Annotated in this window: 52 protein-coding genes, 2 tRNA genes and 2 pseudogenes (2 of these 56 running past the window's edge); 24 read left to right on the top strand and 32 right to left on the bottom strand. The window is 35.7% G+C overall.

Annotated features, from left to right (window positions below; translation table 11 throughout):
- From HSM_RS04935 to dnaQ, 4 genes are all read right to left on the bottom strand, one after another.
- A protein-coding gene (locus HSM_RS04935; protein ID WP_012341758.1) for a YadA family autotransporter adhesin crosses the window boundary here: on the bottom strand, window positions 1–73 show its 5' portion. Its footprint begins 1,154 nt before the window's first position; only the first 73 of its 1,227 coding nucleotides appear in the window; the start codon lies at window positions 71–73; the stop codon falls past the left edge of the window.
- Between the two features lie 285 nt (window positions 74–358).
- A tRNA-Asp gene (locus HSM_RS04940) sits at window positions 359–435 on the bottom strand.
- Between the two features lie 28 nt (window positions 436–463).
- Window positions 464–540, bottom strand: a tRNA-Asp gene (locus HSM_RS04945).
- 97 nt (window positions 541–637) lie between these two features.
- Window positions 638–1,396 (bottom strand): DNA polymerase III subunit epsilon, encoded by a 759-nt coding sequence (dnaQ, locus tag HSM_RS04950; protein WP_011608760.1) that lies wholly within the window; start codon window positions 1,394–1,396, stop codon window positions 638–640.
- Window positions 1,397–1,466: 70 nt separating this feature from the next.
- On the opposite strand from dnaQ, the gene rnhA reads away from it, so the two are divergent.
- Window positions 1,467–1,931 carry a ribonuclease HI gene (gene rnhA / locus HSM_RS04955; RefSeq protein WP_012341759.1) on the top strand — a complete coding sequence of 155 codons (465 nt, stop codon included), beginning with the start codon at window positions 1,467–1,469 and terminating at the stop codon, window positions 1,929–1,931.
- 74 nt (window positions 1,932–2,005) lie between these two features.
- Here rnhA and manA read toward each other — a convergent pair whose 3' ends face one another.
- From manA to HSM_RS04985, 6 genes are all read right to left on the bottom strand, one after another.
- On the bottom strand, window positions 2,006–3,211 hold the full coding sequence (gene manA / locus HSM_RS04960) for a mannose-6-phosphate isomerase, class I (protein WP_012341760.1): 1,206 nt from the start codon (window positions 3,209–3,211) through the stop codon (window positions 2,006–2,008).
- Window positions 3,208–3,687 (bottom strand): DUF986 family protein, encoded by a 480-nt coding sequence (locus tag HSM_RS04965; RefSeq protein ID WP_012341761.1) that lies wholly within the window; start codon window positions 3,685–3,687, stop codon window positions 3,208–3,210. The genes manA and HSM_RS04965 overlap by 4 nt, the downstream gene beginning before the upstream one ends.
- A gap of 57 nt (window positions 3,688–3,744) precedes the next feature.
- Window positions 3,745–4,581, bottom strand: a complete 837-nt coding sequence (locus HSM_RS04970) for a PTS mannose transporter subunit IID (protein ID WP_012341762.1) — start codon at window positions 4,579–4,581, stop codon at window positions 3,745–3,747.
- Between the two features lie 14 nt (window positions 4,582–4,595).
- On the bottom strand, window positions 4,596–5,396 hold the full coding sequence (locus tag HSM_RS04975) for a PTS mannose/fructose/sorbose transporter subunit IIC (RefSeq protein ID WP_011608765.1): 801 nt from the start codon (window positions 5,394–5,396) through the stop codon (window positions 4,596–4,598).
- Between the two features lie 11 nt (window positions 5,397–5,407).
- Window positions 5,408–6,379, bottom strand: coding sequence for a PTS mannose transporter subunit IIAB (gene manX, locus HSM_RS04980; RefSeq protein WP_012341764.1), 972 nt, complete (start codon window positions 6,377–6,379; stop codon window positions 5,408–5,410).
- A 209-nt stretch (window positions 6,380–6,588) separates the two neighbouring features.
- Window positions 6,589–6,951: a DUF496 family protein gene (locus HSM_RS04985; protein WP_012341765.1), complete on the bottom strand. Its 363-nt coding sequence runs from the start codon at window positions 6,949–6,951 to the stop codon at window positions 6,589–6,591.
- Between the two features lie 189 nt (window positions 6,952–7,140).
- Here HSM_RS04985 and serC point away from each other — a divergent pair, with 189 nt between their 5' ends.
- The 5 genes from serC to acrB all read left to right on the top strand — a co-directional run bounded on the left by serC (window position 7,141) and on the right by acrB (window position 15,337).
- Entirely contained in the window at window positions 7,141–8,220 is a 1,080-nt protein-coding gene (serC, locus tag HSM_RS04990) for a 3-phosphoserine/phosphohydroxythreonine transaminase (protein WP_012341766.1), read from the top strand.
- Between the two features lie 58 nt (window positions 8,221–8,278).
- The gene (hisC, locus tag HSM_RS04995; RefSeq protein ID WP_012341767.1) at window positions 8,279–9,388 is read left to right on the top strand and encodes a histidinol-phosphate transaminase; all 1,110 of its coding nucleotides are present in this window, start codon (window positions 8,279–8,281) and stop codon (window positions 9,386–9,388) included.
- Window positions 9,389–9,450: 62 nt separating this feature from the next.
- A complete protein-coding gene (aroA, locus tag HSM_RS05000) occupies window positions 9,451–10,749 on the top strand; it encodes a 3-phosphoshikimate 1-carboxyvinyltransferase (RefSeq protein WP_012341768.1) in 1,299 nt (432 codons plus the stop codon).
- Window positions 10,750–10,984: 235 nt separating this feature from the next.
- A complete protein-coding gene (locus HSM_RS05005; RefSeq protein ID WP_012341769.1) occupies window positions 10,985–12,199 on the top strand; it encodes an efflux RND transporter periplasmic adaptor subunit in 1,215 nt (404 codons plus the stop codon).
- Between the two features lie 21 nt (window positions 12,200–12,220).
- Window positions 12,221–15,337 (top strand): multidrug efflux RND transporter permease subunit AcrB, encoded by a 3,117-nt coding sequence (acrB, locus tag HSM_RS05010; RefSeq protein WP_012341770.1) that lies wholly within the window; start codon window positions 12,221–12,223, stop codon window positions 15,335–15,337.
- Between the two features lie 25 nt (window positions 15,338–15,362).
- On the opposite strand, the gene menH is transcribed toward acrB, so the two are convergent.
- From menH to HSM_RS05025, 3 genes are read right to left on the bottom strand one after another with little or no spacing between them, the layout of a single operon-like run.
- Complete coding sequence (gene menH, locus HSM_RS05015) at window positions 15,363–16,121, bottom strand: 2-succinyl-6-hydroxy-2,4-cyclohexadiene-1-carboxylate synthase (protein ID WP_012341771.1); 759 nt, start codon at window positions 16,119–16,121, stop codon at window positions 15,363–15,365.
- A gap of 12 nt (window positions 16,122–16,133) precedes the next feature.
- Entirely contained in the window at window positions 16,134–17,840 is a 1,707-nt protein-coding gene (gene menD, locus HSM_RS05020; RefSeq protein ID WP_012341772.1) for a 2-succinyl-5-enolpyruvyl-6-hydroxy-3-cyclohexene-1-carboxylic-acid synthase, read from the bottom strand.
- A gap of 5 nt (window positions 17,841–17,845) precedes the next feature.
- Complete coding sequence (locus HSM_RS05025) at window positions 17,846–19,129, bottom strand: isochorismate synthase (RefSeq protein WP_041605065.1); 1,284 nt, start codon at window positions 19,127–19,129, stop codon at window positions 17,846–17,848.
- 151 nt (window positions 19,130–19,280) lie between these two features.
- Between HSM_RS05025 and HSM_RS05030 the strand changes: the two genes are divergently transcribed.
- Window positions 19,281–20,495, top strand: a complete 1,215-nt coding sequence (locus HSM_RS05030) for a pyridoxal phosphate-dependent aminotransferase (protein WP_012341774.1) — start codon at window positions 19,281–19,283, stop codon at window positions 20,493–20,495.
- A gap of 44 nt (window positions 20,496–20,539) precedes the next feature.
- Here the strand turns inward: HSM_RS05030 and fadR are convergent, their stop codons facing one another.
- The gene (fadR, locus tag HSM_RS05035; protein WP_041605066.1) at window positions 20,540–21,259 is read right to left on the bottom strand and encodes a fatty acid metabolism transcriptional regulator FadR; all 720 of its coding nucleotides are present in this window, start codon (window positions 21,257–21,259) and stop codon (window positions 20,540–20,542) included.
- 190 nt (window positions 21,260–21,449) lie between these two features.
- Here fadR and dsbB point away from each other — a divergent pair, with 190 nt between their 5' ends.
- Window positions 21,450–21,983: a disulfide bond formation protein DsbB gene (gene dsbB, locus HSM_RS05040; RefSeq protein ID WP_012341776.1), complete on the top strand. Its 534-nt coding sequence runs from the start codon at window positions 21,450–21,452 to the stop codon at window positions 21,981–21,983.
- Between the two features lie 153 nt (window positions 21,984–22,136).
- On the opposite strand, the pseudogene HSM_RS10460 reads toward dsbB, so the two are convergent.
- The 6 genes and pseudogenes from HSM_RS10460 to HSM_RS05065 form a co-directional block, all read right to left on the bottom strand.
- Window positions 22,137–22,601: pseudogene (locus HSM_RS10460) on the bottom strand (glycosyltransferase); the annotation flags it as partial.
- A 28-nt stretch (window positions 22,602–22,629) separates the two neighbouring features.
- A complete protein-coding gene (locus HSM_RS11000; RefSeq protein ID WP_052292871.1) occupies window positions 22,630–23,157 on the bottom strand; it encodes a glycosyltransferase in 528 nt (175 codons plus the stop codon).
- A pseudogene (locus tag HSM_RS10465) lies at window positions 23,154–23,963 on the bottom strand (glycosyltransferase); the annotation flags it as partial. The pseudogene HSM_RS10465 and the gene HSM_RS11000, both read right to left, overlap by 4 nt.
- Before the next feature lie 23 nt (window positions 23,964–23,986).
- Window positions 23,987–24,178, bottom strand: a complete 192-nt coding sequence (locus HSM_RS10470) for a glycosyltransferase family 2 protein (protein ID WP_012341778.1) — start codon at window positions 24,176–24,178, stop codon at window positions 23,987–23,989.
- Window positions 24,179–24,192: 14 nt separating this feature from the next.
- Window positions 24,193–25,026, bottom strand: coding sequence for a glycosyltransferase family 25 protein (locus HSM_RS05060; protein WP_012341779.1), 834 nt, complete (start codon window positions 25,024–25,026; stop codon window positions 24,193–24,195).
- Window positions 25,027–25,087: 61 nt separating this feature from the next.
- On the bottom strand, window positions 25,088–25,903 hold the full coding sequence (locus tag HSM_RS05065) for a glycosyltransferase family 25 protein (RefSeq protein ID WP_012341780.1): 816 nt from the start codon (window positions 25,901–25,903) through the stop codon (window positions 25,088–25,090).
- Between the two features lie 121 nt (window positions 25,904–26,024).
- Between HSM_RS05065 and HSM_RS05070 the strand changes: the two genes are divergently transcribed.
- A complete protein-coding gene (locus tag HSM_RS05070) occupies window positions 26,025–26,906 on the top strand; it encodes a glycosyltransferase family 25 protein (RefSeq protein WP_012341781.1) in 882 nt (293 codons plus the stop codon).
- A gap of 137 nt (window positions 26,907–27,043) precedes the next feature.
- Here the strand turns inward: HSM_RS05070 and fbpC are convergent, their stop codons facing one another.
- The 4 genes from fbpC to HSM_RS05090 form a co-directional block, all read right to left on the bottom strand.
- Window positions 27,044–28,093 carry a ferric ABC transporter ATP-binding protein gene (fbpC, locus tag HSM_RS05075; protein ID WP_012341783.1) on the bottom strand — a complete coding sequence of 350 codons (1,050 nt, stop codon included), beginning with the start codon at window positions 28,091–28,093 and terminating at the stop codon, window positions 27,044–27,046.
- Between the two features lie 66 nt (window positions 28,094–28,159).
- A complete protein-coding gene (locus tag HSM_RS05080; RefSeq protein WP_012341784.1) occupies window positions 28,160–30,217 on the bottom strand; it encodes an ABC transporter permease in 2,058 nt (685 codons plus the stop codon).
- Window positions 30,218–30,238: 21 nt separating this feature from the next.
- Window positions 30,239–31,270, bottom strand: coding sequence for an ABC transporter substrate-binding protein (locus tag HSM_RS05085; RefSeq protein ID WP_012341785.1), 1,032 nt, complete (start codon window positions 31,268–31,270; stop codon window positions 30,239–30,241).
- A gap of 27 nt (window positions 31,271–31,297) precedes the next feature.
- Window positions 31,298–32,338 carry an ABC transporter substrate-binding protein gene (locus HSM_RS05090; RefSeq protein WP_012341786.1) on the bottom strand — a complete coding sequence of 347 codons (1,041 nt, stop codon included), beginning with the start codon at window positions 32,336–32,338 and terminating at the stop codon, window positions 31,298–31,300.
- Window positions 32,339–32,541: 203 nt separating this feature from the next.
- Here HSM_RS05090 and udk point away from each other — a divergent pair, with 203 nt between their 5' ends.
- The 5 genes from udk (at window position 32,542) to adk (ending at window position 36,998) form a co-directional block, all read left to right on the top strand.
- Entirely contained in the window at window positions 32,542–33,183 is a 642-nt protein-coding gene (gene udk, locus HSM_RS05095) for a uridine kinase (protein ID WP_011608800.1), read from the top strand.
- 9 nt (window positions 33,184–33,192) lie between these two features.
- The gene (gene dcd / locus HSM_RS05100) at window positions 33,193–33,777 is read left to right on the top strand and encodes a dCTP deaminase (RefSeq protein WP_011608801.1); all 585 of its coding nucleotides are present in this window, start codon (window positions 33,193–33,195) and stop codon (window positions 33,775–33,777) included.
- A gap of 14 nt (window positions 33,778–33,791) precedes the next feature.
- Window positions 33,792–34,985 (top strand): AsmA family protein, encoded by a 1,194-nt coding sequence (locus tag HSM_RS05105; protein WP_012341787.1) that lies wholly within the window; start codon window positions 33,792–33,794, stop codon window positions 34,983–34,985.
- A gap of 277 nt (window positions 34,986–35,262) precedes the next feature.
- Window positions 35,263–36,264, top strand: a complete 1,002-nt coding sequence (locus HSM_RS05110; protein ID WP_011608803.1) for a bile acid:sodium symporter family protein — start codon at window positions 35,263–35,265, stop codon at window positions 36,262–36,264.
- Between the two features lie 89 nt (window positions 36,265–36,353).
- A complete protein-coding gene (adk, locus tag HSM_RS05115; protein WP_011608804.1) occupies window positions 36,354–36,998 on the top strand; it encodes an adenylate kinase in 645 nt (214 codons plus the stop codon).
- A gap of 85 nt (window positions 36,999–37,083) precedes the next feature.
- Here the strand turns inward: adk and grpE are convergent, their stop codons facing one another.
- Complete coding sequence (gene grpE / locus HSM_RS05120; protein WP_011608805.1) at window positions 37,084–37,671, bottom strand: nucleotide exchange factor GrpE; 588 nt, start codon at window positions 37,669–37,671, stop codon at window positions 37,084–37,086.
- Window positions 37,672–37,813: 142 nt separating this feature from the next.
- Here grpE and HSM_RS05125 point away from each other — a divergent pair, with 142 nt between their 5' ends.
- Together HSM_RS05125 and recN are read left to right on the top strand one after the other, a co-directional pair.
- Entirely contained in the window at window positions 37,814–38,731 is a 918-nt protein-coding gene (locus HSM_RS05125) for an NAD(+) kinase (protein WP_012341789.1), read from the top strand.
- 77 nt (window positions 38,732–38,808) lie between these two features.
- The gene (gene recN, locus HSM_RS05130; RefSeq protein WP_012341790.1) at window positions 38,809–40,488 is read left to right on the top strand and encodes a DNA repair protein RecN; all 1,680 of its coding nucleotides are present in this window, start codon (window positions 38,809–38,811) and stop codon (window positions 40,486–40,488) included.
- Between the two features lie 190 nt (window positions 40,489–40,678).
- Here recN and HSM_RS05135 read toward each other — a convergent pair whose 3' ends face one another.
- Window positions 40,679–41,989, bottom strand: coding sequence for a cation:proton antiporter (locus HSM_RS05135; protein WP_011608808.1), 1,311 nt, complete (start codon window positions 41,987–41,989; stop codon window positions 40,679–40,681).
- A 327-nt stretch (window positions 41,990–42,316) separates the two neighbouring features.
- Window positions 42,317–42,667: a RidA family protein gene (locus HSM_RS05140; protein ID WP_012341791.1), complete on the bottom strand. Its 351-nt coding sequence runs from the start codon at window positions 42,665–42,667 to the stop codon at window positions 42,317–42,319.
- 110 nt (window positions 42,668–42,777) lie between these two features.
- Between HSM_RS05140 and HSM_RS05145 the strand changes: the two genes are divergently transcribed.
- The 6 genes from HSM_RS05145 (at window position 42,778) to uvrC (ending at window position 48,329) form a co-directional block, all read left to right on the top strand.
- Entirely contained in the window at window positions 42,778–43,500 is a 723-nt protein-coding gene (locus tag HSM_RS05145; protein WP_012341792.1) for a YwiC-like family protein, read from the top strand.
- Window positions 43,501–43,514: 14 nt separating this feature from the next.
- Entirely contained in the window at window positions 43,515–44,414 is a 900-nt protein-coding gene (locus HSM_RS05150; protein ID WP_012341793.1) for a RimK family alpha-L-glutamate ligase, read from the top strand.
- A gap of 118 nt (window positions 44,415–44,532) precedes the next feature.
- Window positions 44,533–45,528 (top strand): tetraacyldisaccharide 4'-kinase, encoded by a 996-nt coding sequence (gene lpxK / locus HSM_RS05155; protein ID WP_012341794.1) that lies wholly within the window; start codon window positions 44,533–44,535, stop codon window positions 45,526–45,528.
- Window positions 45,525–45,722 (top strand): Trm112 family protein, encoded by a 198-nt coding sequence (locus HSM_RS05160; protein WP_012341795.1) that lies wholly within the window; start codon window positions 45,525–45,527, stop codon window positions 45,720–45,722. The genes lpxK and HSM_RS05160 overlap by 4 nt, the downstream gene beginning before the upstream one ends.
- A gap of 14 nt (window positions 45,723–45,736) precedes the next feature.
- Window positions 45,737–46,507 carry a 3-deoxy-manno-octulosonate cytidylyltransferase gene (kdsB, locus tag HSM_RS05165; RefSeq protein WP_012341796.1) on the top strand — a complete coding sequence of 257 codons (771 nt, stop codon included), beginning with the start codon at window positions 45,737–45,739 and terminating at the stop codon, window positions 46,505–46,507.
- Window positions 46,500–48,329 (top strand): excinuclease ABC subunit UvrC, encoded by a 1,830-nt coding sequence (gene uvrC / locus HSM_RS05170; protein WP_012341797.1) that lies wholly within the window; start codon window positions 46,500–46,502, stop codon window positions 48,327–48,329. Before kdsB ends, uvrC begins: the two co-directional genes overlap by 8 nt.
- A gap of 65 nt (window positions 48,330–48,394) precedes the next feature.
- On the opposite strand, the gene HSM_RS11220 is transcribed toward uvrC, so the two are convergent.
- The 5 genes from HSM_RS11220 to mnmC form a co-directional block, all read right to left on the bottom strand.
- Window positions 48,395–48,781 (bottom strand): TM2 domain-containing protein, encoded by a 387-nt coding sequence (locus HSM_RS11220; protein WP_012340199.1) that lies wholly within the window; start codon window positions 48,779–48,781, stop codon window positions 48,395–48,397.
- 124 nt (window positions 48,782–48,905) lie between these two features.
- Window positions 48,906–50,885 carry an exoribonuclease II gene (gene rnb / locus HSM_RS05180; RefSeq protein ID WP_012340200.1) on the bottom strand — a complete coding sequence of 660 codons (1,980 nt, stop codon included), beginning with the start codon at window positions 50,883–50,885 and terminating at the stop codon, window positions 48,906–48,908.
- Between the two features lie 64 nt (window positions 50,886–50,949).
- A complete protein-coding gene (locus HSM_RS05185; protein WP_012340201.1) occupies window positions 50,950–51,738 on the bottom strand; it encodes an enoyl-ACP reductase FabI in 789 nt (262 codons plus the stop codon).
- 90 nt (window positions 51,739–51,828) lie between these two features.
- Window positions 51,829–52,584 carry a Nif3-like dinuclear metal center hexameric protein gene (locus HSM_RS05190; RefSeq protein WP_041605273.1) on the bottom strand — a complete coding sequence of 252 codons (756 nt, stop codon included), beginning with the start codon at window positions 52,582–52,584 and terminating at the stop codon, window positions 51,829–51,831.
- Window positions 52,585–52,607: 23 nt separating this feature from the next.
- Window positions 52,608–54,638, bottom strand: coding sequence for a bifunctional tRNA (5-methylaminomethyl-2-thiouridine)(34)-methyltransferase MnmD/FAD-dependent 5-carboxymethylaminomethyl-2-thiouridine(34) oxidoreductase MnmC (mnmC, locus tag HSM_RS05195; protein ID WP_012340203.1), 2,031 nt, complete (start codon window positions 54,636–54,638; stop codon window positions 52,608–52,610).
- A gap of 154 nt (window positions 54,639–54,792) precedes the next feature.
- Here mnmC and fabB point away from each other — a divergent pair, with 154 nt between their 5' ends.
- Together fabB and HSM_RS05205 are read left to right on the top strand one after the other, a co-directional pair.
- Window positions 54,793–56,013, top strand: a complete 1,221-nt coding sequence (gene fabB / locus HSM_RS05200) for a beta-ketoacyl-ACP synthase I (RefSeq protein ID WP_011608821.1) — start codon at window positions 54,793–54,795, stop codon at window positions 56,011–56,013.
- 448 nt (window positions 56,014–56,461) lie between these two features.
- Window positions 56,462–57,671 carry the 5' portion of an ammonium transporter gene (locus HSM_RS05205; protein ID WP_011609256.1) on the top strand. The gene runs 89 nt beyond the window's last position, so 1,210 of the gene's 1,299 nt are visible here — the first part of the coding sequence; the start codon lies at window positions 56,462–56,464; its stop codon lies off the right edge, out of view.

Raw genomic sequence — 57,671 nt, forward strand, 5'->3', positions numbered from 1 at the left:
GTTGAGCTTGAGCCATAGCCGAATGAGCAGTTAAAACAACTACTGCAGTTAAAGATAAATAAAAAATTTTCACTTAAAAGAAATCCTTAAAAAAAGAGTTAACATAGAAAAATCATAAAAAAACAACCGCACTAAGAGGCGATAATTTATGACACGCCTTAAAAAGAGGTAGGGGGACCTACCAAAGCGGGCGAAATTTTAAGCGGGGGGGGGGTACTGTCAATATATTTTTTTACAAAATGTTTACTTTTTTAACAAAATTGAAACGGAAAAACATTTGTCGAACACGAAAAAATATTCATTTGTTTTTGTGTTATGGAATGCAGTAGAAAGAAGAAAGAAAAAATGAAATGATAATTGGCGGAACGGACGGGACTCGAACCCGCGACCCCCTGCGTGACAGGCAGGTATTCTAACCAGCTGAACTACCGCTCCGCAATAAAAGAAATAATAAGGGGAAATTTGGCGGAATGGACGGGACTCGAACCCGCGACCCCCTGCGTGACAGGCAGGTATTCTAACCGGCTGAACTACCACTCCGCAAAAGTGGAGTGCATAATAATAGTGAATAGATTTTTCGTCAAGTTATTTTTATTTATTATGCACTTATTTTTGCTAAGTGTTGATTAAGCAAACATTAATGCATCGTTTCTTTTGTATTTCGCTTAAACCATAAGCAATTTTCTTTGCTTTTTTGGTTTAGCAATTTTAGATAATCTTGGTGAGCCAGTTTTTCTTCTTCTGTGGGTAAAAGTAATTTGAAATTATGAGTATTGGTAGTATGTTGATGAATATTTTCTTCCAGCGTTATAATCGGCGTATGTTCTTCATCACCAAATAAACTGGTTTGTCCACCTGTCATGGCTAAATAAACATCACCTAAAATTTCAGCATCAAGTAATGCCCCGTGCAATGTTCGTTTACTGTTATCAATATTTAATCTGTCACAAAGTGCATCTAAACTATTACGCTTTCCTGGATACATTTGACGAGCCATTTGTAACGTGTCGGTAATTAAGCAAATATCCGCTGTATTGATATTGAAATTGTGTTTTTTAAACTCATAATCCATAAAACCGATATCGAAAGGTGCATTGTGAATAATGAGCTCAGCCCCTTTGATAAAATCAATAAATTCCTGTGCAATAGCTGAAAAATCCGGTTTATCTGCCAGCATTTCATCAGTAATACCATGTACTTTAATTGCTTCAGGATCAACGAGACGATCCGGTTTTATGTAAAGATGGAGTTTTCTTCCTGTGTAGCGACGATTGATCATTTCAACTGCACCGATTTCAATAATACAATGCCCCTCATAATGTGCACCGAATTCGTTCATTCCGGTCGTTTCCGTATCTAGGATAATTTGGCGGTTTTGTGTGATTTCTAATGTCATACTATTTTGCTGTTGCTTGAAATGAATTTGCGGTATTATCACCCCATTTGAGAAAAATTAGTAGAAAATTATGTTAAAAAAAATTGAAATTTTTACCGATGGATCTTGTTTGGGAAATCCTGGGGCTGGTGGAATTGGGATTTTGTTGCGTTATAAGCAACATGAAAAAAAACTGTATCAAGGCTTTTTTCAAACTACGAATAATCGTATGGAGTTAAGAGCGGTGATTGTTGCTCTAAATAGCCTAAAAGAACCCTGTTCAGTGATTTTGTATAGTGATAGTCAGTATATGAAAAATGGGATTACAAAGTGGATTTTCAATTGGAAAAAAAATAATTGGAAAACCAGTTCAGGTAATGCGGTGAAAAATCAAGATTTGTGGTGTTCATTGGATCAAGCTATTCAAAAACATCAAATAGAATGGCGTTGGGTCAAAGGACATAATGGACATCGAGAAAATGAAATTTGTGATCAGCTTGCTAAACAAGGTGCGGAAAACCCAACGCTGGAAGATGTTGGTTATCAAACAGAATAGAACAGGCTAAATAAAATTGGAGAAAAAGAGTAGGCGAAATAAATGATTTGACTCCAAAATATTCGCCTTTATTTTTAAGGTAATTTTGCAATGACTGCATAACCCTCTTTTAGACCTTCAATTTGATAATTAACCTCGGCACAAATAAAAGCACTCTCTCCCTGTTTTAATTCAAGTGCGGTGTGATTTGCGGTTATTTTTAATGCACCTTGCATGACGAGTAAAATCTCTGCGTTACTTGAGGTTAGGGTGTGTTTTTGTTGCATGCTATAACGTACGTTTGTCATGGCAAAATCTTTAGCGGGCGTAGTGTAAGTAAAGATATCTTGATCTTGTGGTGCGGTAAGAATAATGTTAGGCGTAACCTCACTACAATCGACAATTTTTAGCAGTTCCTCAATATTTATGTGTTTCGGTGTTAATCCGCCACGAATGACATTGTCCGAACATGCCATTAACTCAATATTCTGACCTCGTAAATAAGCATGTGGGATACCTGCATCTTGATAAATTCCCTCGCCTGTATTGAGATGAACAATATTAAATAAATAGAAGCAAATTAACCCCGCATCCAGTTTGTCAGTCGGTATTTTCATTGCTTCGATTGTATATAAAACCCAATAGTCGGGATTATTTAATTTCAGTTTTCCCTGTCTATAAGCAACCTGATTTTCAGTAATAATAGGGGATAGCCACGCAGAAAGTTGAGTTTGATCAGCTTGCATAATTGTTGCATAAAAACTGTGTAAGTCTTGATTTTCCAGCTGTTGGGCAAGTGCGGTTAAAGATGGACGAGCTTTGAAGGTTTCAAGAATTTTTGTTTTTTGTTTAAAGCCATGCAAAAGCCAGAAATCAGATAAGGCAATCATCATTTCAGGTTTATGGTTTCGATCTTTATAAGTTCTTTTCGGATCTTTTAAATCTATGGCTGCAAGATTCTCTTGTGCAAAACCTATTTCCGCTTGTTTTTTTGTTGGGTGAAGTTGAATTGAAAGCGGCTTTGCAACATCTAAAATTTTCAGCAAATAAGGCAATTCATGTCCAAAATTCGTTAGGGTTGCTTTCCCTAAAACTTGTGGGTTTTGTAGTAAGAAATCTGTTAACAGTACTGATTTTTCCGACATATTTAATAGAGAAGGGGATGAGGAATGAGCACCAAGCCACCATTCTGCATAATATTGGTTGTGTTGTTTTTCTATGTTTAACAACTCGGGAAGGTAATTTTGTCCACCCCAAACATAGTGTTGTAGACGACCTTGTAGCTGATAAATGGTATTCATTTTGCTGTCCTTTTATTTGATAATGACTTATAACCGCCGAAAAAATGAACTATTTTTTCTATATCTTGTAGGTTTTCTGGTGAAATCATGAGATGTTTTTTATTTTTTAACTCAATAATCAGAGTGTTATTTTCAAGCAGATTAATTTGCCGAATTTTAGCATAATCAATATAAATATTTTCAAAGAAAAAACCCTGTTCTTTCAGTAATAAAACAGGAAAGCGAATAAAGGCTATATATAGACTGAGAAGAATGCTTATCGCTAAGAAATAGAGGGTTATTGCGTTAATTTGTCCTGAATTTTGATAGAGAATGATGGCAATGAGTACAATAAAAATAAGTGCATCTATTTTTGCTCGCTTTTTCAACCGCACTTTCAATTTCGTTGTTCCTTTAAGATAGTCCATCAGAAATTGATCGTAAAAGGCATAAAGAAAGAAGCAACAAATACCCACAATAAGAAAGGCATTAACCATATATTACATTCCTAAAATGAAAAACTTCTCCCGTGCAGGGAGAAGTTTTCGGATAAATTAAGCTAAGATACCTGTTGCGGCACCTAAAATACCGATAATAAAGATACCGGTAATAATCCATAATGCGTTAATACGGTTGCGTAATAACCACATACAGGCAAAAGTGAACAATAACGGTAATAATCCCGGCATCAAACTATCAAGAATATTTTGTACAGTTGTTGTTTCAATCGAGCCGTCTTGTTTTTCAATAACGGATACGACTAACGGTACATTAATGCTGGTCCATTTCTGCACTAAAGCCCCCATAATGAACAAACCAAGAATCGAGGCACCTTCCGTAAGTTTTTGCAACAATCCGCCACTCATATCCTGAACAACATCCAAGCCTTTTTTATAGCCATAAGTAACACCATAGTAACGTGTCGCTAAACGAACTAAATTGAATAGCACGAAGAATAAAATAGGACCTAAAATACTTCCATTGATCGCTAAACCTGCACCCAAAGCAGCAAATACAGGTCTTGCAGTACCCCAATAAATTGGATCACCGACCCCTGCCAAAGGTCCCATTAAGCCTACTTTGATACCGTTGATTGCTGCATCATCAATTTCTTTACCGTTCGCACGTTCTTCTTCCATCGCAATAGTAACGCCCAATACCGGTGCAGCAACGAAAGGTTGCGTATTAAAGAATTCTAAATGACGTTTAATTGCATCTTTACGTTCTTGCGAATTTGGATCCGGATATAAACGTTTGATCACAGGAACCATAGAATAGGCAAAGCCTAATGACTGCATACGTTCGAAGTTCCATGAACCTTGGAAAATGTTTGAACGAAGAACAACGGCATTTAAATCACTTTGGGTTACTTTTTTCATTTCTGTTGTCATTTTTTGGATTCCCATTAATCTAATCTGTTATCTAAATCATTATTGTTATTTGCTACAACTTGTACCACTTTACTTTGATTGTATTTCGGGTGAAGCTGAATATAAAGTGCGGCCATGATTGCACCAAGTACACCAAGAGCAACAAGGTTGAAATCGGTAAATGCTGCAATAACAAAACCGGCATAGAAGAATGGCATTAAATGACCTGCACGCATCATATTGATCACCATGGCATAACCGACAACCGCAATAATACCACCGGCAATTTTTAGACCGTTTGTTACGACTGCTGGAATAGCATTTAACATATCTTGTACAACATCGGTTCCGGCTGTCAACGCAACGACAAGTGCAGGGATTGCAATACGCATTGCTTGTAATAATAGTGCACTACGATGAATCCAATCTAAGCGGGTTAAGTTACCGTCTTCAATTGATTTATCAGCAGCATGTTGGAAGCCGACAGTTAACGCACGAACAACATAGGTTAATACTTGACCTGCTGCGGCTAACGGAATAGCAATTGCGATACCGGTGCTAATATCTTGTCCACCGACAATAACTAAGATTGTTGAAACAACGGAGGCTAAAGCGGCATCCGGTGCAAGAGCCGCACCGATATTCATCCAACCTAACGCCAAGAGTTCAAGTGAACCGCCCACGATAATCCCAGTTTTTATATCACCTAAGACTAAACCGATTAATGTACAAGCGATTAGTGGGCGATGTGTTTGAAATTCATCAAGAATTGATCCCATACCAGAGATACAGGCAACAATAAAGACAAGTACGACTTGTAAAGTTGAAATTTCCATTTATGTCTTCCTTAAATTAAATTATTTTTTTTGAGTAAATCCATCATATATTGACGACTGTCGTTAGATACTTTACGAACATCTAATTCAATGCCCATCGCATCAATGGCTTTGAATGCGGCAATATCTTTATCATCAACAGCCACCGCACTCGTAATCATTTTTTTACCGTCTTTATATGCCATACCACCGACATTAATTGATTTCATATCAACACCGGCTTCTAACAATCTTAAAACATCGGTAGGATCAGTGAATAATAGCATCATACGTTCATTTGCATATTCAGGATTGTTATATACACGGATCATTTTTTCTATATTCACAACATGTGCGGTAACTCCTGGAGGTGCAACGCTTTTCAGCATGGTTGAGCGAACTTGATCTTTGGCAACATCATCATTGACTACAACAATACGTGTTACTCGACTTTCTTTTGTCCAGCGAGTGGCGACTTGTCCATGGATTAAACGGTCATCAATGCGAGCTAAACCTACAATGAGATTGCCTTCTTGTTGTTTGACTGCGATTTGAGGTTGTTCAGGGACTGGTTGTGAAAGTGCGGTAGTTTCAGCCGATTTTTCTTCATATTTCAAAGCACGAACACCAGCACGGCCGGTTTCTAACGCAATGCTCACTAATTCTTGTAAGCTAGGGTTATCGTCACGTGCCATAAAAGTTTCCACTAACATAGGCACATTTACACCGGTTACAATATCCATATTAGTGTTATCACCAATTACACGATTTGCCGCATTAAACGGACTGCCGCCCCAAGTATCCACTAAAAACAGGACTTCATCGCAATGTGCTAATGTTGTACTTAATTTTTCTTGATACTTCGTCATAATCGTTTCAGCGTTTTCGCCTGAAACAAAATCAATAGTTGCAACATTCTCTTGCTCACCAATCAACATTTCTGTTGTTTTAAGCAATTGTTCAGCCGCAACACCATGCGTTGCTATGATAATCGCAATGGACATTCGGACTCCTTCCTAAAAGTATTAAATTGATTTAAAGGGCGGGTATTCTAAAGGAAGTTTTATTTTAATAATGTGATACAGATCACATTTTAAGATGTTTTTTGGGTTTAAAGTGTGATGTAAATCACGCTGATTGCAAAAAAAAGTCAAATAAATGTGATTTAGTTCACTCTTTACTCGACTTATTCAAAAATGCACAAACAATCAATTTAACGTACTTTAGCAAGATTGTTTTTTTGAGTTTTTAATAATTCAGCATGTGCTTTCTTTTGCTCTTTTATTTTATTGTTAATTTCTCTACGCTGTTTAGACAGTTCCGCATTACGAATTGTATAATCGTCAACCCGAGTTTCGTAATCATCACGCATACTTTCAATAATCGCACGCACATCAGCAATGCTCATATCATTACGGATATATTGATTCAGATTATCCAATAGCAACACACGCTTTTGATTATCACGAATTTTACGATTATTGTCGTCTATGTCGCGTAAAAGTTTGTTTTTTAACCGATACATACGTACATACTCTAAAACTTCTTGGAAAGATTGTTTATTGATATTTTCCATTTTTTTCTTCTCTTTTATTAAATGAAACTTCGGCTAATTTAACTTTTTTTCCCTTATTCGTCAAAGTGTTCTCTAGGAATTTTCTTGAGCTATAAAAAATTCAGAAATTTATTAAAAGTTAGTTGATTAAGCTGTGACGAGATGATAGAAATTAAAAATTCTTTTTATAAAACCAATTAGGATAAAAATATGATGCAAGTATTTAATTTTAGTGCAGGACCTGCAATGATGCCAAAAGTTGTTTTGGAACAGGCACAACAAGAATTGTTGAATTGGCTGGATCAGGGTACTTCTGTGATGGAAGTCAGCCATCGTGGTAAATATTTTATGGAAATGATTACACAAGCTGAAAAAGATTTTCGTCAATTGTATAACATTCCGGAAAATTACAAAGTTTTATTTTTACAAGGTGGGGCAAGAGGGCAATTTGCTGCTATTCCTATGAATTTAGCCAATAAAAAAGGTAAAACACTTTATCTTACCAGCGGACATTGGTCGGCAACTGCGGCTAAAGAGGCTCGTTTGTTTACAGAGGTTGATGAAATTAATATTTTACTTGATGGGAAATTAGAAGTAGGAGAACTTGATTTTAGCCACATTGCTTCACAATATGATTATGTTCATTATTGTCCGAATGAAACTATTAGCGGCGTTGAGATTGTTGACGTACCAAATGTAGGTGAGGCGATATTGATTGCTGATATGTCTTCTAATATTCTATCCCGTGAAATTGATATGAGTAAATTCGGCGTAATTTATGCCGGTGCACAGAAAAATCTCGGTCCGGCAGGTATCACTATTGTGATTGTGCGTGAGGATTTAATTGGTCAGGCAAGAAAAGAAACACCGTCAATTTGGAATTATGAAGTCCAAAGCAAAAATAGTTCTATGATTAATACGCCGCCGACTTTTGCTTGGTATCTTTGTTCTCTTGTATTCAAGCATTTGCTTGCACTGGGTGGTGTCAAAGAAATGGAAAAACGTAATCAGGAAAAAGCAAAATTATTATATGATTTTCTTGATCAGAGTGATTTTTATCATAATGTTGTTGCACCTAAAAATCGCTCATTAATGAACGTAACATTTACCACAAATAATGATGAACTTAATGCGAAATTTGTTGCAGAAGCGACAGCTTGTGGATTGCAAGCTTTAAAAGGTCATAAGGTATTAGGTGGAATGCGAGCTTCAATTTATAACGCAATGCCGATTGAAGGCATTAAAGCATTAATTGAATTTATGCGTAAATTTGAAGCAGAAAATAACTAGAATTTTATAGCAAAAACGACCGCACTTTAACGGTTATTAATTTCAAATAAGGATTTTTATGCAATACATCAACATCGCCAACGAAGGCGTAAAATCCCTGTCTCCTTACCAGGCGGGAAAACCTATTGAAGAATTAGAACGTGAATTAGGGATTAGCAATATTATTAAGCTTGCCTCAAATGAAAATCCTTTCGGTTTTCCTGAGAGTGCTAAACAAGCTATCCAAAAGCAGTTAAATGATCTCACACGCTATCCGGATTCCAATGGGTTTGAACTTAAGCAAGTGATTTCGAAAAAGTTCGGTTTGCAACCAGAACAAATTACTTTAGGTAACGGTTCAAATGATTTATTGGAATTAATTGCCCATACTTTTGCTTCGGAAACAGACGAAATTATTTATTCGCAATATGCTTTTATTGTCTATCCTTTGGTGACAAAAGCGATTAATGCTGTTGCACGAGAAATTCCGGCAAAAAATTGGGGACATGATTTAGACGCTTTTTTACAGGCGATTAATCATAAAACAAAGTTAATTTATATCGCTAACCCTAATAATCCGACCGGCAATTTTTTGACTGAATATGAAATAGATCATTTCCTTGCTCAAGTGCCTGAAAAAGTGCTTGTTGTGCTGGACGAAGCCTATACAGAATTTACAGATGAAAAAGAGCGGTTAAATTCTTTTAAACTTTTACAAAAATATCCAAATTTAATTGTTTCTCGTTCATTATCCAAGGCGTATGGGTTGGCAGGCTTGCGTATCGGTTATGCGGTATCGAACCCTGAAATTGCGGATTTACTTAATCGTGTACGTCAGCCTTTTAATTGCAATGTTCTTGCTTTAGTTTCAGCGGTAGCCGTGATGCAAGATGATGCTTTTGTTGAAAAAGTAGCTGAAAATAATCGTATTGAAATGGTTCGTTACGAAAATTTTTGCCGACAACAAAAGTTAGATTATATTCCATCTAAAGGTAACTTTATTACTATTGATTTTAAACGTCCGGCAAATGAAATTTATCAAGCATTGCTACATAAAGGTGTTATTGTTCGCCCTATTGCCGGTTACGGTATGCCGAATCATCTTCGCGTCAGTATCGGGTTACCGAAAGAAAACGATAAGTTTTTTGATTCATTAGTAAAAGTGTTAGGCGAGGTCTTTGTTGGGTGAAGAAAAGTAATTTATACTTTTGCAATATCCCTATTTACAACTTAAGAAAGCAACATAATTTTATGGAAAAATTAACGTTATCTCCAATTAGTCGCATTGACGGCGAAATTAATTTACCAGGTTCAAAGAGCTTATCTAATCGAGCTCTGTTATTAGCCGCACTTGCAAAAGGAACGACACAGGTAACAAATTTATTGGATAGCGATGATATTCGATATATGTTGAATGCCCTGAAAGCATTGGGTGTGAATTACCAATTATCTGATGATAAAACGGTTTGTGTTGTTGAAGGTATTGGCGGTGCATTTCAATGGCAAAATGGATTATCTTTATTTTTAGGAAATGCAGGGACGGCAATGCGTCCTTTAGCAGCGGCACTTTGTCTAAAAGGTGATACGGAGTCTGAGGTTATTTTAACCGGTGAGCCTCGAATGAAAGAGCGTCCAATTAAACATTTAGTCGATGCGTTGCGGCAAACCGGAGCAAATATTCAATATTTGGAAAATGATGGTTATCCGCCTCTTGCTATTCGTAATCAAGGTATTTTCGGCGGTAAGGTACAGATTGACGGATCTATTTCTTCGCAATTTCTGACCGCACTTTTGATGGCTGCCCCTCTCGGTGAGGGGGATATGGAAATTGAAATTTTGGGGGAATTGGTTTCTAAGCCTTATATTGATATTACGCTGGCAATGATGAAAGATTTCGGAATCAATGTTGAGCATTATAATTATCAGCGTTTTTTGATTAAAGGTAAGCAATATTATATTTCTCCGCAGACTTATTTGGTTGAGGGGGATGCTTCTTCCGCTTCTTATTTTTTGGCGGCAGCAGCAATTAAAGGGAAGGTTAAAGTAACGGGAATTGGCAGAAATTCCATTCAAGGTGATCGTTTATTTGCAGATGTTTTGGCTCAAATGGGGGCAAAAGTAACTTGGGGAGAGGATTTTATTCAAGTTGAAAAATCAGAGTTAAAAGGGATTGATATGGATATGAATCACATTCCGGATGCGGCGATGACTATTGCAATCACCGCACTTTTTGCTCAGGGTGAAACGGTTATTCGTAATATTTACAATTGGCGTGTAAAAGAAACAGATCGACTAACGGCGATTGCAACTGAATTGCGTAAACTCGGTGCTGAGGTTGAAGAGGGGGAAGATTTTATCCGTATTCAGCCTCTTGCATTGGATAAATTTAAACATGCTGAAATTGCTACTTATAACGACCATCGGATTGCGATGTGTTTTTCGCTCATTGCATTATCAGATACATCGGTAACTATTTTAGATCCTGCATGTACGGCAAAGACTTTTCCTACCTATTTTTCCGAGTTTGAGAAAATCAGCAAAAATCAATAGATTAATGGGCAATTTATTGCCCGTTTTTTTATAATTAAATTCTATATTCAATTTGTGTAATAAGTAAAAAGTCATTAAAATGGGCGAGTGTTTATTCAATTCTTGTAATATTTTATTCGATTATCGAAAAAAATCCGCTTTGTGTAATTACTACGCCGGAGGCTGTAATTCAGTATGGTGATGAACATTTTTTAATGTTAAAGATTTTATTTTTTTCCGTTAGGAGTTAGTCCTCATGAGTATTCAAACTCACATAAAAGCAAAACGTTCTCATGTGTTTTTCTTAAAACTGTTTTTGGGCATCATTGTGCTTTTATTTGCCGTTATGATCGGTTTAAAAGTTGCTTCAAAAATGCTTATTGGCAAGATGATAGCCGGTATGCCCGAAAAAACGACACCGGTTACGGCAATTACAGTTGTACCAACTACCTGGACACCTGTTATCGAAACAACAGGCTTGGTGAGACCTAATCAAGGTGCGGTTTTGAGTGCACAAGCACCAGGGACTGTTGCAAATATATTTATCCAATCAGGACAACCTGTTAAAAAGGGAGATGTGTTGGTTGAGTTGGATATTTCTGTTGAACAAGCTAATTTACAGGCATCAGAAGCAAAATTAACCACAGCAAAACAAATCTATAAACGCTATCTGAATTTGTATAAAACGAAGAGTGTTTCTCAGCAAGAATTGGATAATGCAAAAGCCAATTATGAGTCGTTGGTAGCAAATATTAACGCCTTAAAAGCAGCAATTGAGCGTCGCAAAATTGTTGCACCTTTTGACGGTATTACAGGTATTGTTAAAGTGAATGTTGGGCAATATGTTAATGTGGGAACGCCTATTGTACGTGTTGAAGATACAAGTTCTATGAAAGTTGATTTTTCTATTGCACAAAATGAGTTGGAAAAGTTGTTTATTGGACAAAAAGTGACGGCAACAAGTGATGCACGTTTAGGTGAAACGTTTGGTGCAAAAATTACCGCACTTGAACCAGCAGTGAATGCAGCAACCGGTTTAATTGATGTGCAAGCAACTTTCGAAGATGAAGACAGTCGTAAGTTACTATCCGGTATGTTTATGAGATTGCGTGTTGCATTGACGACCGAAAAAGATCAAATTGTTATTCCGCAAGTAGGTATTAGCTACAATATGTATGGTGAAAGTGCCTATGTTTTGACCGCACTTTCTGAGGAAGACAAGAAAACATTACTTGATAACGAAAAATTTGCTTATAAAGACAGTATAGACAGGGTTTATCGAGTAAAACAAACTACTGTATTTACTAAAGATCGTCAGGGTATTTATGCACAATTAAAAGGGCAAGATATTAAGCCAGGTGACCAAATTGTGGTTGGCGGTCAGCAAGCTATTACCAATGGTAGTTTAGTGGTGGTTGTTGATAAAGAAACAATAGGCACACAACAACCTGCCAAGAAAACTAATCTTTAATTTTAGGTAGGAATATATCCAATGAAATTTACCGATATATTTATTCGTCGTCCCGTATTAGCTGTGTCAATCAGTTTGCTTATCATTATTTTAGGGTTGCAAGCAATTTCAAAATTGAGTGTACGTGAATATCCGAAAATGACGACAACGGTAATTACTGTAGCAACGGTATATCCGGGGGCAGATGCCAATTTGATGCAGGCATTTGTAACCTCTACCTTAGAAGAGGCTATTGCCCAAGCGGATAATATTGACTATATGTCATCAAGCAGTGCGGCTAATTCTTCGATAATTACAGTTAAAATGAAACTGAATACAGATCCTAACGGTGCTTTAGCTGATGTATTGGCGAAAGTGAATTCTGTGCGTTCAAGATTACCGCATAATATAGAAGATCCTGTGATTTCATCTTCAACAGGTGGTACAGGAATTATGTATATCAGTTTTTATTCTGATAAATTGGATTCCAGTCAAGTGACGGATTATATCGAACGGGTTGTTAAGCCTCAGTTATTTACTATTGAAGGGGTAGCGAAAGCTCAAATTTTCGGGGCGGCTCAATACGCATTGCGTATTTGGTTGGATCCCGAAAAAATGGCGGCACAAAATCTTTCCGCACTGGCTGTAATGTCAGCTTTATCGGCTAACAATGTGCAAACAGCGGCTGGAAGTGCGGATGGTTATTACACCGTTTATAAAAATAAAGTCGGGACAACCACTAATTCTGTTAAGGATTTAGAAAATTTAATTGTTTATTCAAAAGACGATAATCTTGTACGTTTGCGTGATATTGCTACTGTTGAGCTAAATAAAGAAAGTGATAGTACAAGAGCAACAGCAAACGGTGCTGATTCTGTCGTTTTAGCTATTGAACCGACTGCAACAGCCAATCCATTAACGGTAGCGGAAAATGTTCGTCCATTGTATGCACAAATTAAACAGAATTTACCAAGCAGTATGTATTCTGATTTGCTTTATGATCGTACTATCGCTATCAATAGTTCTATTAATGAAGTGATCAAAACTATTATTGAAGCTACTGTTATTGTTTTGGTTGTGATCTTACTATTTATTGGTTCTTTACGTGCAATTTTAATTCCTATTATTACTATTCCAATTTCATTAATTGGCGTAATCATGATTTTGCAATTATTTGATTTCTCCATTAATTTGATGACGCTATTGGCAATGATCTTAGCTATTGGGTTAGTGGTAGATGATGCGATTGTGGTATTGGAAAATGTGGATCGTCATATTAAAGCCGGTGAAACACCGTTTCGTGCCGCAATTATTGGTACTCGTGAAATTGCAATACCTGTTATCTCTATGACAATTGCATTGATTGCAGTGTATTCACCTATGGCACTAATGGGCGGAATTACGGGATCTTTATTTAAAGAGTTTGCTTTGACACTGGCAGGTGCGGTCTTTATTTCAGGCATTGTAGCATTAACTTTATCACCAATGATGACAAGTAAGTTACTAAACAATAATGCAAAACCCAATCGTTTGGAACAGCAAATTGAAAAATCATTAACTCGGTTAACCAATGGGTATGTTTATGTTTTAAATTTAGTTATGGCTAACCGTAAGTGTATGCTTACTTTTGCTGCTATTATTTTTGCCATGTTACCATTTTTGTTTACTTCCCTTTCCAGTGAATTGACACCAGCGGAAGATAAAAGAGCATTTATCGCTATTGGTTCCACACCTTCCAATATGAATGTAGATTATGCTCAGGAGGCAACGAAACAGTATGTTGATCTGCTGAACAAAACAGAAGAAGTACAATTTACAATGTCTATTGCCGGTTTTCCAAGTTCTAGCGATACATTAAATGTTGTAACCTTGAAAGATTATAAAGAAGATGGTCGTAGTCAGTCAGAGATTATAGAAGAGTTGAATCGAAAGGCAACGCAAATTCCGGAAGTGAGTGTTTCTGCCTTTAATTTTCCTGAAATTGATACGGGAGAATCCGGAGCACCGATAGGCTTTGTTATTAGTACAGCAAATAACTATCGTGATTTAGCACCGGTTGCAGAAGCATTTTTAGCGAAAATGCGTGAATCAGGCAGATTTGTTTATACGAATCTCGACTTAAAGTTTGATACCGCTGAAATGCAAATTAGCATAGATAAAGAAAAAGCCGGAAGTTATGGTGTTTCTATGCAACAAATTAGTAGCACTTTAGGGAGCTATTTATCCGCAGCTACGGTAAGTCGTGTTGATATAGACGGGCGAGCCTATAAGGTTATAGCACAAGTCAAAAGAGCGGATCGTTTAACACCGGAAAGTTTGAAAAATTTCTATGTATCCGCAAGTAACGGAAAAAGTATTCCGTTGAGTAGCTTAATTAGCATGGAATTGGTAACACAACCGACATCATTGTCAAGATTTAGTCAGTTAAACTCGGCATTAATTCAAGCAGTTCCAATGCCGGGAGTTTCAGTAGGTGATGCGGTTCAATGGCTGAAAGATGCAGCGACGGAGTTACTGCCAAAAGGATATAACTATGATTTTCGTGGCGAAGCACGTCAGCTTGTACAAGAAGGGAATGCGTTAGTAATAACTTTCGTGTTAGCTGTTCTTATTATTTTCTTAGTATTGGCAATTCAGTTTGAATCTATTCGGGATCCATTGGTTATTATGGTTTCTGTGCCTTTGGCGGTAAGTGGAGCGTTACTGGTACTTAACTTCTTGAGCTTATTAACTGATATGAGAATTTTAGGGTTATCAGGAGTTACCCTGAATATTTACTCACAAGTAGGATTAATTACACTGGTTGGATTGATTACTAAACATGGTATTTTAATGTGTGAAGTAGCAAAAGAAGAACAACTTTATTTGGGTAAATCACGAATTGATGCCATCACTGAAGCGGCAAGAGTGCGTTTACGCCCTATTTTAATGACAACAGCGGCAATGGTTGCTGGATTAATTCCGCTCTTGTTGGCATCGGGAGCCGGTGCGGCATCTCGTTTTAGCATTGCCATCGTATTAGTTGCAGGGCTTTCAATAGGCACTTTATTTACGTTGTTTGTATTGCCCGTAATTTATTCTTATATTGCCAGTGAACACAAACCTTTACCTGAGTTTGATGAAAGTATAAAACCATTGGCAACTGATCAGCATCATTAAATTCAAGCGATAAATAACCGCACTTTTAAGTGCGGTTTATTATTTCAACTATTTTATTTGCAAACGCAATTGGGTTTTCTAAATGAGCATTGTGTCCGGCACGTTCAATTAAAAATAAATTTAATTGATTTTCTTGTGCCATTTTCTTAAATTTTTCATCCTTTTCACCACAGAAATAATAAATGGGCAGAGAAAAAGACCGCACTTTTTGATGAAAAGATGGTTGTTTGGCAAGTGACGTTGCGATTAGCATTTTTGCAATATTTTGGCCTGATTGATGTCTTCGTTGAGAAATTAATTGTTTTCGCTCTCGTGCAGATAGGTGAGCAAAAACAGGTTGCTGATACCAATCATTTAAAACCTTGGACATAGTTTCTTGGCTAAAACGTTTTGCCCAAGCCAAATCATTCTGCCAGCGTTCAAGGCGTTGTTGTTCATTTTCTACGCCTAAATTTGCACCTTCCAAGATAAGTGCAACAAGTTTACTTTGTGGATATTTAGATTGCAGTGCGTAATTTAAGGCAAGACGTCCCCCCAATGAGTAACCAACGAGAATATAAGGCTTATCGGCAATTTTTGCGGTAATTTGTCGGGATAGATATTGTGCACTTTGTTCAAAATCTTCTATGTGATAGTTTGTTTGTTCACCATGAAAGGGCAGATCTAAACATAGATAAGATTGTGAGGAAAAGTGCGGTAGATTTTTTTTAAGTTCTTCGATAATGTATTGCCAATCTTGTTTTGTTCCAAGTAATCCATGTAAAAAAACTAAGATCGGCATCATACGCTATACCTCTTAAACACCGATTAATGCATGACCAATTTTGTCAATAAGATCTTTATAGATATTACTACCATCATTTGGATTGATTTTAATTTCGATGATGGTCGTTTCTCGGCGTGAGTAGGCTTGTTTAAGTACCGTAGCCAGATCAGCCCAAGTATAAGGGCGAGCATATTTGAGATCGAACATAGCTGCAATATGTGAAAACTCAAGATAGTGCGACATACGGTAATATTTTTCTTTCACTGCGATATCAACAGGAAGCATATCAAAGATTGCTCCACCATTGTTATTAATGACAAAGATAATTGCCGGTTGGTTTAGTTGTTTGAATAATGCAAAAGAGTTTAAGTCGTATAGCGTGGAAGTATCGCCAATCATTGCTACCAGTGTTTGTTCGGAACCAACAGCAATTCCTGCCGCAGTCGCAAGCAAACCATCAATTCCACTTGCTCCACGATTAGTGTAAATTGGATAATTGGCGGAAGGTTGGCTTAGTGCATCGGCAAGGCGTACAAATAAACTGTTCCCCAAAAAGAGAACGCTATTAGATTTTGGTAGTAATAATTCAATATTATGTGCCAATGAGGCTTCATTTAAATTTGAACCTACACGTTGTTTGATAAAGTCCGCACAGAATTTAGCCAATGCTAAAGGCTCAAGTAACCAAGGTTTTTTCCGCATTGGCGGATGGGCTCGTAACCAGTGATGCGGTTTAGCATTGAAACGTGTATGAGCATGATGATAGGGATCAACAGCTTTTTGATTATTTTCAATAATCCAGTATTCACCTTTAAATTCTGCTAAGAATTGATTAATTCGCTTTCCAATAAATCCTGAGCCAAATTGAATGACGATTTCAGCTTGTAACAGTTTTTTTCTGACAGTTTGGTTTGCCAGCCAAATATCTGCATAAGGTAGGGTTGGTTTAACATGGGATTGAATGTCTGTAATCATTATCCACCCCATATTTTCTGCCCATTCAGCAATTCCCATTGCCTGTTCGGAAGGTAAGCGTCCAACAATAATTATGCCTTTTTTGGTTCGCCATTGATCCCAATATTTATGTGTAATAACTTCCGTGTGTTGTTCTTGATGTTGAATCCAATTTTTGTTTTGTGTTAGCCAAGATTGAATATTACTGAGCCAAGGATGAAGATCTATTTCATCATTATTGGCATTATAGAGCGGTTCAGCAAAAGGGACATTGATATGAATAACGCCCCCTTGCTTTTGTCGGAAACAAGCCTGATCTAAAACTGAAATTAGCCATTGAGCAGAATAGTTTTGACTTGGACGAGGCAGATTTATGCTGGCTATCGGGTATTGTGCAAACATATTTTGTTGCAAAATAGCTTGATTAGCACCGCACTCAAGCAATTCAGGAGGACGATCTGCAGTTAAGATAATTAATGGCACATCTGTTTGGCGTGCTTCAATAATTGCAGGGTAAAGATTAGCTGTTGCTGTACCGGATGTAACGATTACAGCAACCGGTTTTTTGCTCGCTTTAGCAATTCCCAATGCGAAAAATCCTAAGCCTCTTTCATCGAAATGAGTATGACAGGTGCCACGTCCGTTTTCCTGTAAACGGATAGCTTCTAGTGTAAGTGGTGTGGAGCGTGAACCCGGTGCAATACAAAAATGAGAAACACCTTGACGGCTCAAGGTTTCCAAAATAACTTTTGACCAACAACGGTTAAAAACGCTGGCTGACATATTTTCTACTCCGTTTCTTTCTGTAATAGGGATATTAGCCCTAGTGCTTTACGTTCTATTTCTTGCCATTCTAATAAAGGAATAGAACCTTCAACAATACCGGCACCGGCAAATATACGAATATAATCTTGTTCAATAAATGAGCTACGAATAGTCACACAAAACTCAGATTCTGTTTCAGTCATTATTCCCAATGCACCTGCATACCAAGTGCGGTCAAAAGTTTCGGTATTTTGCAAGAACACTTTTGCTTCTTTTTGTGGTAAACCGGCAATAGCTGCGGTTGGATGTATTGCATTTAAACATACTGCATCAGTATTTCCTGCTTTAAGTCGGGCAGAAATTTCTCGTTTTAAATGTTGAATTTGGCGTAGTTGCTTAATTTCCAGTTCACTCACCGTAATTTCCTCAACATAGGGTATAAGATGTTGACAAATGCCCTCTACAACCAAGCTGTTTTCATAAATATTTTTCGGATCTTGTAATAACCACTGAGCTTGTTGCTGATTAATATGTTCATCATTTGTTATAAAAGCTGTCCCCGCCAATGCTTCAGTGATTAGGCGATTTTCTTTACGAACATATAATCTCTCAGGCGTGGAGCCTATAAATGCTTGTGTATTATTTTGAGCAAACAAAAAATGATAGCAACCTGTATTGTACTTCTCACTTTCAGCTAAAAAATCCTTAGCGTTTAATGGGCTATCAGTTTTAAAGTCGGTTTCATTTGCCAGCACAACTTTAGTCAGATTTTTTTGCTTAATTTCATGCAATGCTTTTTCTACCCAAAGACACCATTCCGTTTGATTTGCTTTTGTTGTTATCAATTGAATTGATTGATGAATTGGGTTTAATTGAACTTGTTTTTCCAAAGAATGAATAATATTCAACAGATCATATTTTTCTTGTTCCCAAGGTTTTTTATTATCAATAATGAGTTGAATAACAAGTTTTTGTTCTTGTATGAATGATAAACGTGGCAAAATAAATAGAGGTTCACCATTAAATTGACAGCCGCCGATAAGAGATAAATTAAATTGTTGCACAAACGTTTGTGCTGATTTAACTTGCGTAAAGCGACATACTTCTCCAAGCCCTAAGATTTTTTTATTGGTATCACGAAAATTAAGATAAAATTGCGGATAATGATGTTGAGCTTTTAACCAACCGAGTAAATTCAATTCTTCATCTAAATCCAAATGAAGGACGGAAAAATCGTTTTTAGGGTCAAATTGGTATTGATTAATTAAGCGAATAAACTCAGCCTTAATCTCGTGCAAATTATCCATTTTGTATCGTATTAAGTTAAACATTCAGTTAAAAACAGCTGTTAATTCTACCGCACTTTAAAAATTTTTTTTATAAAATCTTTTCATCTTTTTAAAATAAGCGTAAAGTGTGGCTATATTTTGAGTGACATTATTATTAAAAGGATAGTCTATGCGAGTTTTCCCTAAATCCGATAAGTTAGAACATGTATGCTACGATATTCGTGGACCGGTACATCAAGAGGCGTTACGTTTGGAAGAAGAAGGCAAAAAGATCTTAAAATTAAATATTGGTAATCCAGCACCATTCGGTTTTGAAGCTCCTGATGAGATTTTGGTAGATATTTTGCGTAATTTGCCTGCCGCACAAGGATATTGTGATTCAAAAGGTCTATATTCTGCACGTAAAGCTATTGTTCAATATTACCAATCTAAGAATATTTTAAGTGCGACCGTAAATGATGTATACATCGGTAATGGTGTTTCTGAACTTATTACTATGTCATTACAAGCATTGTTGAATGATGGTGATGAGGTGTTAATCCCAATGCCTGATTACCCATTATGGACGGCTGCTGCAACATTAGCCGGCGGAAAAGCGGTTCATTATTTATGTGATGAACAAGCTGATTGGTTTCCTGATGTGGCAGATATAAAAAGTAAGGTTACTTCTCGCACAAAAGCCATTGTTATTATTAATCCTAATAATCCAACGGGAGCTGTTTATAGTAAAGAATTATTATTAGATATAGTTGAAGTAGCTCGCCAAAATGGATTGATGATTTTCGCCGATGAAATTTACGATAAAATTTTATATGACAACGCTGTTCATCATCATATCGCCGCATTAGCACCAGATTTGTTAACGGTTACTTTCAACGGCTTATCAAAATCTTATCGTGTAGCAGGATTTCGCCAAGGCTGGATGATTTTAAATGGACCGAAACAGCAAGCGAAAGGCTATATTGAAGGTCTAGATATGTTGGCCTCGATGCGTTTATGTGCCAATCATCCTATGCAACATGCTATACAAACAGCTTTGGGTGGGTATCAAAGTATCAATGAATTTATTTTGCCGGGTGGGCGTTTATTGGAACAGCGGAACAAGGCTTATGAGTTGATTAACCAAATTCCGGGGTTAAGTTGTACAAAGCCAATGGGAGCACTTTATATGTTTCCGAAAATTGATACTAAAAAATTCAATATCTATGATGATGAAAAAATGGTATTGGATTTATTGCGTCAAGAGAAAGTGTTATTAGTTCATGGACGTGGTTTTAACTGGCAACAACCGGATCATTTTAGAATTGTAACCTTGCCTTATGTGAATCAAATTGAAGACGCCTTAGGAAGATTAGCCAAATTTTTAACGCATTATCGTCAGTAGTTGTGAAACAAGAGAGAACATTTTGCTCTCTCTTGTTTTGTCTTTTAACCTTCTTCACAAAAATTTTCAGGTAAATTTGTCAGTATTCCTTTCCAAATAGCACTACTACGTTCACGATTTTCCACAAGATAAACACTGGCTTGTTGATAATCTCCATTTCGACAACACTCTTTCAATTGTTGATAGAAAGTGAGTTCAACTTGGCGTGATTGCGGATTAATAAAAAAAAGTGCGGCGACTTGATGATAAAGTGTTCTAAAACTGTTTAAAATCAAAGTATATACGGGCTTATCCGATATAAAGCTAAAACGATGATAGAGGTTATAGTCAAATTCCGCATAACTCTTTTCATCATCATCTAATTCATCTAAAGATTGGAAAAATTCAAACGTTTGTTGAGGATTAATTTTTATTGCTTCAGGAATAAATTGTTCACCCATTCGAGTACGTAAAGATACCACATTTGCAATGACGGTAGGTTTAAGAGTAGGTGATAATTGAATGAGTGTTTTTAAAATATTGGGACCAGCTGTTTCCCAAATATTGTTTACTTTGGTTGGTTTACCATGTTGAATATTTAGCCAACCATCACGATTCAAACGCTGTAATACTTCACGTAATGTTGTTCTTGTTACACCGATTTTGCCTGCTAGTTCACGTTCTGCAGGTAAATCTGAGCCGGCAGGAAAATGATTATTCCAAATGCTTTTGACAATATATTCTTCGGCTAACGCAGCCGGACTTTGTGCTTTAAGAATATCCATACTTCTCTTTTTGTTAAACATACTGTAATAACTAGGTGGGCATTATCCTTGAAAGCGATTTATATTACAATCATTTAATTATGTTTTTTGCTTTCCTTTATAAGTGTTTTATTCTATATTACTCGTGCGTTTGTATTTTTGTGTTTTGAGTTTTTATGAAATTAATTTGATGACATTAAGGATCATAGGCATGCTCATCTTTTTTAAAAATTTATCAATGAAACGTAGTACTTGGATACTGCTGTTCATTTCAGCATTAGTGTTAGAAAGTACCGCACTTTATTTCCAGCATGGCATGGGGCTGAATCCTTGTGTGATGTGTATTTATGAACGTGTAGCTATTTTAGGTATCATGTTTTCAGGATTGATTGGATGTATTGCACCAAAATGGTTAGTTTTACGCATTTTAGCTTTACTTATTGGGTTAGGTAGTGCGGTAAAAGGATTATTATTAGCAATCAAACACTTAGATTATCAACTTAACGTATACCCTTGGAATCAATGTGCAATGGTTCCTGATTTTCCTCAAACCTTACCATTGGATAAATGGTTTCCTAATATATTTATGCCTTCAGGTTCTTGCAGTGATATTACATGGAGTTTTTTAGGATTTTCTATGGTGCAATGGATTATTGTTATTTTTGCATGTTATTTCCTATTTTTCATTATTCTCAGTATAAGCCAATTTAAAAAAGTCAGAAAAAACAGAATGCTGTTTAGATAGTTCTGCTCGTTGAAATTTTTCTCAAAGTGCGGTGTTAAAATACATTATTTTTGTACCGCACTTATGTTATTAAAAAATCATTCCTTAAAGCTTACTTGTTCCTAGCGTGAACTCCTCTTCTTTAGGGGGATTAGACGTAGGGAAAATCAAGATTTAATAAATCTTATAGATTATTTTGTGTCTAAGATCTTTAGCAAAACGCTTTAACTTACGTATAAACGGTACGTTTTCAACTTTCCATTCTTTGGGCGGATTTTCAAGTTGCCGGAATAAATGACAAAATAAATTCGCTTTTAGCATTGAACATTTTTCATGCCATGATTTTTTTGGACCAACATAATGAATAATAGCAAGAGGCATAGTCGCTTCTTCATATTGATTCAGTTCTTTTTTACTTACCCTTTTTAGTCTATTTAATGCATTGGCAGTAAAATTATATCTTAAGTCTAAATATTTTACATTATTCGCAAAAATAGCATTTAAAATATCCTGATCTTGATACAAAAATTCAATATTATTACGTTCACAATATTCAATCCATTGTAATGATTTTTCAAAAACATGACATTTTTCCCATTCAACTACATTAATTAATAATACGCCGGCATTAAAATAAAAATGTGTATTAGGTAGATGAAGTTTTGTTTTATAATCTGACTGACTGACTGACTGACTGACTGACTGACTGACTGACTGACTGACTGACTGACTGACTGACTGACTGACTGCTCATTCTTTTGCTTTTTTCTTGGGATTCAATAAAAGCATCATAACAAGCTCCGATTGCCTTGTTTCCTAAATCAGTATTCCACAACGGCAACAGACTATGATTGACCAATATGTCAATATCCAAATAAATAATTTTCGTTAAATTAAACTTTTTTAAGTAGTTTGCCAGATTCAATCTAGCGTAGGTTGATAAAGAAATATATTCTATTGTTCTAGGAAATTTTTCAAAATCACTTATATTAATAGGGGTAATATCCAAACGACAGTTGTTTTTATTGGCTAGTTCAATGCAATAATCCTTTGCAACAGTAGAAATACCCATATCCAACAAATAAAAATGAATAGTATAACACTCATTGTTTTTATCTCTAGCGTGAATAATACTTAACATAGTTACTGCTAAATATTTTGCATAATTGTCATCACATGAAAAGAGAATGTTCATTTGTTTCTTCTTCTTATTAAGGATTTTAATGTTTTACTCAGTATTTTTCTTTTTTGTAATAAATTTAAATGTTTATATTTTAAAATATATAAGAGAAATTCAATAGAGCCACAATTTTGATAAATTAAATTTAGTATCATATTGAAAAGAACAACATTAAGCGATTTAAAATCACTTGCTGGTAAAATATTTTTTTTAGATGAAATAAATTCGGCAAAATCAGATAAATCATTAAAACAATAGTTTTCTTGGAAAGAGTAGTTAATGCCTAATTTTTGTAAGAGAAAGTTGGTTGCTTCTATTCTTATTCTTCTAGCTGATTTTTCTTGTATATCACTATATTTTGAAGATATTTGATTATGGTGTACCCTATAGTAAGTAAATGATTGAGGGATATTTGCCATTTTTCCTCTTTTAAGTATTTCTAGCCATAATTTATAATCCTCTGCATGCGGATATTTTTCATCATAAAAGAGATTATATTTCTTAAAAACATCGTTTCGGATTACCATAGTGGGATGAGTAAATTGATTTTTAAATGGAAATTCTCTTAAAATTTCTTCATATTCTAAACAGCCTTTCCACACATCTTTATTTTTAGTATATTTTCCCACTTTTCCAAGTGGAACATCATTATCATGCAATATAGTAATAAATCCGCCAACAGCAAGCAAATCCGGTTCTCTTTCCATTTTTTCTACAATCGTTTCAATCCAAAAGGGTTCAACAATATCATCAGCATCAGTTCTTGCGACATATTTTCCATTACAATATGTTAAACCTTTATTAAGAGATTTAATAAGTCCTAAATTAGTTTCATTTTGTAATACTAATAATTCCCCCCCCTAGCGTATTCATGTGATAATCTATTTAAAATTTCCTGAGTATTATCAGTAGATCCATCATTTACTACAATTACTTCAATATTATTATAAGATTGAAGCATAATTGCACGAATACATTCTTCTATATATTTTTCTGCATTATATGCTGAAATGAGTACAGAAACTAAGTTATTCATTATTTTTAACCTCTCTATAAGAATTTTACAATACGCCAACCATTCAATTTTCTTTTTAATCTTCTTCTAAATCGTCCTATTTCCTTCGAAATACTTCGCCATAAATTCCTTCTTGCTTTTTTATTATTTTCTCTCTCTCTCTCTCTCTCTCTCTCTCTCTCTCTCTCTCTCTCTGCACGCTCTACTGAAATAACGCTGGTTAACTTGCAGTTTTCTTGATTTAAAACATTATCTTGAATAACAATTGCAGGAGAAATTTGATAAACGGGATATTGTTCTTCTTTTAATAATGATTCAAATAAAATGACATCAATTGGCTCAACTGAAAAATCAGGAGATTTAAATAAATCTAATAATTTTTTTGCGGCAATTTGTGAAATAATATATCCTGCAGTTCCCCATTGTTGAGACATTAATTGAGGAAAACAACGCTGTTGAAAAAATTTAATTTTAGTTTTGCGATATGCTGAATTCATTAAATAAGTTTCTAAACGAAGAATAAAATACTGATTCACATCAAACCGCTCTTTTAGCCAATCATATTGCCCAAGAAATTGGTGGGCGACTGGACTGAGAATAATGTCATCTTCAAAAATAGCGATAAAAGGTAAATTTTCATCAACACATTTTTGCCATAATAGAACATGGCTCATAAAACAGCCTTTTTCTCCTATTGTCAGATCGGTTTTATTTAAAGATGGGACATAGTATTGAATAATATTTTCATTTTCTTCATTAGGTTGAAACGCATTAAAAAAGGAATATGGAATATTTTGTTCGCCAAAATATTTTTCAATATGTTGACGTCTTTCAACTGAACTTTTTAAACTGATAACATGATTAAACATTATATTTCCTAAAAATAAAATAACGTATTCTAACAATGATATGCTATTTGCAGAGATATTATTATAAGAATTTTATGCGACGATAATCTTTCAATATCCTTCTTCTAAATCGCCCTATTTCCTTCGATATACTTCGCCATAAATTCTTTTTTGCTTTTTTATTATTTTTACTCTCTCTCTCTCTCTCTCTCTCTCTCTCTCTCTCTCTCTCGGGTGCAAGAGAACTGGTTAATGTGCAGTTATCTTTATTTAAAATACAATCCTGAATAATAATGGCAGGCTCACATTGATAAACCGGATATTGTTCATCTTTTAATAATTGCTTAAAAATAATTTGATCTATTTCTTCAATGAAAATATCCGTATTTTTAAATAACGCTAATAATTTTTTAGCTGCAACTTGAGAAAGAATATAGCCTCCCATTCCAAAATGTCCAGACATTAGCCGATTAAATTTACGGTTTTGGTAGTCGGGAATTTTTGTCTTGCAATATTCTGATTTCATATAAATTGTTTCTAAGCGGAGAATAAAATATTGATTAAAAGCTAACCGCTCTTTTAACCAATCATATTCACTCAAAAATTTATTGGCGACCGAACTGAGAAAAATATCATCTTCAAAAATGGCAATAAACGGTAGATTTTCATCCACACATTTTTGCCATAATAAAACATGACTCATAAAACAGCTCTTTAGTTTATTTGCGAGATTGCTTTTACTTAAAGCTGGGACATAGTGTTGAAGGATATGTTTATTTTCTTCATTAAGCTGAAACGCATCAAAAAAAGTATAGGGAATATGTTGTTGGCTAAATTCTTTTTCGATATGTTGACGTCGGTCGACCGCACTTTTTAGACTAATAACATAATTAAACATAGTTTACTCATTTTTTATATATAAAATGTAGTGGTTTGCTACTCAATTAAATTGACAGTATAAAAAATAATTTCTAAAATAGCCAATATTTTGTTGAGTTTACTGTGAATTATGTTAGATAATGCCAATCAATCAATCAATCAATCAATCAATCAATCAATCAATCAATCAATCAATCAATCAATCAATCAATCAATCAATCAATCAATCAATCAATCAATCAATCAATCAATCAATCAATCAATCAATCAATCAATCAGTGATTTTTGTCATAAATTTAGAAAAAGCAACTGAAAGAAAACATTTTATTTCCCACCAATTTACCGCACTTCAAGAACAGCATCCTGACATCGTAATAAATTATCAGTTTTTTACAGGGGTAAATGGAAACACCCAACCAAATCATCCTTTATTTGCTAAATACAATCAAAAGAAACGCTATCAGCGAAAGGGAAATGAAATAACTTTAGGGCAATTAGGTTGCTATGCAAGTCATTATTTACTATGGGAAAAATGCGTTCAATTACAACAACCTATTATTGTATTAGAAGATGATGCTATTTTGCAGCCCAATTTTTTAGCTGTTTATCAGTTCTGCTTTTCTGCGGAAAATCAATTTGAATTTTTTTGGTTAACGCACTCTAATAGTTCAAAAATTAGAACAAAATTAATTCACACGTTACCCGATAGTACAAAATTAGAACAACATTATTTCGGTTATAGTAACACGACAGGTTATTATCTTACTCCTCAAGCAGCACAGAAGTTTTTAGACTCTTCTCAAGAATGGATATATAACGTAGACATTTTTATGGATCGTTTTTATGAAAATCATGTTGCTTTATTGGGCGTGAATCCGCCTTGTGTCAAACCCGATTTTTCTAAGCAAAGCCAGATTACGATGAATAAAAATAACCGCACTTTTTGGGTTAAGTTAAGACGTGAATATTTTGCACTTCTTGAGCGTATCAAGCGTTTTGTTTATTGGACGTGTTATTGTTGATGATAGATATGGATAAAGTGCTAGGTTTACGAGCAGACAAAACTGGAAACAAAATAGGCAGGGAAATTATTAGAATTTCCAGTTCAAATTGATCTGACAGTCAGCTGTTAAACAGAGACTGTCAGATTAGTTGCTTTTTATTCTTGTTTGTTTAGTAAAAATACGCCATTTTCACTGAAATGAACGTAGGCCTCGTGCATTTCTTGTGAAAAATTCTCTGGATTAGCATTGATCAGTAAATCTTTACCGCCCCAATTAGCTATGATTTCCCAATAACTTCCCATATAGACCGCACTTTTTATTACACAACGTTGTTCTTCCATACCTTCTGATTTTAGTTTGACTGCTTCAGGACGAATACCCACTAAACATTCTCCATCGTTCAAAGCGAATTTATCCGCATCAGGTAAAATAAATTGATAGTCGTTAATGGTAATTTTGCCTTGTTCTAAATAACCATTAAAAATACTACTTTCTCCCATAAAACTTGCTAAGAATAGTGAGTTAGGATATTTGTAAAGCTCTTTTGCTGGTGCTTTTTGCATGATTTTACCTTTATTCATCACGATGACTTCATCAGATACCGCAAAAGCTTCTGTTTGATCATGAGTTACATATAAAGAAGTAATATTTAAACGCTGTTGTAATTCACGAATTTTTTCACGCATTGAACGGCGTAAATTCGCATCTAAATTACTTAGAGGTTCATCAAATAATAACACTTTCGGCTTTAATACTAATGCTCTTGCCAGTGCTACTCGTTGTTGTTGTCCACCTGAAATTTGATCGACATAGCGATCTTCAAATCCTGCCAAGTCAACTAATTCTAGTGCCTCTTTTACTCTTTGTTTGCGTTCATCAGAACCCACACCTTGCATTTTTAAGCCATAGCCAACGTTATCGCCGATGGACATATGCGGAAACAGTGCATAAGACTGGAATACGATACAAATATCACGATTTTGGATGGAAGATTTTGTTACATCTTCACCATCAATAAAAATTTCTCCCTCGGTTGGACTTTCAAGTCCGGCGACTAAACGCAATACCGTTGTTTTACCACAACCTGACGGTCCTAATAAAGTTACCATTGAACCACGTTTTATGTTCAAGTTTAAATTATCTATTACTACGGATTTACCAAACGATTTGGTGATATTTTTGAGTACTAAAAAATCATTATTCATATTTATAGCCTTTCGTTAAAATTTTTTATTTTTCTACCGCACTTCGTTATTCAAGTGCGGTACCGATTAATTCATTTTTTTCGCTTTTGAACGGGAAATGCGAGTGTCACCAACGATCCAGTCGAAGAATAAAATAATTGCCATCATCACAACAATTAAAATTGAACCATAAGCAATGGCTATGCCATATTCGCCATCTTCAACTCGATTCAAAATATAGGCAGTAGCTACTCGTGTATCCGCTGTAACTAAAAAAACAATCGCACTGACGGTTGTCATTGCTCTAACAAAGCTGGTAACCAATGCGGAAAGTAATGCCGGTTTTAATAATGGAAAAACAATAAATAAAATAGTTTTTAATGAACTGCCTTTTAAAGAAAGTGAAGCTTCATCTAGAGATTTATCTAATTGTCCAAGTCCTGCAACCGCCGCTCGCATACCAACGGGCATGTTACGCATTACCATTGAAAGAATAATAATTAGTCCCGTACCTGTAAGGTAAATCGGTGCATCATTGAATGCAATGATATAAGAAACACCGGCAACGGTACCTGGTACAGCAAAGCAAAGTAAGGTTAAGAATTCTAAGGTTTTTTTGCCTTTAAAATCTCGTCTTACTGTAATATATGCGATGAGCAATCCGAAAATAGCCGTAATTGGAGCCGCACTTATCGCAAAAATAACCGTTTGAATTAATGACGGCCAAGCACCATCACTGAAACCTTGACCAAATAACGTTATGTAATTTTGTAGGGTGAACGTGTAATCAACGCCCCAGTTTTTTGTAAAGCTACCATAAAAAATACTGCCATATAAGACCGCATTAAAGAGGATCCAAAAACCTAACGTAAAGACAACGATATATTTTAAGGTCGTTGGTAATTCTTGTACGTCTCCTCGATAGGATTTTCCCGATACTGTTACATAAGAACGATTACCTATCCACCAATATTGAATGATAAAGATTGCAAGAGAAAATATGAGTAATATCGTACCTAACGTGCTGGCTGAAGCATAATCCAATTGAGAACCCGCAATGTAAAAATAAATTTGTGATGAAATCACATCAAAGCTACCGCCAAGAACTAATGGCGTACTAAAATCCGCCAATGATTGAATTGCCACAACTAAGAATGAATTTGCTAATGCTGGCTTTAACAACGGAAAAATAATATTAAAAAACGTTTGATAGCGATTTGCTCTTAATGTATAAGATGCCTCTTCAATAGATGGATGGATAGATTTTAGTGCACCTTCTAAAATCATAAATGACATGGGAGTAAGTGCTAAAGTATGAGCAATTACAATACCTGTAAAACCATATAGCCAGTTACTGCTAAACCCAAAATACTCAACTAAAAATGAAGTTACATAACCGGAACGTCCCAACATTAATGTTACCCCAAGACCGACTACAAAAGGTGGGGTAACAATAGGTAAAATAGAGAATATTTTACCTATTACCGCTGTTCGCTTAGCAACTCTGGTAGTATAAAGTGCAAAAATTAACCCAAATAATGTCGCTAGAGTTCCAATTGTAAATGCAACCGCTAATGAGTTTCCAATGATGCGTAAAACATATGGTTTACTCACAATGTCCAACACTTGGCCAGGTACAAATGTCGAGCCATCGTAGAACATAGAAAGGAAAATGGCGAAAGTTGGATAAACAATAAAGAAAAATATAAGTAAAATGATACTTATTAGAGAAAATATAATGAACTTATCTCCTTGCATAAATTTCATTTTTGCCAATGCGTTGGTTGCTAATGCAACCAACGTAATAACCAAGATAAAAATGGAATATCCAAGACTGAACTTTTGCAAAATAGCAGACAAAAATACAAAAAAGAAGATTCCTACAACAGCAAAAAATTCAACTTTTCCTTGTTTTTGTTCCCCGCTATGTTGAAATAAATGAGAAAGTATTGGCACAATGAGTAATGAACCAAACCAAAGCCAACTTAAATTAAACTTAGTCCATCCCATTGCGTCATAAATTTCTTCAGATGTAGAATCTGTTATACCATAGTGTAATGTCATAGTTGGTAACACAAAAAATCCAATAAACGACAATAAAATCCATCCTAGGCTACCTTTGAATATTCGTGTCTGTTCACTCATAAAACCTCCGTGAAACAAAAATTACTTTGCTAATTTAACTTCTGTAACCCATTTATCAATAATCTTGCTGCGAACTTCATTTGATCCAAATCGATCAAAATCATAATCGATTAAGTTTAATTCCGTTGGCTTAAGTGAATAAGGCGATGGTTCAGCATTAGCATTAGTTGGAATATGATGGGATTGTGCCTTTTGCCAAGAAAGTTCTTGAGCTTCTTTTGACATTACCCAGTCAGCAAATAATTTTGCATTTTTCAAATTACGTGCATTTTTAATGATACTGATTCCGCCCAGTTCATAGCCCGTTCCTTCACAAGGAACAACAAGCTCAATAGGTGCTCCATTTGCTTTTTCAAAAGAGTAATTTTGTAAAAAGCCTACACCTATTGCTGTTTCTCCTCTTGCTGTATTTCTTGAAGGAGCTGTACCTGCTTTAGGATATTGGGATACATTTCGATGAAGTTTTTTCAAGTAATTAAACGCTGCATCTTCTCCCCATAATTGGATAAATGTTGCAATTGCCGTGTAAGCAGTACCTGAACTTTGAGGATCAGCTAATTGAATTTCGTTTTTTAGCCGTGGATCTAAGAGATCTTTCCAACATTTTGGAACTTCAGTAATACCTAATTTTTTTAACCTTTCGGTATTTACACCAAAGCCTAATACTCCCATGTATACAACAGAACTCTTTCCATTTCCTAATTTTTGGAACTGAGGAAGCACTTCTGCCAATTTCGGTGATGTGTAAGGTTCAATCAGACCTAGTTCCACCGCTTGTAAGTGCGTGTCGAATGGACCGCCAAACCACACATCAGCTTGAGGATTATTTTTTTCCGCTACCATTTTTGCTAAAGTGCTGCCTGAACTATTGCGAATAAATGATGCACTAACATTGTATTTCTCAGAAAAACCTTGAACGGCTTTTTCACATACTACATTTTGAGCACTACAATAAACCACTACTCTCCCTGCCGATTTTGCCAAGGTTTGAGCGTGAAATAAACTTGCAAAAAATAAAGCGGAAAGAGATAAAGCAAATTTTGATAACTTCATACTTATTCTCCTAAGTAAAAAATATTTTTATTTAGCCAATTTAACTTCATTAATCCATTTTGTAATTAAACGTTTACGTTCTGCAACGTCACCATATTTTTCAAAATTGTAATTAATAAGTTTTAATTTCTTAGGATCAAAAGCTACCGGTGATTGTTCTGCTGTCGTGTTAGTTAATGTTTGGAATGATTTTCCTTTTTTCCAAGCTAATTCTTGCCCTTCTTTTGATAACGCCCAATCTACAAACAATTTAGCATTTTCTAAGTTTCTTGCACCTTTAATAATACTGACACCTCCTAATTCATACCCTGTTCCTTCACAAGGCACAATCATTTCTATTGGTGCACCTTGTTGTTTTTGCAATGCATAATCATGTAAGAAACCTATTCCCACAGCTGTTTCACCACGAGCGGTATTATTAGAGGGGGTAATTCCCGATTTTGTGTACTGTGAAATATTTGGGTGTAACTGTTTAAAATAATCAAAAGCTTTATCTTCTCCCCAAATTTGAATAAAAGTTGCAATCGCTGTATAGGCAGTCCCTGAACTTTGTGGGTCAGCGATTTGGATTTCTCCCTTAAGACGAGGATCGGTTAAATCTTTCCAGCATTTTGGAATTTCAGTGATACCTAACTTTTTCAATCGTTCCGTATTAACACCAAAACCTAAAATTCCCATATAGATAGCAGAGGTATAATTACCTTTCACTTTAGCCGGATCTTGGAAACGTTCTACAATGTGATTAATATTGTCGGAACGATATGGCATTAATAATCCCATTTCTGCTGCTTGTGCTTGAGGATCAAGCGTACCGCCATACCATACATCGGCTTGCGGATTATTTTTTTCTGCTTCAATTTTTGCTAGAGTACTGCCCGAGCCGTTTCGAATGAAGGATGTTTTTACGTCATACTTTTCACCGAAAGCCTTGGTTTCAGCTTCACACATTTCATTAGTTGCACTACAGTAGACAACTAAACGCCCCTTTGCATTAACTTGAGTCGTTACCATTAATCCTGTTGCAAAAAGTGCGGTTGATATTGCCCAAGATATTTTTTTCATTTTCATATGGTTCTCCTTGTTTGAAAAATACCTGTTGTAAGACAGTGTAGGAATGATAACACAAGAAAAAATAGGATCATGTGAGGAAAGTCACACAATACAAAATAAAAGGGAGTGATACATAAATCTTCTGAGAATGACTGTCAATACAGGTAAATTTTCTTTATAATCGGCATAAATTTTCATTTAAATTAGGTGGAATATTATCCATGTCAGATCAGTCTTGTATTATTATTGCCATTGCTGGTGCGTCAGCATCGGGGAAAAGTTTAATTGCATCGACTATTCATGAGGAATTGTGTAATGAATTAGGCTGTGAGGAAATTGGGATTGTGACGGAAGACAGTTATTACAAAGACCAAACGCATCTTTCTTTTGAGGAACGTATTAAAACAAATTATGATCATCCAAATTCAATGGATCGTGATTTACTAATTCAACATTTATGCGATCTAAAAAAGGGTAAAGCCGTTGATATTCCAGTTTATAGCTATGTTGAACATACAAGAACCCAAGAAGTAACTCGGTTTGAGCCTAAAAAAGTAATTATTTTGGAGGGGATCTTGTTATTAACAGATGAGCGTATTCGTCAGGAGGTAAATATGTCGGTTTTTGTTGATACACCTTTGGATATTTGCTTTATTCGCCGTTTACAACGTGATATGGAAGAACGTGGTCGCTCATTACAGTCTGTCATTGATCAATATAAATCCACGGTTCGTCCAATGTTCTTACAATTTATTGAGCCATCAAAACAATATGCTGATATAGTTGTTCCTCGTGGTGGCAAGAATCGAGTTGCGATTAATATGTTAAAAGTGCAAATTCAACATTTGTTAAATAACAAATAAGGAACAAATATGAGATTATGTGATACAGATATTGAGCGATATTTGGATCAAGGTATTATTTCTTTAACACCTAGACCGAGCAACGAAAAAATTAATGGTGCAACTATTGATGTTCGTTTGGGAAATTCTTTTCGTGTTTTTCGTGAACATACTGCACCTTTCATTGATTTAAGCGGTCCTAAAGAAGAGGTAACCGCTCAACTTGATGCGGTAATGAGTGATGAAATTATTATTGGAGAGAATGAAGCTTTCTTTTTACATCCGGGTGAATTAGCCTTAGCCACAACATTAGAAGCAGTCAAATTACCTGCCAATATTATTGGTTGGTTAGATGGGCGATCTTCGCTGGCTCGTTTAGGGTTAATGGTTCATGTTACCGCACATCGTATCGATCCAGGTTGGGAGGGAAAAATTGTCTTAGAGTTTTTTAATTCTGGAAAATTGCCTTTGGCGTTACGTCCCAACATGGTGATTGGTGCATTAAGTTTTGAAGTATTAAGTGGTACTGCTGCGAGACCTTACACAAGTCGCAAAGACGCAAAATATAAACATCAGCAAAGTGCGGTTGCCAGTCGTATTAGTGAGGACAAGTAAGGGTATATCTGATTATGTGGAAAAAAATCTTCTTTTTTATTACCGCTCTTTTTGTCGGCATAGCAATTTTCACGTATGTGCAGATTGAAAAAATTCAATCAACGTTAGTCGCAAGATTAAATGCTAACCAAATAGCGGTTGACAACATTACTATTGATTTTTTCCCTACAAAGATAACGCTTACTAATCTCCAATATTCTAAACATCCTTCTCACATTAATATTGACACGGCAAATATTGAAATAAGCGTATTGAATTTATTAGCGGGTAATCTTGCTGTAAAAAATATTGTTCTAAACAACATTTCCCACTCATATCCATCTTTCCCAGCTGTTCAGTACTTAACAATGATAGGGAAAATTACACAACAAAATAGCAACATTTTCTTTGATAATGTGCAGCTGGAATTGCAATTTGCTCACCCTGTTTATTTGGATAAAAGAACATTTAATTTTCATATTATTGAAGGATTTTTTAATCAAAATGAGATGGAGACTCCTAAATTTGAAGGAAATATCGTCATAAATCAGCAACCTGTGCTCATTAAAGCGGAGATCTATCAATCAAAAAACGAGGAAAAGGGACTAAAGATTTTGTTTAAAGCTAGGGATTGTGAGCAATGTGCGGCAGAGTTTGAATATAATTCAACTCGTGATCTTCCATCGGTGTTTACAGAAGGAACTTTGCAATTTAGTAGTCATAATTTTCCCATTGAATATTGGCTTAAAATGGTAGATTTAGATCCACTTATAACAGGAAAAGCTGATATTGTTGCGAGTGGTGTAGTAAAAAATAATCGGTTACAAAAACTGGACATGCCAATTACGGTTAAACAAGGATCTCTATCCGGCGTTAATTTGTTGGAGTTGGCGAGCGGGATTTTACCTATCAATTACGATAGAGAAAATGCACCGAGGGATATGGCTTTTGAACATCTTCAACTCAACGCAAATTGGGAGAATAACTTATTGTATTTAGAAGATATATTTATTTTGACTGAGAATATTATTATTGAGGGCAAGGGAATTTCCGATCTTGATCAGATGCAATGTGATATTAATTTAGTTATGCGACCGACCAATAAAAAATATCAAAATGTCAGTTTAACCGTACATTTCTTTGATCAGTGCAATCGCCCTCAGTATCAATTGAAAATCCGAGCAAAAGATTATTTAAAGCAATTACTAAAAAGAAAATTTTCCCATTAAGTCTCATGTTAATCATGCAGTCTTGTACTGTGCTGAAAAAATAAACTCAATTTTAAAATAAAGTGATATTTACTATACACTTTCTTTCTTACCTTTATAAAATTATTGCCAATAAATATCTTTTCAAGATAAAAATCTAAAAATAATTAAAAATTGGAATTAAATAAATATTTAATTATATTTAAAAGCAAAAATTCAAATTAAAATGCTGAAAATGACATTGACTTAACCATAAAATTTCCTCATTATTGGGTAAGTAATTTATGAGGAAAAAGTTATGTTTTTATTAAAAAAGTTCAGTCATCTTTTAGCAAAATACACCGCACTTGTTATCATTGCATTAGCTTGTGTTACTTTTTATTCCCCAAATCTTTTTACTTGGGTAAAAGGTGATGCACAAATTATTGTACTTGGTCTAATAATGCTATCAATGGGCATGACCTTAGGTAAAGAAGACTACCGTATTCTTGCAAAACGTCCTTTTGATATTTTAGTAGGAACTATCGCCCAGTATAGTATTATGCCTTTTGTTGCAATTTCTATTGCACAACTCTTTAATTTATCTCTAGGGTTAACTTTGGGTTTAGTGTTGGTTGGGTGTTGTCCCGGTGGTGTTGCTTCAAATATCATGAGCTTTCTTTGTAAAGGTGATGTGGCTTACTCTGTGGGTATGACTACTGTTTCTACTATTTTAGCTCCAATAATGACCCCACTTTTATTGAATTATTTAGTAGGTGAAACGGTTGCAATGGACGGTTGGGCAATGTTTAAGTTTATGTTGTTAGTAACATTGGTTCCTGTTGGTATTGGCTCAATTATGAACATAACGTTTGAAAATAAAAAATGGTTTCAAGAGTTGCGTGAATTAATGCCAGGTGTTGCGGTTATTAACTTTGCTTTTATTGTTGGTGGCGTTGTTGCGGTACATGGAAATAAATTTTTAGAATCCGGTTTTATAATTTTTGTATGTATTGTTTTCCATAATGTTATTGGATACATCTTAGGTTTCTTTACAGGGCGTTTATTTGGAATGAGTACAGCTAAAAAACGCACTTTATCTATTGAAGTAGGAGTACAAAATGCTGGTTTGGCAACAGGATTAAGTTCAAAATTTTTCCCAACTAATGCGGAGTCTGCTATTGCTTGTGCAGTATCTTGCGTATGGCATTCTATTTCAGGCACAATTTTAGCAAATTTATTTTTATGGTGGGATAAACGCAAAAATACATCAACTCAAGAGAACAATCCTGCTAAAAATTTAATGAATAGCACGAAATAAAATAATAAAAATTTATACCGCACTTGAGTTTGTAAGCTAATCAAGGTAATGTATGCGAGTTTATTTTATTATTGTTTTATGAGGTTAATATGAAAATCATTCTTTTGGGGGCACCTGGTGCAGGCAAAGGTACTCAAGCACAATTTATTACAAATAAGTTTGGCATTCCTCAAATTTCTACCGGTGATATGCTACGTGCTGCAATTAAAGCTGGAAGTGAATTGGGACAAAAGGCTAAAATCTTAATGGATATGGGACAATTGGTACCTGATGATTTAATTATTTCTTTGGTGAAAGAACGTGTAGCACAAGAAGATTGCGAGAAAGGTTTTTTACTGGACGGTTTCCCACGTACAATTCCACAAGCAGACGCTTTAAAATCCGTTGGTATCAGTATTGATTATGTATTGGAATTTGATGTGCCGGATGAAGTTATTGTTGAGCGTATGAGTGGTCGTCGTGTTCACCCTGCTTCTGGACGGACTTATCACATTGTTTACAACCCGCCAAAAGTGGAAGATAAAGATGATATAACTGGTGAAGATTTAATTCTTCGTGCAGATGATAAACCTGAAACTGTTCTAGATCGTTTAAAAATTTATCATAATACCACTAAACTTTTGGTTGATTATTATCAAGCTGAAGCTGCACAAGGTAACACGAAATACTTTCGATTAGATGGTACACAAAAAGTTGAAGAAGTGAGTCAAGAATTGGACAAGATCTTGAGCTAAGTGCTTAAACAGTTCAGACCTCTATGACTACTTAATACTGAGAACATAGAGGTCTGCTTTTATTCATTGAATATAAATATGCTAATTATTGTGCAACCATTACCATGGCAGGTCTGATAACTCGCCCATTTAATAGATAGCCTTTTTGTAAAACTACTGTAATTTGATTACTTTCAAACCCTTCTGTTGGTTGCATGGAAATAGCTTGGTGTAATTCAGGGTTAAAAGTTTCGCCAATTACACCGACAGGTTCAACACCGAAGCGTGCAACAGTTGATAAAAGTCCTTTTAAAGTTAACTCAACACCATCGACTAAACTTTTGATGGTTTCATTTTCTACATTAGCAGGAGTAGACAGTGCACGTTCTAGATTGTCTATCGTTTCCAACAAATCTTTAGCAAATTTCTCTAAAGCAAATTTATGTGCTTTTTCAACATCTTGTTCAGCACGACGGCGTATATTATCAATTTCAGCACGTGTGCGTAACAAAATATCTTGTTCTTTTTTTACAGCTTGAATAAGCTGTTCCTCCAATTCTTGCACACGAGCAATAGCATTTTCCAACGCATCTCCATCCTGTATTTCGGTTTCTTCCATTGGTTTTTCTTGCTCATTTTGAGTTTCAAGTTCAGCTGAAATTTCCTCTTGTTCGACTTTTTCTTGTTCTGACATTATTTTTTTACTCCATTTTTAGATTTGTATCATTGTATCAAAAAACATAGAAATTAACACCCGCACTTATTGGCAAGTAGAGTAGAATGTGTGTAATATAGTACTCCTTTTATTTAATTCAAGTGTTCTTTGTAGAAAGACCATGACACCAGCAAATTTTATTGATAGTAAAAAATTAATTATTTCGTTTAAGACGATTGCCTTAGTAGGACGCCCTCGTCATGATGTGAATTTACAAATGCACAAAAATTTATTTCATTGGCTTTCTGAACGTGGTTATCAAGTTTTAGTTGAACGAGAAATTGGTGAACGTTTAGGATTGTCGGTAAATCATTTAGCGGATTTAGATGAAATAGGCTGTTTAGCCCATCTTGCCATTGTTATTGGTGGTGATGGTAACATGTTAGGACGGGCGAGAGTCCTAGCTAAGTATAATATTCCATTAATAGGTATTAATCGTGGTAACTTAGGGTTCTTAACTGATATTGATCCGAAAAATGCTTATGCTCAGTTAGAGGCTTGTTTGGAAAGAGGCGAGTTTTTTGTTGAGGAGCGTTTTTTACTTGAAGCAAGTATTGAGCGGAATGGAGAAGTTGTTGCACAAAGCAATGCAATAAATGAGACAGTTATTTATCCGGCTAAAATTGCTCATATGATAGATTTTCATGTATATATTAATGATAAATTCGCATTTTCGCAGCGTTCAGATGGGCTGATTATTTCCACACCAACAGGTTCAACTGCGTATTCTTTGTCAGCAGGAGGTCCAATTTTAACTCCGCAGCTTAATGCTATTGCCTTGGTGTCAATGTTTCCACATACGTTATCTTCTAGACCTTTGGTTATTGATGCTGACAGTAAGATTTCGGTGCGTTTTGCTGAATATAATACATCTCAATTGGAAGTTGGATGTGATAGTCAAGTAGCACTTTCTTTTACCCCTGATGACATTGTACATGTCACAAAAAGCCAAGATAAATTACGCTTGTTACATCTAAAAAATTACAATTATTACAATGTATTAAGTACAAAATTAGGTTGGCTTAAAAATTTAGCTTAAAAAATTTTTATAAGTCTATTTACTGTATATAAAAACATATATATAATTGTATTTATATACAGTAAAGGATTCATGCTATGTTAGTTCAACTTACCATTAATAACTTTGCGATTGTTCATCATCTTGATATTGAATTTGCGAAAGGTATGTCAGTTATTACCGGCGAAACTGGAGCCGGAAAATCTATTGCTATTGATGCACTCGGACTTTGTTTAGGGCAAAGAACAGAGTTATCTATGTTACGTGACGGACAAGAGAGAGTGGATGTTTGTGCCACATTTCATATTGAGAGCATTAATCCTGCTTATCAATGGCTACAAGAGCAGGAGTTACAAGATTCTGACAACCCTGAATATTGCATTTTACGTCGAATTATTAATTCTGATGGACGGTCGAAGGCTTTTATTAATGGCGTTGCAGTATCAGCCTCACAACTCAAAACTATTGGACAATATCTGATTCAGATTAATGGTCAACATGCTTCTCAACAATTGCTAAAAAGTGACTACCAGATTCATATTATTGATCAATTTTGTGGACATGAGGACTTATTGAAAAATATGCAAGAAAGTTACCGCACTTGGCGAGAGTTACAGGAAAAAGTAACGACATTTCATCAGAAATGTGCTGAAAATGAAGCAAAAAAACAGCTATTAGAATATCAAGTAGAAGAGTTAGATCAGTTTAATTTGAAAGAAAATGAGTATTTGGAGTTGGAAGAAGAGCATACTCGCTTATCAAATAGTGAAGAATTGATGTCTTTATCTCAGTCAACATTACAGTTATTAAGTGAAAATGAGAGTGTGAGTATTGATAGCCTGCTTTATAAAGCAACACAATATATTGATGAGCTTTGTCAATTGGATTCTAATTATTCTGATGTGCAAACAATGTTGCAAGAGGCACTTATTCAAATTCAGGAAGCCACGTCTGAAATACAACATTTATCCTCAAATATTGATCAGGATCCAAAACTGTTACAGGCTGTTGAACAGCGTATGGGACAAGTGTTACAACTCGCTCGTAAGCATAATGTGAAACCACAGGATTTAGTTGAATTACATAAACAACTGAAAAATGAACTTGAGCAACTCGTTCATTTTTCTGAAAGTGAATCGCAATTGATACAACAAGAAGAACAGATGCGACAACATGTGCAAGAAATTGCAACGAAACTTAGCTTAAGTCGTCAGCAAGGGGCAATAAAATTATCAACACAAGTGACACAATCTATTAAATTACTTGCTATGGAAAATGCGGAGTTCTCAATTACTTTTGATGAGGATAAAAAACTTACAAGTAAAGGTTATGATCAACTCTGCTTTAATTTGAGAGCAAATCTAGGTCAATCAGTACAACCTTTAAATAAGGTTGCTTCCGGAGGGGAGCTTTCACGTATTGCATTGGCTATACAGGTTTTAACCTCTGATAAAGCAGCTGTTCCTACTTTAATTTTTGACGAAATTGATGTGGGAATTAGTGGTGCTACAGCCAGTGTTGTGGGCAAATTATTGCGACAATTGGGCAAAAAATGCCAAGTCATTTGTGTAACGCATTTACCTCAAGTAGCTTGCTGTGGACATAATCATTTTGCTGTAGAAAAACAGGTTATTGAAAATAAAACAATAACTAAAATGACCGCACTTACATCAGAACAGAGAGTTATTGCATTAGCAAAACTTTTGGGGGGGCAAGGCATTGGTGAAATGGCATTAGCTAATGCACAAGAAATGTTGGATTTAGTCAATATAAATTGAATTTCATTTCGTGTATTTCACCAAAACAGATTATATTGTATCCGATTTTAGAACTGATCTATTAATAACAGACTCTAGCCTCAGTACATAAAAATGCTTATGAAGTAAATAGCTGATACTGTTTCACTTATATTAATTCTATTGTCTGAGGTAGAGAAAACCATACAGCACGGACTTCACATCGATGTTTTTAAGTCTGATTTTTTAACCCTATATAACCTCGTTTTTGCAAAGTTGCTTCTTTGGATTTTCTGATCATTGTTTCTATTGTCGTGCCTTGAATTAAAATTGAAAAGAGAACAACGCTGTAAGTAATAATAATAAATAAATCTCGCACATTCATACCGATATTTTCTAAAAATGCACTCGTTGCAGGAATAGAAAGTGCCATGGCAAGAGAGAGACCGCCTCGTAAGCCTCCCCAAGTTAAAATTCGTAAAGTATAAGGATTGTACACAGTTTTCATACTTAAGAATTTGAATGGGATCCATACGCTTGCATAACGACAAAACAAACATACCGGAATAGCGATTAGACTTAAGATGATCGCTTGTGAAGTAAAGTTCACCAATAACATCGCAGAGCCAATTAATAAGAATAAAAGTGAATTTAAGAAATGATCAATCATTTCCCAAAAGTGATCAAGATAGTGTTGACTTTGTTCTGAAAAACCGGAGTGTCTTGTCCAGTTGGAAATCATAATTCCGGCTACAACCATTGCCAAGGCACCAGAAACATGAAGCAAATTTGCTAACATAAAGCCAGCAGTAGGAATGGTTAAAGTGAGTAAGATTTCTAAACTTCCGTCATCGGTAGCTGAAATCAGAAAATGAGCAATAACACCTAAGATTAAGCCAAAGAAAATTCCACCAACGGCTTCAGCTAAGAAGAGTTTTGTAATCTCCATTGCAGTTGGCTCATGTCCACCAAATGCAACGGTAAAAATAGTTGTAAAAATAACTAATCCTACACCATCATTAAATAAAGATTCACCTTCTACTTTCATGGATAATTTTTTTGGTGCTTTTAAGTTTTTAATGATGGCCAATACAGCGATAGGGTCTGTCGGCGAAATGAGAGCGCCAAATAAAATACAATAAATAAAATCTATATGCAGCCTTAATAAGGCAGATATTCCGTAAAATAAAACTCCAATAAAGAGAGTTGATGCTATCGTTGAAAACAAAGCTAATATTGTGATCTCCAATTTTTGGCTTTTTAATACAGGTAATTTAATTCCCAATGCACCAGCAAAAAGTAAAAATCCCAAGATGCCATTTAATAGGAAATCTTTAAAATCAATGCGTTGCATAACGTTTTGAGCAATGTCGTCTAAATGGAATAAATTAGTGGATCCTGCGATTAGTAATATCAGTGAACCTACAGTTGCTGTTGCGGTGATTGCAATTGTGTATTGAATACGGTCACTGATTTTTTGAGTGACAAAACCGATTAAAATCGATATGGTAGAGAGAAAACAAATGTAAGTATAAATACTCATAAGAAGTACCTTCTAAAATTTAAAAATCTGTTTATATTTTATTAATTAATCAAATTAGTAAAATATAAACAGACTTGACTTGTTCTAATTGAGATAGTCAAGTAGCGATTGAGCATTAGAAAGTTAATAAAATGTAACAAGAAAAATTTTTGCCTAGTATAAGTAAAGTCCTACTTTTTATAAAGTTCATTTTTATAAAATAATTAGAAATAGTTAATTTATAGCGTTATTTTCGACCGCACTTTTGATATGAAAATGCTTGTTTAAGGATAGTAATGGCAGAATAAATTTTGTTTGTTCTGCCATTATATGTTGAAGAATGAAAAATTAACATTTTGCCACAATAACAATTTCCACTTTCCATTTCGGGTCAGCCAATTGACTTTGCACTGTGGCTCTGGTCGGTGCATTATGAGAATCAACCCATTCATCCCATGCCTTATTCATTTCTTGATAGTCTTGCATATCAGCTAAAAAAATTTGTGCATTGAGTATGTTGCTTTTATTTGAACCGATTTCTAGTAATAATTTATCAATTAGACCTAATACTTCTTTTGTTTGTAAATAGGCATCTACATCAGTATTTTCCGGTACTTGTCCAGCAAAATAAGCAGTATTATTGTGAATCGTTATTTCAGATAGCCGTCCGTTAGAATGAAAGCGTTGTATTTTTTCCATAATGTCTCCTTAGTGAATAATGAAATTATGTATAAAGATTATAGCGATTTTTGTAAAAATGGACTAGGATCTGCAAGTTTTTCTTGAATTATTGTAGTGGAAAATTTTGTGTGAAATTGCTGATTTCTAACCAACATGGTGCAACTTTAATGGCATTAATGCCATTTTTATATGGTATGCTTTTGGCTAAACCGACTTGGCAGCATTCCTTTTTATTTTTGGCTTGGTTTAGTCTATATTTAATGAGCTATCCTTTTTTTCATTTGTTCAAAGGTAAAAAATCGAATTTTATAAAATATCAAAAATACACATTGATTTATGGCACGACAAGTTTGATATTTGCACTACCTGTTTTTTACTACAATTGGCACATTTTATATTTTCTTATCGCAATGTTACCTTTTGGCTTCATCAATATTTATTTTGTAAAACAAAAAAATGAACGAGCATTAATTAATGATTCGGCGGGGATAATTATCTTTGCTATTGCCGGTATGGCAAGCTATTATTTTTCTACTTTTACCTTTACTCAACAAATTTGGTTAGTTGCTTTATTGCCAAGTTTGTATTTCATCGGCACTACTTTGTATGTCAAATCTTGTTTGCGTGAACGAAAAAATCCTAAGTATTTATTGGCTTCTTACTTGTGGCATGTTGCTTGTGTTGTTCTTTTTGTTGCAATACAACAGTTTTATCTTGCATTTGCTTTTGTTATACCAGCAATACGTGCCTATTTTTTACCGAAGATGAAGATCTCAGCTAAACAACTCGGTTTAATTGAGATTGCGGTAGCCCTTGTATTTTTTATTCAACTTCTTTTTGCCACTTTATAGAGAAGAGGACTACTATGAAATTACTAATGTTATGTCGAGAACCTCGCCTTTACAGTTGTCAGCGTTTAAAAGAAAGTGCGGAAGATAATGGGCATCAGATAGATATTCTGGATCCTAATCGTTGCTTATTAAAACTCTCGAAAAATGCACCGCACTTTGAGTTGTATTATCAAGTGAATAGTAAAAGCGAGCCGTATTTATTACCGGATTATGATGCGATTATTCCTCGTTTTGGTTCTACAAGCACAAGAATGGGGTGTGCCGTGTTACGACATTTTCGTACAAAAAATGTATTTTGTTTAAATGATGATGTTGCGTTTTTAAAAGCCAGAGATAAATGGCTTAGTTTACAGTTATTGACTGAACAAGGTATTGCTGTCCCTAATTCAGCATTGTCAGGTGCAGAATTTTCTGCCACTCAAGCCATTTTGCAAATTCAATCGCCGACGATTTTGAAAACGTTACACGGATCACAAGGAATAGGTGTTATTTTGGCAGAAAATCGTAAAAGTGCGGTGAGTATTATGGAAACTTTAACTCAAGCAGACGTACCGTTATTAATGCAGGATTTTATTCAGGAAGCACAAGGAACGGATATTCGTTGTTTTGTTATTGGTGATAAAGTTGTTGCTACAATGCAACGTATTGGACAAGAAGATGAATTTCGTGCCAATTTTCATCGAGGGGGAAGTGCAGAAAAAATTCAGTTAACCGAACAAGAAAAAGTACTGGCTTTAAAAGCAACGAAATGTTTAGGGCTAGATGTTGCAGGTGTCGATTTGATCCGTTCTAAACAAGGGTTGTTAGTGCTAGAAGTCAATGCCAGTCCCGGATTGGAAATGATCGAAAAAACCAGTGGAATTGATATTGCCTTGCAAATGATAGTTCACATTGAAAAGCAGTTTAAGAGATAATGTTTTGCTCGTAGTGCGGTAGAAAAATACCTTGTTTTTTGTTTTAATAATGAAATTTAAAAAATCCCGATATTTACAAAGGATTCACACCTTAACATACTGAATAAATAGGTTAATTATGTTCTTTTGGTATCAAAATCACGTTATAGCTAAGTTACTTGTTTGGCTGTTATTCCCATTTTCTTTGGTCTTTTGGTTTATTTCTGTTATTCGTCGGAGATTATTTCGATTAAACTGGCTGAAATCCTACCGCTCTCCTGTTCCTGTTTTGATTGTGGGTAACTTATCTGTAGGGGGAAATGGAAAAACACCTGTAACGATTTGGTTGGTAAAACAATTTCAGTCGAGAGGTATTAAAGTTGGCGTTATTTCACGTGGATACGGTAGCCGAGCAGAGTATTATCCATATTTAGTTAAAATTGATGATAATCCAACTATTTCCGGTGATGAACCTTTGTTAATCGCACAACGTACAGGCGTACCTGTTTGTATTTCCCCGAATAGACAACAAGCAATTGAGCTTTTACTGGCACAGTTTAATTGTGATTTAATCATTAGTGATGATGGGTTACAACATTATAAATTACAACGTGATTTTGAAATTGTAGTGATTGATGGCGAAAGGGTATTTGGCAATGGTTTTGTTATGCCGGCAGGACCTTTAAGAGAATTACCAAATCGTTTAGCGGAAGTGGATTTAATTATTAATAATGGAAAACTAACAGGTTATAGTAATACGTTAATGCTCTTATTACCTAAATTCGCCGTTAATTTAGTCAGTGGTGAGAAAAAACTATTACGTGATTTTCAACGTATTCCTCTCAATGCAATAGCAGGTATTGGTTATCCGCAACGTTTTTTTAATATGTTACGAGATTTTGCGTTAACTCTTGAAAAAACGCAAAGTTTTCAAGACCATCAGGATTTTGATGCAGTACATTTCTCATATTTCTCTTCAAATCAACCGCTCTTTATGACGGAAAAAGATGCGGTTAAATGTCGTCCTTTTGCACAGGCGAATTGGTGGTATGTGCCGGTTGAGGCTGATATTCAGGGAGAAGAGGTAGAACGATTTATGCAAGTTGTTTCACAACAAATAAAGGAGAAAAAATGAACGGAAGATTATTAGAAATTGTCGCATGTCCAATTTGCCAAGGGCGATTGAAATACGACAGTGAAAATGAGCAACTTATTTGTCACTTTGATCATATTGCTTACCCTATTAAACAAGGTATTCCAATTTTACTTTCCGATCAGGCAATCGGTTTGTCTACATCTTTAACCAATCCTGAGCAACAAAATCAGTAATAAGGAGAATATTCATGAATTTCACGGTTATTATTCCCGCACGTTATGCGTCCAGTCGCTTACCGGGTAAACCTTTGGCTGACATTGCTGGAAAACCAATGATCCAACACGTTTGGGAAAAAGCACAACAATCCGGTGCAACAAGAGTGGTCGTTGCAACAGATTATGAGGAAGTTGCACGAGCAGTTCGTGGTTTTGATGGAGAAGTTTGTATGACTTCCTCTCAGCATAATTCAGGTACAGAACGTTTGGCTGAAGTGATAGAAAAATTAGCTGTACCTGATGATGAAATTATTGTGAATATTCAAGGTGATGAGCCTCTTATTCCCCCTGTTATTGTGAGTCAAGTTGCACAAAATCTACAAAAATATCAAGTGAATATGGCAACTCTTGCAGTAAAAATTGAAGATGTGGAAGAGTTATTTAATCCAAATGTAGTGAAAGTTTTAACAGATAAAGATGGTTATGTTTTATATTTTTCTCGTGCAGTTATTCCATGGGATCGAGATCAGTTTGTTCAACTGGGTAAAGCAGATTTATCTCAATTGCAATTGCACCAACATTATTTCCGTCATATTGGTATTTATGCTTATCGTGCCGGCTTTATTAAACAATATGTACAATGGCAACCCACAACATTGGAACAAATTGAAAGACTTGAACAATTGCGTGTCCTTTGGAACGGTGAAAGAATTCATGTGGAATTAGCAAAACAAGCTCCTGCCGTTGGGGTAGATACGGTAGAAGATTTAGAAAAAGTGCGGTCTATTTTATCTCATGTTTGATGCCAAAAACTTTCTTGCCAATGTAACGCACCAGCCCGGTGTATACCGAATGTTTGATGAAAAAGGGCAGGTGATTTATGTTGGTAAGGCAAAAGATTTGAAAAAGCGTTTATCCAGCTATTTTCGCACTAATTTGAACAGTAAAAAAACTTCCGCACTGGTTTCGCATATTCATTCAATAGAAACAACAATCACCGCTTCAGAAACTGAAGCATTATTGCTTGAACATAATTATATTAAAGCTTTTCAGCCCCGTTACAATGTTTTATTACGTGATGATAAATCCTATCCCTATATTCTATTAACGAAAGAACGTCATCCTAGAATTACCTCGCATCGAGGTTCAAAAAAAGTACAAGGTGAGTATTTTGGCCCTTATCCCCATGCAGGAGCGGTACGTGAAACTCTCTCTTTGTTGCAAAAATTATTTCCTATTCGGCAATGTGAAAACTCGGTATATAACAACCGCTCTCGCCCTTGTTTGCAGTATCAAATCGGGCGTTGCAGTGGTCCTTGTATTGATGGTTTAGTATCTGATGAAGAATATCAGCAACAGGTCGATTTTGCTCGGCTATTTTTACAAGGTAAAGATCAGCAAGTGTTGGAGCATTTGATCAAAAAAATGGAACAAGCGAGTATGCAACTTAATTTTGAGCAGGCAGCTTATTTCCGTGATCAAATTCAGGCGATTCGTGCGGTAATTGAAAAACAATTTGTTTCTAACGAACGTTTAGATGATATGGATATTCTGGCAATTGCTTATCAGCTTGGTATTGCTTGTGTACAAGTTTTATTTATTCGTCAGGGAAAAGTATTAGGTAATCGCAGTTATTTTCCCAAAGTGCCGGCAAATACGGATTTAAGTGAATTAACCGAAACGTTTGTCGGACAGTTTTATTTACAGGGGCATCAAGGTCGGATTATACCAAGTACCATTATTGTTGATCATGTTTTGAATGAAAAACATGAACTTGAGGTTTTATTAACAGAACAAGCCGGACGTAAAGTAAATATTCAAGATAATGTGAAAGGCAATAAAAGCAAATTTTTACATTTGGCTCAAATGAATGCACAAGCCGCATTAGTAACACAGCTTAAACAAGCTAATTTAATACAAGAGCGTTATCAGGCATTACAAGAACTTTTGTCTTTAACTACCATTAAACGTATGGAATGTTTTGATATCAGTCATACTATGGGAGAGCAAACAATAGCTTCTTGCGTTGTTTTTGATACTGAAGGACCGTTGAAATCAGATTATCGTCGTTTTAACATAAGCGGAATTACTGCAGGCGATGATTATGCCGCTATGGAGCAGGCTTTGTTGAAACGTTATGATCGCCCATTAGAAAATGAGAAAATTCCAGATATTATTTTTATTGATGGGGGAAAGGGGCAATTAAACCGTGCTTTACAAGTTTTTGCACAATTAAATGTATCTTGGGATAAAAATAAACCGCTCTTAATTGGAGTAGCAAAAGGGGTAGATCGTAAAGCAGGTTTAGAGACGTTAATTATTAGTAAACAAAATAAGGAAGTGAATTTATTGCCTGATAGCCTTGCCCTTCATCTTATTCAACATATTCGTGATGAAAGTCATTATCATGCCATTGGCGGTCATCGTAAAAAACGTCAACAGGCTTTTACTCAAAGCGGTCTAGAAGCCATCAAAGGTGTTGGAGCAAAACGAAGACAAGCTTTATTAAAATATTTAGGGGGCATGCAAGGTGTAAAAAATGCGACTTTAGCAGAAATTTCCTCCGTTCCGGGCATTTCTGCTGCGTTGGCGGAACGGATTTATGAAACGCTAAGAAGTGAATAAGCAGTAACAAAGCAAAAGGGGAAAATATTTAATTTCCCCTTGTTTTATCTATAAAATCAGCAAAATCAAAGAATGATGTTTCCATTGTCATCTGCCGGTTTTGTTAGCCCGATAATAAATTCAATGAGTGCGATAAAACCGGGAATGAAAGTCCAACAGAATAAAAGATATAAAATACCTAATCCCGTTTTACCGGCATAAAATTTATGAATACCCAATCCACCCAAGAAAAATGCCAGTAAGCAATAAGCAATTTTATTTACCGGTTTGGCTGTTTGAGCATAGGTGTTTTTTGTTTTTAAAATAACAGGTGCTTCATCAGTACCGAATACATCGACTTCATCTCTGACCTGTGGTTCAAAATCCAATGCTGTTCTTGGTACTTCTTTGATAGAACCATCAGGCATACCAATAGAAACTATGCCATTTTCGATTTTTATGATTTTAGCCATAACGTTCCCTCTTAGTGTTATTAGTTTTAATTAATTAAAATTTTTAAAAGCCAAGGAAGAAAAAGCTGAATAAGAGAATTTTTTCATTGGCTTAAAAGTGCGGTTTATTGTACTCAACCTGGAATTAGTTAGCAATATTTCCAATAATGCTTCTCGTTTCTTCTTTAACGTCTACAAGTTGAACATGAATTATATCGCCAATTTTGTATGTTTTTTCTCCTTTAATATAAAGTGCAATTTCCTCGGCATTGACCTGAAGTTCTTCTCTATTGCTGTGTAAGGTTGATGCCGGAATAAAGACGGAAGCACCATTTTCCAATAGAAGTACACGTAATCCGCCACGCATGACATCTTGTATTTCTGCTTGAAATATTTGTTTTTGTTCTACTTTATCTGCTAAATAGCGACAATATAACCAATCTGCAATATCTCGCTCAACTAAACGGTTTTGACGACGAGCCTCTTGTAAACGTTGTAAGACACTATCTTGAGGGCGTTCATATTGTTGTGTTGTGAGACTTGCTTTAATTAGGCGATGATTAACTATATCCGAATATTTACGAATTGGAGATGTCCATGTGGCGTAACCTTGCAAACCTAAGCCAAAGTGCGGTGCTAATTCCGTTTTAAATTCTGCAGAGGTTAAGAAACGACGTAAACGCAATTCAAGATAATTATTTTCGCTTGCTCCAATATCATGACGCATATTGCAGTATCCACTTAAAGTTGCTAAATTTTCTACAGAATAGCGTTGTTTCAATTCTGCTTGATTTTGTTCGTTGGTTAAATTTGACAGCAGGAAATGATGTGCATTTTCCAAGAATTTTTTATCGAAACCACTATGAGTATTAAAAATCCCAAAACCAATTTTTTCATCCAGATATTGTGCCGCACAAATATTCGCAATAATCATTGCTTCTTCAACAATTTGGTTTGCAATGCGACGATATTCCGTTTTAATCTCTTGTACTTTACCATTTTCTGCCAGTACAAAAGAGTAGTCCGGTTTTTCTTTAAACAGTAAAGCATGAGTTTTACGCCATTGTGATCTGGCTAAGGTAAACTCATGTAACCACGCAATTTGTTGTTGAGTAACAGGATCTTGTGGTTGCCAACAACCTGTTTTTTGTTCTAAATAATCAGACACTTTATCATAAGCTAGTTTAGCTTTCGACATTACATAAGCAGAGACAAAGTATGGTGTGGCGGTAATTTCACCTTGTAAATCTGTTGTGATATAACAAACCAATGCGGCACGTTGAGCATTTTCGGAAAGAGAGCAAAGATCGTCGGATAACTCTCGAGGCAACATTGGAATATTAAATCCCGGCAAGTAATTAGTGAAACAACGTTGTTTAGCATCTTGTTCAATTTGTGAATTAATATCAATATAAGCTGTTGGATCGGCAATCGCAACGACTAATTTCCAACCGACTTGAGCTTCATTTTCGCTAATTGGCTCAATATATAAAGCATCATCTATATCTTTTGTTGTTTCACTATCAATAGTGATGAAGTGAAGTGCGGTGAGATCTTCACGTTCTTGTTGATCCAATAGAGGGTAACTTTCTTGCCCTTGCACGGGATAACGAGATTGTTCATGATATGCCAAAGTTACCCACCAAGGTGCAAGTTCGTCATCAGCGTGACAAATAAATTCAGAAATGTGTGCAAAGAAAAAACGATCATCACGTAAAGGATGGTTTTTTAGCTGTGCCACAACCCAATCTCCCTCTTGTAATTCTTCTTTAACGGCTTTTGTTTGTGTCGCTCCAATTGGCTGATTAATTTGGGGGTGATCGACTACAAGTTGTAATTTCTTGTCTTTATTGAACCGCACTTTGGCAATAAAGCGAGTTAGCATGGGGTCAATGAGTTCTTCCGGTTCAGCTTGTTCTTTATCGCCAATCGTTTCAATCACTGCTTTAATTTTGTCGCCATGCATAACTTTTTTCATTGCCATTGGCGGAATAAAATAACTTTTTTTATCACACTCAAGGAAACCGAAGGCTTTGTCAGAACCTCTTACAATACCTTCTACATGCGGTTTACTATCACGAATTTGTTGTTTGAGTTGGGAAAGTAGGGGATTATTTTGAAACATATTCTTACGCTATAAATGAAAACGGATGTTCAGTTGAACATCCCTAGAAAAGATTAAATGTAGATTATTCTGCACATAAGTCGCCCATGGCAGTAATGCTAAAACCGGCATCAACATGCAATACTTCACCTGTTATACCTGAAGCCAATTCTGAGCATAAGAATGCGGCTGAATTGCCTACATCTTCAATAGTTACGGTACGACGTAGAGGGGCTGTGTTTTCAAAAGTGGCCAGCATTTTCTTGAAGTTTTTAATGCCTGATGCCGCTAAAGTGCGGATTGGACCGGCTGAAATAGCATTGACACGAATACCGTCTTTACCTAAGTCTGCCGCCATAACACGAGTTGCCGCTTCAAGAGAGGCTTTCGCTAAACACATCACATTATAGTTTGGAATGGCACGTTCAGCACCTAAATAAGTCAACGTTAATAAGCCGGCGTTTTGATTTAACATTGGACGGGCTGCTTGTGCCATTGCAACGAAACTGTATGCACTAATATCATGTGCAATGCGATAGCCTTCACGAGTTGCCGCATTGACATAGTCGCCGTCAAGCTGATCGCCCGGAGCAAAAGCGATAGCATGCACAAAACCATCAAACTTGTCCCAATGCTGTTTTAATTGTGAAAAACATGCCTTGATGCTTTCATCTGTTGCAACATCCAAAGGTAAAACAATAGTAGAACCAAATTCTTGGGCAAATTCTTCTACGCGTGCTTTTAATTTATCGTTTAAATAAGTGAACGCTAATTCAGCTCCTTCACGTTTCATTGCCGTTGCAATACCATAAGCAATAGAACGGTTGCTCGCCAAACCAGTGATTAAAATGCGTTTACCTGCTAAAAATCCCATAATAAAACCCTTTATTCGGTTAGTTAAAAAGTCGGCATAGTATAAGTCAAAATGAGAGAAAAAACAAAAGACGCAAGAGTACGCTGATCTTTAAGCTGGATTATCAATATCTTTAAATTCAACTTCAAAACCGTATTCTTGAGCTAGCCATTCGCCTAAGGCCTTAATACCATAACGCTCCGTTGCGTGATGACCGGCGGCAAAAAAATGAATGCCTTGTTCTCTGGCTGAATGGATCGTTTGTTCCGATACTTCGCCGGTAATAAAAGCATCTAATCCTTTTGTTGCAGCCAAATCAATATAACCTTGCCCACCGCCGGTACAAATACCGACAGTTCGGATTAAGTGCGGTGCATTTTCACCACAAAATAAAGGTTTACGCCCTAATGCTTTTTCAATGCGTTGAGCCAATTCTTCACCGCTTACCGTCTCAACTAAATCACCATAAACAGGAATACTGAAACTACCATTTTCTAATGGGCGTAAATTTTCAATACCTAATAACTTCGCAAGTTGTGTATTGTTACCCAACTCTGCGTGTGTATCTAACGGTAGATGATACCCATACATATTGATGTCATTTTGCAACAAGGTTTTAATGCGTTTACCTTTCATCCCTCGGATGCAAGGATTTTCATTTTTCCAGAAATAGCCATGATGAACCAAAATTGCATCAGCTTGTTGTGCAACGGCATAATCAATTAACGCTTGGCTTGCGGTTACACCGGTAATAATTTTTTGCACATTGGATTTTCCTTCAATTTGTAAACCGTTGGGTGCATAATCGGAGATATTGGCACTATTGAGTTTTTGGTTGATAAGTTGCTCCAGTTCAAGATTATTCATATTGTTATCCATCCAATTAAATTTTATTTAATTTCAGTTCCTTTTAATAACTTACGTATCCAACTGCGATTTGGGCTGAGATTATGTAGAATATCTTCGCTCAAAGGGAGTGGTTCTGCATAAATCAGAGAGGCAAGGGTTTCACCTAATAAAGCGGCTGAAGTTAACCCTCTTGAACCTAACGCACCGATGAGATATAAATTTTTCCATTGTGCTGCATCAGGAATAGGCTGTTTACGACGACGTAAATTGAAGATGTTTCGGTAGTCTAAACATTGTTGCTCAAAATGAGGTACATTCCCCATAATCGGCACACGATCACGCACTGAACAACGAACACCTATTCTAGCTATATTGGCTGATATATCAATATCCTGCAACCAATCCATATTTTTATCCGTATCGGTAGAAGCTAGATTTTGTTGAATTTTTTGCTGATTTTCCCGTTGTTCTTGATGGCTAAAATGGCGATCTTTGTTATTGCGAATATGACTTGCACCAAGGCAATGACTCTGTTTCATTTTATCCGCCGGAGTTAAATAGCCATCGTAACAAAGTACGGACTTAAGTTTCAGTAAATTTGCACTGGTCGGAATTTGGCTGACTTGACCTCGTACGGGATAAAGAGGAAGTTTAGCTGTTTGCACAAAATCTGTAATTTGATAACCATTGGCGAGTACAACAACTTGATGATTAAAGGTTTCATTTTGTTCATTGGTTAAAACCCATTGTAAATTTCGGTAGTCAAGTGCGGTAATTTTTTGTGAGGTTTTGATCTCTAATCCAAGTTGTTGTAAGTAAGAGAAAGTATTTTGCACAAATTGACGTGGAGCAAGCCAACCTCCCTGCGGAATAAAACCTCCTGCACAATCTAAAGGAAGCCCTATTTTTTCACTTAACTGCTCTTTATTTAAATTCTGATACAAGCTTTTTGACCATTGATAAGAAGAAATTTTTGCCAATTTAACCGCACTTTTGTGATCGTAAGCACAAAGTGCTACACCACAAAATTCATGTTCAAATTCTATACCTTGTTTAATTGCCCACTGCAATTGTTGTAAAGCATAGAAAAAGGCATGAACATAAAAACGAATGTTGCGATCATCGTCATCACTTAATTGGGGATAAAAAGCACCTTGTTTGTTACCGGAGGCATTGAGGGCAAGTTGCTCATCTTCACAATAAAGAGTGATTTTTGCCCCCCTTTTTAATAGTGAAAGTGCGGTGAAAAGTGAAGCGATTCCGCCTCCGATAATTGCAATGTCTTCAGAAAGTAATGAGGCGGGCTGACTTAAGTACCAAGGGGCTTTTGTATTTTGTTGTGGAATAGCATTTTTAATACCACATAAACATTCCCGCTTTTTGCCGTAACCTTTTCGTTTTTGTACTTCGAATCCGGCAGAAACTAATCCTTTTCTGACCGCACTTGCAGCGGTAAATGTGGAAAATGTTCCTTGTGGCTTGCTGTAATAGAACATCTGTTGATAGAGTTCATCATTCCACATTTGTGGATTTTTACTGGGTGAGAAACCATCTAAAAACCAAGCATCAATACGATTTTGCATATAATCACCCAGTTGGGGCAAATTATCGACAATATCACCAAACCATAAATCCAATGTTGTTTCAGCAAAATGAAAACGTTGACAACCTTGTATCGCCTCTAAGCAATAATCGCATAATTGTTGTGATAAAGCAGAAAATTGTGGGTAAAATTGATGAATTTGTTGTAGTTGAACTTTGGGAAGAGGGTATTTCTCAAAGGAAATAAAAAATAAATGTTTAAGTGGGGAATGAGAATATTGTTGCCGAAATTGGCGAAATAAACTTGTTACGGCAAGAAAATTTAAACCTGTACCAAATCCTGTTTCTGCAATGACAAAATGTTTTTCTTGATAGACAATCCAGCGTTCCCATAAATGATTACCTTGCTGAAATACGTATTCGCTTTCTGCTAAACCGTCTTGGTTGGAAAAATAAACGTCATTAAATTGTTCTGATACCGGTGTTTTTTCTTGATTCAGGTAAATTTTGGCGGGTGTAACTGTAAACATAATATAGCTAATTTTTTTGTTGCATTCATGATTTTTGCTATAATAGCGAAAATTTTTTCACTGGTCGAACATTCGAAGAAAGACTTGAAATATTTTCATTTTATAGTAAGTTGGCGACCGATTATTTTATTCTTTAACGTAAAGGAATGTTTCTATGAGAAGAGCCGTGGTTACAGGTTTTGGTATTATTTCTAGTATTGGTAATAATAAACAAGAAGTGTTAGAAGCTTTAAAAAAAGGGAAATCAGGTATTGAAGTGATGCCGGATTTTGTCAAGATGGGCATGCGTAGTCATATAGCGGGAACAATTAAATTAAACCCTGCTGAATTAATTGAACGCAAAATTTTCCGTTTTATGGGAGATGCTGCTGCTTATGCTTATCTCTCAATGAAAGAGGCCATCGAAGATGCTGGATTGACGGAAGATCAAGTTTCCAATGATCGTACCGGACTTGTCATCGGAGCGGGAACAGGATCCGGTCATAACCAAATGGTTGCTTGTGATGCTGTAAGAGGTCCAAGAGGCGTTAAAGCTATTGGACCTTATGCAGTAACTAAAACGATGGCATCTAGTGTATCGGCTTGCTTAGCAACACCTTATAAAATCCGTGGCGTGAATTATTCGATTAGTTCTGCTTGTGCTACTTCTGCACATTGTATTGGACATGCCGTAGAATTAATTCAATTAGGTAAGCAGGATGTGGTTTTTGCCGGTGGAGCGGAAGAATTATCTTGGGAATGTGCAACTGAATTTGATGCAATGGGAGCGGTTTCAACTAAATACAATGAAACGCCTGAGAAAGCTTCACGTGCTTATGACGCTCATCGTGACGGATTTGTGATTGCCGGTGGCGGTGCGGTAGTCGTTGTTGAAGAATTAGAACATGCTTTAGCTCGTGGAGCTAAAATTTATGCGGAAATCGTTGGCTATGGTGCTACATCTGATGGATACGATATGGTTGCACCGAGTGGTGAAGGTGCGGAGCGTTGTATGAAGCAAGCATTGGCAACAGTGGATACGCCAGTGGATTATATTAATGTGCATGGTACGTCTACACCTGTCGGAGATGTAAAAGAGTTAGGTGCAATTCGCAACGTATTTGCTGATCAAAAACCTGCCATTTCTTCTACGAAGTCAATGACGGGGCATTCACTAGGTGCGGCGGGTGCTCATGAAGCGATTTATAGCTTATTAATGTTAGAACATGATTTTATTGCACCCAGCATTAATATTGAAACTTTAGATGAACAGGCGGTCGGTATGAATATTGTGACTGAAACAAAAGAGAATGCGGGACTCGAAACCGTGATGTCGAATAGTTTTGGTTTTGGTGGAACCAATGCCTGCTTGGTTTTCAAGCGTTATAAAAAATAGAGATAATTCTTTTATAGTGATCTATCTAATGATTTAGACAGATACTGTTCTTTTAGACCTTATTTTAAAGGACTATTTTAGATATTGAAGTGAGCTGCCTCTAAAAGTTGGACGGAATAACCAACTGATTAGAGGCAGATTTTTATGATTAAATGCAAAACAACAAACTACTGAGTAGTCTTTTTATATTTTTAGAATTTGTTTTATATTAAAATTCTCTCTTTATCTTTAAATAAAAATTTAATAAATATCAAGTTTAATGAATATAATTTTTAATAATTGTTATTTTGATAAATTTAATTTAATGATATTATCTTAATGCTTTAATATGGAAGGTTAAATCCTGAAAAGCAAGGTACTGAATACGATGTTGCTATTAAGCGAACTTTTATACGCATGAAACAGGTCGTGGCGTCTTTTGATTTTTTATTTTATTGATGTGGTTATTATGAAAAAATTTATTTTACTCGGATTATTACTTTCTTTTTCTTCATCAAGCATTGCTGAGTTATCTGATTGGATTAAGCCGATTTCGGATATCTCCTCCGGAGATACTGCATGGGTAATGATATCTGCAATCTTGGTTTTATTTATGACTATCCCCGGTTTGGCATTATTTTATGGGGGAATGGTTCGGAAAAAGAATGTGCTGTCGACAATGGCACAAAGTTTTGCGGTAAGCGGTTTGATAGCCGTTATTTGGTTGTGTTTCGGTTATAGTCTTTCATTTACACCAAATAATGCTTTTATTGGCGGAATGGATCGTTTTTTTCTGCAAGGTTTAAATGTGTTTACTGAACAGAAAATGCTTACTGTTTATCCGGGAGCTGGAACGATTCCGGAATCTGTTTTTATGATTTTTCAAATGACCTTTGCCATTATTGCTGGAGCGATCATTACAGGTGCGACTGTAGAGCGTATGAAATTTTCGGCATTATTGTTATTTGTTGGATTATGGTCACTTTTGATTTATGTTCCTACCGCACATTGGGTATGGGGAATAGGTGGTTGGCTAGTAAATGATGGGGTATTGGATTATGCCGGTGGTACCGTTATTCATATTAATGCAGGTGTAGCAGGATTAGTCGCTGCAATTGTCATTGGTAAACGGGTCGGTTACAGACATGAAGTGATGATGCCGCACAATTTAGTATTAACTCTAATAGGTACGGCAATGTTGCAGATTGGTTGGTTTGGGTTTAATGCGGGTTCGGCACTTGCTGCTGATGCAAGAGCGGGTATGGCATTGGCAACTACTCAGATTTCAGCCTCGGTCGGAGCATTAACTTGGATATTAGTCGAAGTATTTTGTAAACACAAGCCGTCTGCGTTGGGTTTGGCATCAGGAGCGGTAGCAGGGTTGGTTGGTATTACGCCCGCTGCTGGTTTTGTATCGGTACAAAGTGCTTTATTCATAGGTATGATAACAAGTGCGGTCTGTTTTGTCGGTGTAATGAAGCTCAAATATTGGTTTCGATACGATGATACGCTCGATGCGTTTGGTATTCACGGTTTAGGCGGGATTGTTGGAGCGGTGTTGACAGGCATATTCGTATCTCCTGATATTTCAGCTACTGAAACTACACTTTGGACACAAATTGAGAGTGTTCTAATTACTATCATTTTTAGTGCATCAGGTAGTTTTGTTTTATTAAAAA

The sequence above is a fragment of the Histophilus somni 2336 genome (assembly GCF_000019405.1).
Taxonomy (GTDB): Bacteria; Pseudomonadota; Gammaproteobacteria; order Enterobacterales; family Pasteurellaceae; genus Histophilus; species Histophilus somni.

Bases quoted from the DNA above. Each gene is read 5' to 3' on its own strand.
- dnaQ (WP_011608760.1), bottom strand. From the start codon at position 1,396: ATGACATTAGAAATCACACAAAACCGCCAAATTATCCTAGATACGGAA.
- rnhA (WP_012341759.1), top strand. From the start codon at position 1,467: ATGTTAAAAAAAATTGAAATTTTTACCGATGGATCTTGTTTGGGAAAT.
- manA (WP_012341760.1), bottom strand. From the start codon at position 3,211: ATGAATACCATTTATCAGCTACAAGGTCGTCTACAACACTATGTTTGG.
- HSM_RS04965 (WP_012341761.1), bottom strand. From the start codon at position 3,687: ATGGTTAATGCCTTTCTTATTGTGGGTATTTGTTGCTTCTTTCTTTAT.
- HSM_RS04970 (WP_012341762.1), bottom strand. From the start codon at position 4,581: ATGACAACAGAAATGAAAAAAGTAACCCAAAGTGATTTAAATGCCGTT.
- HSM_RS04975 (WP_011608765.1), bottom strand. From the start codon at position 5,396: ATGGAAATTTCAACTTTACAAGTCGTACTTGTCTTTATTGTTGCCTGT.
- manX (WP_012341764.1), bottom strand. From the start codon at position 6,379: ATGTCCATTGCGATTATCATAGCAACGCATGGTGTTGCGGCTGAACAA.
- HSM_RS04985 (WP_012341765.1), bottom strand. From the start codon at position 6,951: ATGGAAAATATCAATAAACAATCTTTCCAAGAAGTTTTAGAGTATGTA.
- serC (WP_012341766.1), top strand. From the start codon at position 7,141: ATGATGCAAGTATTTAATTTTAGTGCAGGACCTGCAATGATGCCAAAA.
- hisC (WP_012341767.1), top strand. From the start codon at position 8,279: ATGCAATACATCAACATCGCCAACGAAGGCGTAAAATCCCTGTCTCCT.
- aroA (WP_012341768.1), top strand. From the start codon at position 9,451: ATGGAAAAATTAACGTTATCTCCAATTAGTCGCATTGACGGCGAAATT.
- HSM_RS05005 (WP_012341769.1), top strand. From the start codon at position 10,985: ATGAGTATTCAAACTCACATAAAAGCAAAACGTTCTCATGTGTTTTTC.
- acrB (WP_012341770.1), top strand. From the start codon at position 12,221: ATGAAATTTACCGATATATTTATTCGTCGTCCCGTATTAGCTGTGTCA.
- menH (WP_012341771.1), bottom strand. From the start codon at position 16,121: ATGATGCCGATCTTAGTTTTTTTACATGGATTACTTGGAACAAAACAA.
- menD (WP_012341772.1), bottom strand. From the start codon at position 17,840: ATGTCAGCCAGCGTTTTTAACCGTTGTTGGTCAAAAGTTATTTTGGAA.
- HSM_RS05025 (WP_041605065.1), bottom strand. From the start codon at position 19,129: ATGGATAATTTGCACGAGATTAAGGCTGAGTTTATTCGCTTAATTAAT.
- HSM_RS05030 (WP_012341774.1), top strand. From the start codon at position 19,281: ATGCGAGTTTTCCCTAAATCCGATAAGTTAGAACATGTATGCTACGAT.
- fadR (WP_041605066.1), bottom strand. From the start codon at position 21,259: ATGGATATTCTTAAAGCACAAAGTCCGGCTGCGTTAGCCGAAGAATAT.
- dsbB (WP_012341776.1), top strand. From the start codon at position 21,450: ATGCTCATCTTTTTTAAAAATTTATCAATGAAACGTAGTACTTGGATA.
- HSM_RS11000 (WP_052292871.1), bottom strand. From the start codon at position 23,157: ATGAACATTCTCTTTTCATGTGATGACAATTATGCAAAATATTTAGCA.
- HSM_RS10470 (WP_012341778.1), bottom strand. From the start codon at position 24,178: ATGAATAACTTAGTTTCTGTACTCATTTCAGCATATAATGCAGAAAAA.
- HSM_RS05060 (WP_012341779.1), bottom strand. From the start codon at position 25,026: ATGTTTAATCATGTTATCAGTTTAAAAAGTTCAGTTGAAAGACGTCAA.
- HSM_RS05065 (WP_012341780.1), bottom strand. From the start codon at position 25,903: ATGTTTAATTATGTTATTAGTCTAAAAAGTGCGGTCGACCGACGTCAA.
- HSM_RS05070 (WP_012341781.1), top strand. From the start codon at position 26,025: ATGCCAATCAATCAATCAATCAATCAATCAATCAATCAATCAATCAAT.
- fbpC (WP_012341783.1), bottom strand. From the start codon at position 28,093: ATGAATAATGATTTTTTAGTACTCAAAAATATCACCAAATCGTTTGGT.
- HSM_RS05080 (WP_012341784.1), bottom strand. From the start codon at position 30,217: ATGAGTGAACAGACACGAATATTCAAAGGTAGCCTAGGATGGATTTTA.
- HSM_RS05085 (WP_012341785.1), bottom strand. From the start codon at position 31,270: ATGAAGTTATCAAAATTTGCTTTATCTCTTTCCGCTTTATTTTTTGCA.
- HSM_RS05090 (WP_012341786.1), bottom strand. From the start codon at position 32,338: ATGAAAATGAAAAAAATATCTTGGGCAATATCAACCGCACTTTTTGCA.
- udk (WP_011608800.1), top strand. From the start codon at position 32,542: ATGTCAGATCAGTCTTGTATTATTATTGCCATTGCTGGTGCGTCAGCA.
- dcd (WP_011608801.1), top strand. From the start codon at position 33,193: ATGAGATTATGTGATACAGATATTGAGCGATATTTGGATCAAGGTATT.
- HSM_RS05105 (WP_012341787.1), top strand. From the start codon at position 33,792: ATGTGGAAAAAAATCTTCTTTTTTATTACCGCTCTTTTTGTCGGCATA.
- HSM_RS05110 (WP_011608803.1), top strand. From the start codon at position 35,263: ATGTTTTTATTAAAAAAGTTCAGTCATCTTTTAGCAAAATACACCGCA.
- adk (WP_011608804.1), top strand. From the start codon at position 36,354: ATGAAAATCATTCTTTTGGGGGCACCTGGTGCAGGCAAAGGTACTCAA.
- grpE (WP_011608805.1), bottom strand. From the start codon at position 37,671: ATGTCAGAACAAGAAAAAGTCGAACAAGAGGAAATTTCAGCTGAACTT.
- HSM_RS05125 (WP_012341789.1), top strand. From the start codon at position 37,814: ATGACACCAGCAAATTTTATTGATAGTAAAAAATTAATTATTTCGTTT.
- recN (WP_012341790.1), top strand. From the start codon at position 38,809: ATGTTAGTTCAACTTACCATTAATAACTTTGCGATTGTTCATCATCTT.
- HSM_RS05135 (WP_011608808.1), bottom strand. From the start codon at position 41,989: ATGAGTATTTATACTTACATTTGTTTTCTCTCTACCATATCGATTTTA.
- HSM_RS05140 (WP_012341791.1), bottom strand. From the start codon at position 42,667: ATGGAAAAAATACAACGCTTTCATTCTAACGGACGGCTATCTGAAATA.
- HSM_RS05150 (WP_012341793.1), top strand. From the start codon at position 43,515: ATGAAATTACTAATGTTATGTCGAGAACCTCGCCTTTACAGTTGTCAG.
- lpxK (WP_012341794.1), top strand. From the start codon at position 44,533: ATGTTCTTTTGGTATCAAAATCACGTTATAGCTAAGTTACTTGTTTGG.
- HSM_RS05160 (WP_012341795.1), top strand. From the start codon at position 45,525: ATGAACGGAAGATTATTAGAAATTGTCGCATGTCCAATTTGCCAAGGG.
- kdsB (WP_012341796.1), top strand. From the start codon at position 45,737: ATGAATTTCACGGTTATTATTCCCGCACGTTATGCGTCCAGTCGCTTA.
- uvrC (WP_012341797.1), top strand. From the start codon at position 46,500: ATGTTTGATGCCAAAAACTTTCTTGCCAATGTAACGCACCAGCCCGGT.
- HSM_RS11220 (WP_012340199.1), bottom strand. From the start codon at position 48,781: ATGGCTAAAATCATAAAAATCGAAAATGGCATAGTTTCTATTGGTATG.
- rnb (WP_012340200.1), bottom strand. From the start codon at position 50,885: ATGTTTCAAAATAATCCCCTACTTTCCCAACTCAAACAACAAATTCGT.
- HSM_RS05185 (WP_012340201.1), bottom strand. From the start codon at position 51,738: ATGGGATTTTTAGCAGGTAAACGCATTTTAATCACTGGTTTGGCGAGC.
- HSM_RS05190 (WP_041605273.1), bottom strand. From the start codon at position 52,584: ATGAATAATCTTGAACTGGAGCAACTTATCAACCAAAAACTCAATAGT.
- mnmC (WP_012340203.1), bottom strand. From the start codon at position 54,638: ATGTTTACAGTTACACCCGCCAAAATTTACCTGAATCAAGAAAAAACA.
- fabB (WP_011608821.1), top strand. From the start codon at position 54,793: ATGAGAAGAGCCGTGGTTACAGGTTTTGGTATTATTTCTAGTATTGGT.